General features: G+C 71.0%; 42 protein-coding genes, 3 tRNA genes and 1 other RNA gene (2 of these 46 cut by a window edge). 34 read left to right on the top strand and 12 right to left on the bottom strand.

Going from position 1 to position 57,671, the window contains the following annotated elements; translation table 11 throughout:
* The 4 genes from AC07TY_RS15015 to AC07TY_RS15000 all read left to right on the top strand — a co-directional run.
* Positions 1 to 116 carry the 3' end of a cystathionine beta-synthase gene (locus AC07TY_RS15015; protein ID WP_494785825.1) on the top strand. It extends 1,249 nt beyond the left edge of the window, so 116 of the gene's 1,365 nt are visible here — the last part of the coding sequence; its start codon lies off the left edge, out of view; it ends in the stop codon at positions 114 to 116.
* A gap of 37 nt (positions 117 to 153) precedes the next feature.
* Positions 154 to 1,305: a cystathionine gamma-synthase gene (locus AC07TY_RS15010; protein WP_494785824.1), complete on the top strand. Its 1,152-nt coding sequence runs from the start codon at positions 154 to 156 to the stop codon at positions 1,303 to 1,305.
* A gap of 139 nt (positions 1,306 to 1,444) precedes the next feature.
* Positions 1,445 to 2,140: a sugar transferase gene (locus tag AC07TY_RS15005; protein ID WP_494785823.1), complete on the top strand. Its 696-nt coding sequence runs from the start codon at positions 1,445 to 1,447 to the stop codon at positions 2,138 to 2,140.
* A 5-nt stretch (positions 2,141 to 2,145) separates the two neighbouring features.
* Complete coding sequence (locus AC07TY_RS15000; protein ID WP_494785822.1) at positions 2,146 to 3,225, top strand: LCP family protein; 1,080 nt, start codon at positions 2,146 to 2,148, stop codon at positions 3,223 to 3,225.
* A 9-nt stretch (positions 3,226 to 3,234) separates the two neighbouring features.
* Here the strand turns inward: AC07TY_RS15000 and AC07TY_RS14995 are convergent, their stop codons facing one another.
* Positions 3,235 to 3,801, bottom strand: a complete 567-nt coding sequence (locus AC07TY_RS14995) for a TetR/AcrR family transcriptional regulator (RefSeq protein ID WP_494785821.1) — start codon at positions 3,799 to 3,801, stop codon at positions 3,235 to 3,237.
* A gap of 246 nt (positions 3,802 to 4,047) precedes the next feature.
* On the opposite strand from AC07TY_RS14995, the gene AC07TY_RS14990 reads away from it, so the two are divergent.
* The 3 genes from AC07TY_RS14990 to AC07TY_RS14980 all read left to right on the top strand — a co-directional run bounded on the left by AC07TY_RS14990 (position 4,048) and on the right by AC07TY_RS14980 (position 8,070).
* Positions 4,048 to 5,277 carry a multidrug effflux MFS transporter gene (locus tag AC07TY_RS14990; protein ID WP_494785820.1) on the top strand — a complete coding sequence of 410 codons (1,230 nt, stop codon included), beginning with the start codon at positions 4,048 to 4,050 and terminating at the stop codon, positions 5,275 to 5,277.
* Positions 5,278 to 5,314: 37 nt separating this feature from the next.
* Positions 5,315 to 6,022 (top strand): phosphatase PAP2 family protein, encoded by a 708-nt coding sequence (locus AC07TY_RS14985; protein WP_494785819.1) that lies wholly within the window; start codon positions 5,315 to 5,317, stop codon positions 6,020 to 6,022.
* A 65-nt stretch (positions 6,023 to 6,087) separates the two neighbouring features.
* Positions 6,088 to 8,070: a helicase HerA-like domain-containing protein gene (locus tag AC07TY_RS14980; RefSeq protein ID WP_494785818.1), complete on the top strand. Its 1,983-nt coding sequence runs from the start codon at positions 6,088 to 6,090 to the stop codon at positions 8,068 to 8,070.
* A 66-nt stretch (positions 8,071 to 8,136) separates the two neighbouring features.
* Here the strand turns inward: AC07TY_RS14980 and AC07TY_RS14975 are convergent, their stop codons facing one another.
* Complete coding sequence (locus AC07TY_RS14975; protein ID WP_494785817.1) at positions 8,137 to 8,763, bottom strand: hypothetical protein; 627 nt, start codon at positions 8,761 to 8,763, stop codon at positions 8,137 to 8,139.
* A 231-nt stretch (positions 8,764 to 8,994) separates the two neighbouring features.
* Positions 8,995 to 9,408, bottom strand: coding sequence for an RNA-binding S4 domain-containing protein (locus AC07TY_RS14970; RefSeq protein ID WP_494785816.1), 414 nt, complete (start codon positions 9,406 to 9,408; stop codon positions 8,995 to 8,997).
* A gap of 94 nt (positions 9,409 to 9,502) precedes the next feature.
* On the opposite strand from AC07TY_RS14970, the gene AC07TY_RS14965 reads away from it, so the two are divergent.
* The 3 genes from AC07TY_RS14965 (at position 9,503) to AC07TY_RS14955 (ending at position 13,066) form a co-directional block, all read left to right on the top strand.
* Positions 9,503 to 9,587, top strand: a tRNA-Ser gene (locus AC07TY_RS14965).
* A gap of 141 nt (positions 9,588 to 9,728) precedes the next feature.
* Positions 9,729 to 11,819: a phosphate acetyltransferase gene (pta, locus tag AC07TY_RS14960; protein WP_494785815.1), complete on the top strand. Its 2,091-nt coding sequence runs from the start codon at positions 9,729 to 9,731 to the stop codon at positions 11,817 to 11,819.
* A gap of 53 nt (positions 11,820 to 11,872) precedes the next feature.
* A complete protein-coding gene (locus tag AC07TY_RS14955) occupies positions 11,873 to 13,066 on the top strand; it encodes an acetate/propionate family kinase (RefSeq protein ID WP_494785814.1) in 1,194 nt (397 codons plus the stop codon).
* Positions 13,067 to 13,152: 86 nt separating this feature from the next.
* Here the strand turns inward: AC07TY_RS14955 and AC07TY_RS14950 are convergent, their stop codons facing one another.
* Positions 13,153 to 13,830, bottom strand: coding sequence for an NAD(P)H-binding protein (locus AC07TY_RS14950; RefSeq protein ID WP_494785813.1), 678 nt, complete (start codon positions 13,828 to 13,830; stop codon positions 13,153 to 13,155).
* Between the two features lie 54 nt (positions 13,831 to 13,884).
* Here AC07TY_RS14950 and ffs point away from each other — a divergent pair.
* The 4 genes from ffs to AC07TY_RS14930 all read left to right on the top strand — a co-directional run bounded on the left by ffs (position 13,885) and on the right by AC07TY_RS14930 (position 25,360).
* An RNA gene (ffs, locus tag AC07TY_RS14945) (signal recognition particle sRNA small type) lies at positions 13,885 to 13,981 on the top strand.
* 753 nt (positions 13,982 to 14,734) lie between these two features.
* Positions 14,735 to 23,749 carry a choice-of-anchor G family protein gene (locus AC07TY_RS14940; RefSeq protein ID WP_494785812.1) on the top strand — a complete coding sequence of 3,005 codons (9,015 nt, stop codon included), beginning with the start codon at positions 14,735 to 14,737 and terminating at the stop codon, positions 23,747 to 23,749.
* A gap of 82 nt (positions 23,750 to 23,831) precedes the next feature.
* Positions 23,832 to 24,485, top strand: coding sequence for a hypothetical protein (locus AC07TY_RS14935; RefSeq protein ID WP_494785811.1), 654 nt, complete (start codon positions 23,832 to 23,834; stop codon positions 24,483 to 24,485).
* Entirely contained in the window at positions 24,482 to 25,360 is an 879-nt protein-coding gene (locus AC07TY_RS14930) for a hypothetical protein (RefSeq protein WP_488624431.1), read from the top strand. The genes AC07TY_RS14935 and AC07TY_RS14930 overlap by 4 nt, the downstream gene beginning before the upstream one ends.
* Positions 25,361 to 25,401: 41 nt before the next feature.
* On the opposite strand, the gene AC07TY_RS14925 is transcribed toward AC07TY_RS14930, so the two are convergent.
* Entirely contained in the window at positions 25,402 to 26,139 is a 738-nt protein-coding gene (locus AC07TY_RS14925; RefSeq protein WP_494785810.1) for a signal peptidase I, read from the bottom strand.
* Between the two features lie 130 nt (positions 26,140 to 26,269).
* Positions 26,270 to 26,887 carry a SipW-dependent-type signal peptide-containing protein gene (locus AC07TY_RS14920; RefSeq protein WP_494785809.1) on the bottom strand — a complete coding sequence of 206 codons (618 nt, stop codon included), beginning with the start codon at positions 26,885 to 26,887 and terminating at the stop codon, positions 26,270 to 26,272.
* Positions 26,888 to 27,088: 201 nt separating this feature from the next.
* Between AC07TY_RS14920 and AC07TY_RS14915 the strand changes: the two genes are divergently transcribed.
* From AC07TY_RS14915 to AC07TY_RS14875, 9 genes are all read left to right on the top strand, one after another.
* Positions 27,089 to 29,614, top strand: a complete 2,526-nt coding sequence (locus AC07TY_RS14915; protein ID WP_494785808.1) for a DNA polymerase III subunit gamma and tau — start codon at positions 27,089 to 27,091, stop codon at positions 29,612 to 29,614.
* Positions 29,615 to 29,616: 2 nt separating this feature from the next.
* Positions 29,617 to 30,216 carry a recombination mediator RecR gene (gene recR / locus AC07TY_RS14910; RefSeq protein ID WP_123507384.1) on the top strand — a complete coding sequence of 200 codons (600 nt, stop codon included), beginning with the start codon at positions 29,617 to 29,619 and terminating at the stop codon, positions 30,214 to 30,216.
* A 223-nt stretch (positions 30,217 to 30,439) separates the two neighbouring features.
* On the top strand, positions 30,440 to 31,705 hold the full coding sequence (locus AC07TY_RS14905) for an aspartate kinase (RefSeq protein WP_123507382.1): 1,266 nt from the start codon (positions 30,440 to 30,442) through the stop codon (positions 31,703 to 31,705).
* Positions 31,706 to 31,753: 48 nt separating this feature from the next.
* Positions 31,754 to 32,812, top strand: a complete 1,059-nt coding sequence (locus AC07TY_RS14900) for an aspartate-semialdehyde dehydrogenase (protein WP_494785807.1) — start codon at positions 31,754 to 31,756, stop codon at positions 32,810 to 32,812.
* Positions 32,813 to 32,926: 114 nt separating this feature from the next.
* Entirely contained in the window at positions 32,927 to 34,357 is a 1,431-nt protein-coding gene (locus tag AC07TY_RS14895; protein ID WP_494785913.1) for a malate:quinone oxidoreductase, read from the top strand.
* Positions 34,358 to 34,670: 313 nt separating this feature from the next.
* Entirely contained in the window at positions 34,671 to 35,846 is a 1,176-nt protein-coding gene (locus AC07TY_RS14890; protein ID WP_494785806.1) for a sensor histidine kinase, read from the top strand.
* Complete coding sequence (locus tag AC07TY_RS14885) at positions 35,843 to 36,988, top strand: hypothetical protein (RefSeq protein WP_494785805.1); 1,146 nt, start codon at positions 35,843 to 35,845, stop codon at positions 36,986 to 36,988. Before AC07TY_RS14890 ends, AC07TY_RS14885 begins: the two co-directional genes overlap by 4 nt.
* A complete protein-coding gene (locus AC07TY_RS14880) occupies positions 36,975 to 37,718 on the top strand; it encodes a response regulator transcription factor (protein WP_123507372.1) in 744 nt (247 codons plus the stop codon). Before AC07TY_RS14885 ends, AC07TY_RS14880 begins: the two co-directional genes overlap by 14 nt.
* Positions 37,719 to 37,752: 34 nt before the next feature.
* Positions 37,753 to 38,358, top strand: coding sequence for a thymidine kinase (locus tag AC07TY_RS14875; protein ID WP_494785804.1), 606 nt, complete (start codon positions 37,753 to 37,755; stop codon positions 38,356 to 38,358).
* A gap of 10 nt (positions 38,359 to 38,368) precedes the next feature.
* Here AC07TY_RS14875 and AC07TY_RS14870 read toward each other — a convergent pair whose 3' ends face one another.
* The 5 genes from AC07TY_RS14870 to AC07TY_RS14850 all read right to left on the bottom strand — a co-directional run bounded on the left by AC07TY_RS14870 (position 38,369) and on the right by AC07TY_RS14850 (position 45,745).
* Positions 38,369 to 39,577 (bottom strand): DUF2510 domain-containing protein, encoded by a 1,209-nt coding sequence (locus tag AC07TY_RS14870; RefSeq protein ID WP_494785803.1) that lies wholly within the window; start codon positions 39,575 to 39,577, stop codon positions 38,369 to 38,371.
* A gap of 85 nt (positions 39,578 to 39,662) precedes the next feature.
* Positions 39,663 to 41,693, bottom strand: a complete 2,031-nt coding sequence (locus tag AC07TY_RS14865; RefSeq protein WP_494785802.1) for a hypothetical protein — start codon at positions 41,691 to 41,693, stop codon at positions 39,663 to 39,665.
* A gap of 386 nt (positions 41,694 to 42,079) precedes the next feature.
* Positions 42,080 to 42,153: transfer RNA gene (locus AC07TY_RS14860), tRNA-Pro, on the bottom strand.
* Between the two features lie 50 nt (positions 42,154 to 42,203).
* On the bottom strand, positions 42,204 to 43,163 hold the full coding sequence (locus AC07TY_RS14855; protein WP_123507364.1) for a metallophosphoesterase: 960 nt from the start codon (positions 43,161 to 43,163) through the stop codon (positions 42,204 to 42,206).
* A complete protein-coding gene (locus tag AC07TY_RS14850) occupies positions 43,160 to 45,745 on the bottom strand; it encodes a transglycosylase domain-containing protein (protein ID WP_494785801.1) in 2,586 nt (861 codons plus the stop codon). Before AC07TY_RS14850 ends, AC07TY_RS14855 begins: the two co-directional genes overlap by 4 nt.
* A 51-nt stretch (positions 45,746 to 45,796) precedes the next feature.
* Here AC07TY_RS14850 and sp36 point away from each other — a divergent pair, with 51 nt between their 5' ends.
* Positions 45,797 to 45,955, top strand: a complete 159-nt coding sequence (gene sp36 / locus AC07TY_RS14845) for a Sp36 family protein (RefSeq protein ID WP_199738302.1) — start codon at positions 45,797 to 45,799, stop codon at positions 45,953 to 45,955.
* On the top strand, positions 45,955 to 46,416 hold the full coding sequence (locus AC07TY_RS14840) for a RidA family protein (RefSeq protein WP_123507360.1): 462 nt from the start codon (positions 45,955 to 45,957) through the stop codon (positions 46,414 to 46,416). Before sp36 ends, AC07TY_RS14840 begins: the two co-directional genes overlap by 1 nt.
* A gap of 116 nt (positions 46,417 to 46,532) precedes the next feature.
* Here AC07TY_RS14840 and acs read toward each other — a convergent pair whose 3' ends face one another.
* A complete protein-coding gene (gene acs, locus AC07TY_RS14835; RefSeq protein WP_488624420.1) occupies positions 46,533 to 48,494 on the bottom strand; it encodes an acetate--CoA ligase in 1,962 nt (653 codons plus the stop codon).
* Between the two features lie 643 nt (positions 48,495 to 49,137).
* On the opposite strand from acs, the gene AC07TY_RS14830 reads away from it, so the two are divergent.
* From AC07TY_RS14830 to AC07TY_RS14790, 9 genes are all read left to right on the top strand, one after another.
* Positions 49,138 to 50,037 (top strand): TadA family conjugal transfer-associated ATPase, encoded by a 900-nt coding sequence (locus tag AC07TY_RS14830; RefSeq protein ID WP_488624419.1) that lies wholly within the window; start codon positions 49,138 to 49,140, stop codon positions 50,035 to 50,037.
* Positions 50,034 to 50,999, top strand: a complete 966-nt coding sequence (locus AC07TY_RS14825; protein WP_494785800.1) for a type II secretion system F family protein — start codon at positions 50,034 to 50,036, stop codon at positions 50,997 to 50,999. Before AC07TY_RS14830 ends, AC07TY_RS14825 begins: the two co-directional genes overlap by 4 nt.
* 85 nt (positions 51,000 to 51,084) lie before the next feature.
* The gene (locus AC07TY_RS14820; RefSeq protein WP_494785799.1) at positions 51,085 to 51,294 is read left to right on the top strand and encodes a DUF4244 domain-containing protein; all 210 of its coding nucleotides are present in this window, start codon (positions 51,085 to 51,087) and stop codon (positions 51,292 to 51,294) included.
* The gene (locus tag AC07TY_RS14815; protein ID WP_494785798.1) at positions 51,275 to 51,613 is read left to right on the top strand and encodes a TadE family protein; all 339 of its coding nucleotides are present in this window, start codon (positions 51,275 to 51,277) and stop codon (positions 51,611 to 51,613) included. The genes AC07TY_RS14820 and AC07TY_RS14815 overlap by 20 nt, the downstream gene beginning before the upstream one ends.
* A gap of 620 nt (positions 51,614 to 52,233) precedes the next feature.
* The gene (gene topA, locus AC07TY_RS14810; protein WP_494785797.1) at positions 52,234 to 55,122 is read left to right on the top strand and encodes a type I DNA topoisomerase; all 2,889 of its coding nucleotides are present in this window, start codon (positions 52,234 to 52,236) and stop codon (positions 55,120 to 55,122) included.
* Positions 55,122 to 55,742, top strand: coding sequence for a dTMP kinase (gene tmk, locus AC07TY_RS14805; protein WP_494785796.1), 621 nt, complete (start codon positions 55,122 to 55,124; stop codon positions 55,740 to 55,742). The genes topA and tmk overlap by 1 nt, the downstream gene beginning before the upstream one ends.
* 2 nt (positions 55,743 to 55,744) lie before the next feature.
* Positions 55,745 to 56,893, top strand: coding sequence for a DNA polymerase III subunit delta' (locus tag AC07TY_RS14800; RefSeq protein WP_123507346.1), 1,149 nt, complete (start codon positions 55,745 to 55,747; stop codon positions 56,891 to 56,893).
* A 45-nt stretch (positions 56,894 to 56,938) separates the two neighbouring features.
* Positions 56,939 to 57,607 carry a TetR/AcrR family transcriptional regulator gene (locus AC07TY_RS14795; RefSeq protein WP_494785795.1) on the top strand — a complete coding sequence of 223 codons (669 nt, stop codon included), beginning with the start codon at positions 56,939 to 56,941 and terminating at the stop codon, positions 57,605 to 57,607.
* Positions 57,608 to 57,646: 39 nt separating this feature from the next.
* Positions 57,647 to 57,671: transfer RNA gene (locus AC07TY_RS14790), tRNA-Thr, on the top strand (it continues 48 nt past the right edge of the window).

Below are 57,671 nucleotides of genomic sequence, written 5' to 3'. Positions count from 1 at the left end.
CGGTCTCGGTCGCGCGGCGCGCGCTCGAGAAGAACGACGCCCTGCTCGTGACGACGGACGGCAAACCGGCCGCGGTCGTGACGCGTCACGACCTCCTCGCCTTCCTGTCCGAATAATCCCTGTTCCTGCTCGACCGAACCCCGAGGTACCCCTGTGAGCCACGACTTCGAGACCCGCGCCATCCACGACGGCCAGGCGTTCGACCCCACGACCGGCGCGATCATCCCGCCGATCTACCAGACGTCCACCTTCGTCCAGGACGGCATCGGCGGCTTCCGCGGCGGCTACGAGTACGGCCGCTCGGCCAACCCCACGCGCGACTCGCTCCAGACAGTCCTCGCGAGCCTCGAGGGCGGTTCGGCGGCGTTCAGCTTCTCGTCGGGCCTCGCCGCCGAGGACAGCCTGCTGCGGGCCGTCCTGGCCCCCGGCTCACGAGTGGTGATGGGCAACGACGTGTACGGCGGCACCCACCGTCTCGTGAACCGAGTCTGGGCGGCCTGGGGCGTCACGCTCGAGACCGTCGACATGAGCGACCTCGACGCGGTGCGTGCCGCCGCCCGCCCCGGCGAGACCACCGTCCTGTGGGTCGAGACGCCCAGCAACCCGCTGATGAAGATCACCGACATCGCGGGGCTGGCCGAGATCGGCCACGCCGCCGGCGCTCTCGTCGTGGTCGACAACACCTTCGCGTCGCCATACGTGCAGCAGCCCCTCGCCCTCGGCGCGGACGTCGTGGTGCACTCGACGACCAAGTACCTCGGCGGCCACTCCGACACCCTCGGCGGCGCCCTCGTCGTGAACGACGACGAGCTCGCGTCGATGATCGGCTTCATTCAGTTCGGCGTCGGCGCCATCTCGGCCCCGATGGAGGCCTGGCTCACGATCCGCGGCATCAAGACCCTCGGCGTCCGCATGGACCGCCACTCGTCGAACGCGCAGGCCATCGCCGAGGCCCTCGTGGAGCACCCTGCCGTCGAGACCGTCTTCTACCCCGGCCTCGCGACGCACCCCGGCCACGAGCTCGCCTCACGTCAGATGAAGCGCTTCGGCGGCATGCTCTCGGTCGCGCTGGCCGGCGGTCCCGAGGCGGCCCGCACCTTCGCCGAGTCGACCGAGGTGTTCCAGCTCGCCGAGTCGCTGGGCGGCGTCGAGTCGCTCATCGGCTACCCGTCCGAGATGACCCACGCATCGGTGAAGGGGACCGAGCTCGCCGTCCCCGAGAACGTCGTCCGCCTCTCGGTCGGGATCGAGTCGATCGACGACCTCCTCGCCGACGTCGACGGGGCGCTCGGCCGCCTCGGCTGAGACCCGCAGCAGCACCCCTGGGCCCGCTCCTCGTGAGCGGGCCCTTTTTCGTATCCGAACCCGACATGTCAGGTATTGATATCGAGGGCGAATTGGCCTAGTCTCGGATTTGATATTTCGCATTCGATTCGAGGTTCCTGTGTCTCTCGCAACCCGCGCTCCGCGCCCGATCAGCGCCGCCCCTCCTGCTGACGCTGCCGCACCGATCAGCTTCGTCGACAGGGCCTCTCGTTCGAGCGACTCCGTGCCCAAGCGCGCCGTCGACCTCGCCGGCTCCGCCTTCGGACTCCTCCTGCTGCTGCTCCCCATGCTCGTCGTCGCGGCGGTCATCCGTCTCACGAGCCGCGGTCCGGCCATCTACCGGCAGGAGCGAATCGGCCTCGACGGCCGCCCCTTCGAGATCCTCAAGTTCCGCACCATGTACGCCGACGCCGATCGTCGTCTGGACGAGCTCAAGAAGCGCACGACGATCGAGGGTCCGCTCTTCAAGATGATCGACGACCCGCGCATCACGCCGGTGGGCCGCGTCCTCAGACGGTTCTCGATCGACGAGCTGCCGCAGCTCGTCAATGTGCTCCTCGGCGACATGAGCCTGGTCGGGCCCCGACCGGCCCTCTCGTGCGAGGTCGACGAGTACTGCGCCCGAGCCGTCCGCCGCCTCGAAGCGGTTCCGGGCATGACCGGAGCGTGGCAGGTCGGCGGGCGCAGCACCCTCTCATGGGAGGCCGGGCTCGACCTCGACATCCACTACGTCGACAACTGGAACCTCCGCTACGACGTCGTCATCCTCGCCCGCACCGTGCGAGCCGTGGTGCTGCCGGTGGGGGCGTACTGACCCCGATGAGCCCGCAGAACCCGATGAGCCCGCAGAACCCGCCGAGCCCGACGACAGCCGAAGTCGAGATCCTCCCCAGCCGCTCCAGCCGTCGTCGCGACGGCGTGACCAAGCGCCGCTCGCGTCGTCGTCGCCGGCTCATCGTCGCCCTCCTGATCGTCGTCGCCCTCCTGGGCAGTGCCGTGGCCGCCGGCGCGCTCTTCGTGCACGACGTCGTCGGCGGCAATCTGACGACGATCGCCGACGACACCGCGTTCCCCTCGGGCAAGCGGCCTGCCGCCTCGACCGGGGCGAAGAACATCCTGCTCATCGGCTCCGACTCGCGCCGACCCGATCTCGAGGGGCGCTCCGGCAATCAGCGCGCCGACACGATCATGCTCCTGAACGTGTCGGCCGACCGGCAGCATGTCGCAGTCATGTCGATCCTCCGCGACCTGTGGGTTCCCGTTCCCGGCCACGGTGAGACCAAGGTCAACGCCGCCCTCGCGCACGGCGGGACGGCCCTGCTCATCGAGACGCTCGAAGACCTCCTCGGCGCGCGCATCGACCATGTCGCGATCATCGACTTCTCCGGGCTGTCCGCCATGACGACGGCTCTGGGAGGCGTCGTCGTCGACAACCCGACGCCGTTCACGGCGAGCCGCGGCGAGGACCGGTTCTTCGCCGCCGGCCCGATCACTCTCGAGGGCGACCGAGCCCTCACGTTCGCGCGCGAGCGCTACGCCTTCTCGACCGGCGACTACCAGCGGGTCACGAACCAGCAGCTTCTCCTGCAGGGCATCGTGAGCCGGGCGCTGAGCCGGGACGTGCTGGCTGATCCTGCCAGCCTGGTCGAGTTCGTCCGAGAGACCTCGCGCACCGTGACGGTCGATGCCGGGTTCACGCTGCGCGAGTCCGGAGCGCTGGCCTACAGCCTGCGCGGAGCCGACCTGAAGAACTTCGACTTCTTCACGCTGCCGACGGGCGGCACGGGCACGGTGGGCACGCAGTCCATCGTCAAGGTCGATCGGGCGGCGACGTCGAAGGTGCGAGCCGCGCTCGCGACCGACACCCTGGCCGACTACGCCCGTGGTCTCACCGAGTGACGCCTGCGGTCAGTCCCACCATTCGGGCAGGAGCAGGATGATGTTGTCGACGAGCACCTTGCGGCTGGTGCGCTTGCCGGTGAGCCAGTTCTCGATCACGCCGACGAGCCCGTGAGCGATGAAGCCGGCCGCCAAGGGCGGGGAGATCGCTTTGGGCAGGCTGTCCGAGATGCGGTTCTCGAAGTGCAGGAGCGACGACACCTCGAAGTGGCGAGCCAGTACCCGGTGCGTCGACGCGTCGAGGTTGTCGGGCAGCGCGAGCCGGTAGATGTCGCGGTACTTCACCACGTGATCGACGACGCGCTCCATGCCCTTCCGCGAGATCTCCTCCGGCGAGTGTCCACCGACCTCGCGCAGGGCGAGGTCGCTCTCGCGGATGGCGTCGAGCTCGGGCGTGAGCACGTCGGCGAGGAGCCCGCCGGGCGAAGTCGCGTGGCTGTAGAAGGTGGCCCGGTTGATGCCCGCCGCGCGGGTGACGTCGGCGACGGTGATCGTCGACACGGGAGCAGCCGATGCAAGCTCGATGATGGCGGCGTGCAATGACTTCGTCGTCTGCACGATTCTCGCATCAACCATGTGATCCTCCAGGTGCTTTATGGTGGCCCTGAGCCTAGACGCCGGGTGCCGAGAATTAACGCAGGATCGCCCGCCGACATCTGTCGTGCGATCCGGATCGCCACTACTCTGGATGGACGACGACCGTCGAGTTGTCGCCGATCACCCCCATCTTTCTCCCGCTGATCCAGGAGCGGTCCGCGACGTCCTGCCGTGCGTCCGGCCCTTCTCCGCGGCCGAGTACCGCCGCCCGCGCAAAGGAGCTCCGTGACAATCGTCGTGCACCCGGGAGACGCCCTCTCCCGGCGACAGCGCCTGGTCTACATCGTCGTGCTCGGCGCCCTCACGGCGCTGGGGCCGGCGACGATCGACCTCTACCTGCCCGCGTTTCCGGCGCTGGAGTCCGACTTCAGCGTGACGACGGCGACGGTCCAGCTCACGCTGACTGCGACGACCATCGGGTTCGGCCTCGGGCAGCTGCTGGTCGGGCCGTGGAGCGACAAGGTCGGGCGGCGGCTGCCCCTGATCGTGGCGAGCTCGCTCCACGTGTGCGCGAGCGTGGGGGCGGCCACGGCGGCGAACATCGAGTTCCTGGGCCTCTTCCGGGTTCTGCAGGGGATGGGAGCGGCGGCGGGCGGTGTCGTCGCCATGGCCCTGGTGCGCGACCTCTTCGGCGGCAAGCCGCTGGTGCGCATGCTGTCGCGCCTGGCACTGGTGAACGGCCTGGCGCCGATCCTCGCGCCGGTGATCGGCTCGCAGCTGCTGCGCTTCACGAGCTGGCGCGGCATCTTCGCGGTGCTCGCGGCCTACGGGGTGCTCGTGGTGGTGGCGGCGGTCTTCTTCATCGTCGAGACCCTGCCGAAGGAGCGCCGCGCCGAGCAGGGGCACTCGACGCTGCGGCAGCGGTACCGGATCCTCTTCCACGACCGCATCTTCGTCGGCGTCGCGCTCATGGGCGCCATGATCTTCTCGGGGCTGTTCGCGTACCTCTCGTCGTCGTCGTTCCTGTTCCAGTCGCTGTACGGATTCTCGGCGCAGGAGTACGGCCTGCTGTTCGCCGTCAACTCGCTCGGCATCGTGGTCGGCGTGCAGATCAGTGCGCGCCTGGCCCAGCGCTTCGGGCCGCAGTGGATCCTCGCGTGCTCCACCGCCACCATGCTGGTCGCGGCCCTCGCTATCGTCATTCTCGACACCCTCCAGGTCGGCCTGCTCGGCGTGCTCGTGCCCCTGTGGATCTTCATCGCGTCGTGCGGCTTCTCGTTCCCGCAGGTGCAGGTGCTCGCTCTGGCGAACCACGGCAAGGAGGCAGGAACTGCCGCCTCCCTCCTCGGCGCCCTCAACTTCGGGCTCGCCGGCCTCATCTCGCCCATCGTCGGAGTCATCGGCATCTCGACCGCAGCTCCGATGGGCGCCGTCATGGCATGCACGAGCGCCGTGGCGATCCTGAGCCTGTGGATCCTGGTACGGCCGCGGACGGTGCCGCCGCTGGGGCACTGACGCGGGTCTATCAGCGTGGCGTGGGTAGCGTGGATGGATGCCGACGCCGACCGAGCCCCGCGCCGCCGAACCCCGACCGGGTGAGCCCGGCCCGACCGAGCGCCGGGTCGCGCTCGGAGTCAGCCGCCGCTGGCCCGTTATCAGTGCCCTCGGAGCCGTCGGGCTCGCCCTTCTTATCGGCTGGCTCGTCACGGTGCGGAGCACCGCCGACCTCCTCGACGCCGAGTGGATGGAGGAGATCGTCGAGCACCGGTCTCCGATCTGGCAGGGTCCGGCGCTCGTCATGAACTTCATCGGTGGCGGCTGGTTTGGCGTGTTCGCCGTTCCGATCGGCATCGTCGTCTGGCTGCTGATCACGCGGCACCGGGCGGGCGCCCTCTACTTCGTGATGGCGACCATCCTCAGCGCCGGCGTCGTCCAGGCGCTCAAGCACACGTTCGGGCGCGCGCGACCCGCCGACATCCTGGTGACGAGCGACTTCGGGTCGTTCCCTTCGGGGCACGTGGCGAACGCCGCGACCATGGCCGTCGCCCTCGGCGTCATCTTCGGGATGCGACGGGTCTGGATCGGCGGCGCCGTGTACACCGTCGTGATGCTGGTGAGCCGCACCTACCTCGGAGCGCACTGGCTCACCGACACGGTGGGCGGCCTGCTCGTCGGCGGGGGAGTGGCCGTCGTGCTGTGGGCCCCGTTCGCGCTGCGGCTGCTGCGGGAGCGGCGGCGATCGGCGTCGGCTGGCGCGTAGACCCCGTGTCCAGGCGGCGTCGGCCGGGTCTTCCCGACGGCGGCACCGGCTCTTAGGCTGACCGCATGAGCGACGCAGTGGAGACCGCCCGTCAGAACGCCGAGGCGCTCGTCGCCGCCGCCGCGAAGGCGCAGGCCGAGGCGGAGGCCGCGATGGCCAGGGCGCAGGAACTCGCGGCTCAGGCCGCGGCGGCAGCGACGGCGCAGGCGCAGGCGGCGGCCGACGCGCAGGCGGCGGCCGAGGCGGCGGCGCAGGCGGCGACGGCCCCCGCGGCGGCGGCTCCGGCAGCGGGGTCGGAAGTTCCTGCGCCCGCGATCGCGACACCAGGACCTCTGGGAGAGACCGACGTCGACGCCATCCGCGCCGGCTACGCGTTCTCCGGAGCCGCGCTCGAGATGGGCGCCCTCGTCAACGGGGATGCCCGGGCCGACGTGCCGGTGCGCATCCCGCTGGCGATGATGAACCGTCACGGTCTCGTCGCCGGAGCCACCGGCACCGGCAAGACGAAGACCCTGCAGGTGCTGGCGGAGCAGCTGTCGGCCGCCGGCGTGCCGGTCTTCGCTGCCGACGTGAAGGGCGACCTGTCGGGCATCGCGAGCCCGGGGGAGTCGTCAGAGAAGCTGCTCGACCGCACGAGGGGCATCGGCCAGGACTGGTCTCCGCTGGCGGCGCCGACGGAGTACTTCGCCCTCGGCGGCAGAGGGATCGGCGTGCCCGTGCGCGCGACGGTCTCAGGCTTCGGGCCCCTGCTGCTCAGCAAGGTCCTCGGCCTGAACGACACCCAGGAGTCGAGCCTCGGGCTGGTCTTCCACTACGCCGAGAAGGCGGGGCTTCCACTCCTCGACCTCTCCGACCTGAGAAGCGTGCTCACGTACCTGATCAGCGACGACGGCAAGGCCGAGCTCACCGACCTCGGCGGGCTGAGCTCGCAGACGGTCGGGGTGATCCTGCGCGAGCTGATCATGTTCGCCGACCAGGGCGCCGACCTGTTCTTCGGGGAGTCCGAGATCGACACGGCCGAGTTTCTGCGACTCGCTCCGGACGGACGCGGCATCGTCAGCCTGCTCGAGCTGCCCGGGGTCGCGACTCAGCCGGCGCTGTTCTCGACGTTCCTGATGTGGATGCTCGCCGACCTGTACAACGACCTGCCCGAGGTCGGCGACCTCGAGAAGCCGAAGCTGGTGTTCTTCTTCGACGAGGCCCACCTGCTGTTCAAGGACGCATCGAAGGACTTCCTCGCGCAGATCACGCAGACCGTCCGCCTCATCAGGTCGAAGGGCGTCGGCATCGTGTTCGTGACGCAGACGCCGAAGGACGTCCCGTCGGAGGTGCTGGCCCAGCTCGGCTCGCGCGTGCAGCACCAGCTCCGCGCCTTCACGCCCGACGACGCCAAAGCGCTGAAGGCCACCGTGTCGACCTATCCGTCGAGCGGCTACGACCTGGGCGCGGTGCTCACCACGCTGGCCACCGGCGAGGCCGTCGTCACGGTCATGAACGAGAAGGGTGCGCCGTCGCCGGTCGCCTGGACCCGCCTGCGGGCACCCCGCGGCTCGATGTCGCCCACGCCGACGCCCGACATGGAGGCCGCCGTCGCGGCCAGCCCGCTCATCGCGAAGTACGGCACGGCCATCGACCGCGAGTCGGCCCGCGAGATCCTGACGGCGAAGCTCGAGGGGGCCGCCGTCGCGGCTGCCGCCCGCGCCGACGCCGAGGCGAAGGCGGTCGCCGACGCGGCGACTGCGAAGGCCACCGCGGCCGCGGCCGCGTCAGCCGCGAAGGAGCAGGCCGCGACCGCCAAGGCCGCCGCGACGGAGGCCGCGCGCGCCGAGCGGGAGCGGGCCAAGGCGCAGGCCGAGTACGAGCGGCAACAGCGCGAGTTCGAGAAGGCCGACCGGGCGCGGCGCGCGAAGTCGACGACGGGCAGCCGGGCGCGCCCGAGAGCCCAGGAGCCGACGGACCTGCTGGGGGAGCTGCTCGGATCGAAGAGCAGTCAGAAGATCATGGGCGAGGTCGTCAAGGGGATCTTCGGGACACTGCGGCGACGCTGACGCGGTGCGGCGGGGTCTGCGGCAGCCACTCCCGGACACGGTGCGGAGCGCGCCGAGCCTGGTCGCTCAGTCCCCGAAGGCGGCCCGGAGCGCCACGACGGCGGCCGCGATGACGACGCAGGCGCTGACGACGTAGGTGATCATCGCCGCACGGCTCAGGTACCAGCCTCGAGCCATCGGGAACTCCCGGAAGTACTCCCTCCGCGACATCGGCGACAGGTCGACGGTGGTCTGCGCGTCGAGGGCGTCGGAGATCGTCGCGATGTCGGCGTCGCTCCAGAACAGCGCGTTCATGGCGAACAGGCGCCGGCCCATCGCGTCGACGGCGAGCATCTGCGTGAGGGCCTCGGTCGAGCCGCCGCGGTAGACGCGGTTCACGAGGACGCGGTCGATGAGCGACAGGTCGACGGCGGTCGTGGGGAGCACCATGCGCTGCTTGACAAAGTGCGTGGCGGTGACCGACGTGAAGACGAGCCGGAAGCGGATGTAGACGACGAAGAACACGGCCGTGACGACGACCTCGGCGAAGACCGCGACGGGCTGCAGCCAGGAGCCGTGAGTCAGCCACAGGATCGCCGCGAAGATGGGCAGGAGGCTGAAGGCACCCGACACCAGGGCCGTGCGGCCGAGCGCCGGCAGCGGCCGGACGAACGCGCGGGACGCATCGGGTGAGCCGGAGCGGACGTCGGCCACGGACTCGCGGCACTTCTCGCGAGCTGTTCGAGCGGCCCCCACAGGCCGCGTCATTTCGCTGTACATCGTGTGTTCCCCCTAGAACCTCAGGACGCCGCAGGCCCTCCACCCCTGAAGACCCGGCCGCGCAGACAAGACGATAGCCGAGGCCGGCGACATTCGTACCGCCCAGTTCGGGTGGTAACCGACTCGCAGGTATGTTTCGCGGGAGCCTGACGCGGTGGCCCGCAGTCAGGCGTCGGGGTCGTCCTCCCAGACGATCTCATCGCCCAGGAACTGGCCCCGAAGCCGATCGATCTCCCGTCGATCGCGCTTCGTCGGCCGCCCGGCACCCCGGTCGCGGACGGGCAGGTAGGCGAGCTCGGCTCGCGGAGGCGGCGGCGGAGTCAGATCGATCACGGCCTCCGCGGCGATCGGGGCCCCGACGCGCTTCAGCAGGATGCCTTTGACCTTCACGATCCGGTCGAATCCCTCCACCCGGCTGCGGACCTCGTCGCCCACGCGGATCGCGTGAGCTGCCTTCACGCGCTCGCCGTTGACGCGCACGTGACCGGCTCGGCAGGCCGACGTGGCGGCCGACCGGGTCTTGTAGAGACGGACCGCCCACAACCAGACGTCCACCCGTGCGCTGGCCGGCGAATCCATCCTCCGAGCCTACGGCGACGGGGACGGTTCGTCACCCGTCCCCGAACCCGGTAGAGTTCTCTAGGTCGAACGGCACCTCATGGTTCCGATCACTGGAGAATTCGCCTAGTGGCCTATGGCGCACGCTTGGAAAGCGTGTTGGGTTTACGCCCTCGGGGGTTCGAATCCCCCATTCTCCGCTCCATTTGGGTTGATCGTGCCCGGTCCTTCGGGGCCGGGCTCTCCCGTTTCTCGCGTGCTCGCCGGGTCGCTCTCGCTCCGCGGCGAGCCCGCAGCGCTCGACACGGCGGGTTCGGAGGCGACGCCTCTAGGGTTGGATCGTGTCGACACGCATCTACATCACGTCTGCTGAAGGCCACACCGGCAAGTCCACCGTCGCGCTCGGCGTTCTCGACACGCTGAGCCACGAGCTCGGACGCGTGGGCGTCTTCCGCCCCGTCGCGCGCTCCACCAGCGAGCCCGACTACGTGCTCGAGCTGCTTCTGGCCCACGACAGCGTCGACCTCCCCTACGAGGACTGCATCGGCGTCACCTACGACGACGTGCACGCCGACCCCGACGCCGCCCTCGCCACCATCGTCGGCCGCTTCGCCGCCGTCGAGCGCCAGTGCGACGCCGTCGTCATCGTCGGCTCCGACTTCACCGACGTCGGGAGCCCGACCGAGCTCTCGTTCAACGCCCGCATCGCCGCCAACCTCGGCGCCCCCGTGCTGCTCGTGCTCGGCGGCCGGACCGCCGACGGCGACCGCCCGCGCACCGGCGCCGACATGCGCCAGGTGGCCGAGCTCACGACCCTCGAGCTCCGCTCCGAGCACGCCGGCCTGCTCGCGATCGTGGCGAACCGCGTCGAGCCCGACCTGATCGACGAGGTCACGTCCGGCATCACCGAGGCGATCGAGGGGGCCGTGCCCGTGTGGGCGCTCCCCGAGGACCGCGTCCTCGTCAGCCCCACGCTCCGCGCAGTCATGTCCGCGACTCGGGCCCGCCTGCTCCAGGGCGACGACGCCCTGCTCGACCGCGAGGCCGTCGGAGTCGTCGTCGCCGCCATGTCGATGGAGAACGTCCTGCCCCGCCTGACGGAGGGTGCCGTCGTGGTCGTCCCCGGCGACCGGTCCGACGTGCTGGTGGCGACCGTGCTCGCCCATGCGTCCGACACCTTCCCGTCGCTCTCCGGCATCGTCCTCAACGGCGGCTTCGACCTCGCGCCCCAGGTCGTCCGCCTCATCGGCGGCCTCAACAGCCCGCTGCCCATCCTGTGGTCGGAGCTCGGCACATACGACACCGCCCTCCGCATCACGCAGACCCGCGGCCGGCTGGCCGCCGAGTCGCCGCGTAAGTACGACCTCGCCCTGTCGCTGTTCGAGAACGGCGTCGACGGGGCCGAGCTGCTCCGCCTGCTGCAGGTCGGGCCCTCGCAGGTCGTCACGCCCCTCATGTTCGAGTACCAGCTGCTCGACCGCGCCCGCAGCAGCAAGAAGCACATCGTGCTTCCCGAGGGCGACGACGACCGGATCCTCAAGGCGGCCTCGTCGCTCCTGCAGCGCGGCGTCGCCCGGCTGACCCTGCTCGGCAACGAGTCCAGCGTTCGCTCCCGGGGAGCCGAGCTGGGCCTGGACCTCGCCGACGCGACCGTGCTCGACCCCTTCGATCCGAAGCTCCAGACGCGGTTCGCCACCGAGTACGCCGCGCTCCGCGCCCACAAGGGCACGACCATGGACATGGCGATGGACACCGTCACCGACGTCTCGTACTTCGGCACGATGATGGTCAAGATGGGCCTCGCCGACGGAATGGTCTCGGGCGCGAAGCACACCACCGCGCACACGATCCGCCCGTCGTTCGAGGTCATCAAGACCAAGCCGGGCGTCAACGTCGTGTCGAGCGTCTTCCTGATGGCGCTCGCCGACCGCGTGCTCGTCTACGGCGACTGCGCCGTCATCCCCGACCCGACCTCCGAGCAGCTCGCCGACATCGCGATCTCGTCGGCCGAGACGGCCGTGCAGTTCGGCATCGAGCCGCGGATCGCCATGCTGAGCTACTCCACCGGCACCTCGGGCTCCGGCGCCGACGTCGAGAAGGTGCGCTTAGCGACCGAGCTGGTCCGCGAGCGCCGCCCCGACCTGCTCGTCGAGGGGCCGATCCAGTACGACGCCGCGGCCGACCCGACCGTCGCCGCGACGAAGATGCCCGACTCGGCGGTCGCCGGCCGCGCGACGGTGTTCATCTTCCCCGACCTGAACACCGGCAACAACACCTACAAGGCCGTCCAGCGCAGCGCCGGCGCCGTCGCCATCGGGCCGATCCTGCAGGGGCTCAACAAGCCGATCAACGACCTCTCGCGCGGCGCCCTGGTCAGCGACATCGTGAACACGGTCGCCATCACCGCGATCCAGGCCGGGACCGAGGCGTAGGCCGCGGCAGCCTCCGTTCCTGCACCCTCTCTCTTCAACAGAAAGCACCCCACGTGAGCGCAGTCCTCGTCGTCAACTCCGGTTCGTCGTCGTTCAAGTACCAGCTGATCGAGCTCGACGGGGAGCGCACCCTCGCCTCCGGGCTCGTCGAGCGCATCGGCGAGGAGGTCGGCGCCACCACGCACAAGAACGTGCTGACCGGCGATGAGACGTCGAACGACTCGACGCCGATCCCCGACCACGCGGCCGGCTTCGCGGCGATGCTCCGCGCCTTCGAGCAGCACGGCCCCTCGTTCGACGAGCACCCGCTGATCGCCGTCGGACACCGCGTCGTTCACGGCGGCTCGGAGTTCGCGACCGCCACGGTCGTCACGCCCGAGGTCGAGAAGGCGATCGACCGGCTCTCGGCGCTGGCGCCCCTCCACAACCCCGCCAACCTGCAGGGCATCCGGGCTGCGCGCAAGGCCTTCCCCGACTCGCCTCAGGTCGCCGTCTTCGACACGGCGTTCCACCAGACGCTGGCCCCGGCGGCCTACACGTACGCCATCGACGACGCGCTGGCGAAGAAGCACGCGGTGAGGCGGTACGGGTTCCACGGCACCAGCCACAAGTACGTGTCGGAGGAGGCTGCGAAGTTCCTGCGCCGCCCGCTCGGCGAGTTGAAGATGATCGTGCTGCACATCGGCAACGGCGCCTCGGCGACGGCGATCGACCGCGGACGCAGCATCGAGACGTCGATGGGACTCACGCCTCTGGAGGGCCTCGTGATGGGCACGCGCTCGGGCGACGTCGATCCGGCCGTGGTGTTCCACCTGCACCGCGAGGAGGGACTGTCGTTCGAGGAGCTCGAGACGATGCTCAACAAGCGTAGCGGCCTGCTCGGGCTCACCGGCAACGGCGACATGCGCGACGTGCAAGACGCGGCCTCGCGCGGAGACGAGACGGCCGAGGCGGCGCTCGCGGTGTACCGGCACCGGATCCGCCACTACGTCGGCGCCTACATCGCCCAGCTCGGCGGGCTCGATGCGGTCGTCTTCACGGCCGGGGTCGGCGAGAACAACGCCCTGCTGCGGCGCCGCACGCTGCTGGGCCTCGACTTCCTGGGGATCACCATCGACGACGATCGCAACGAGCTCGGCTCGCGCGAGGCCCGCTTCATCTCGAAGGAGGGCGCGCCGGTCGCCGTGCTCGTCGTCCCCACCGATGAAGAGCTCGAGATCGCGCGTCAGGCCGCCGCCATCGTGTGAGCGGCCCGCCGTCGCCGGGTCGCACCCCGCCGCCGCGCCGAAAGGACTCAGCCGGGCCGGCGCGGCGGCCGTCGTGCCACAGGGACTCAGTACTTGATGGCCGCCAGGGCATCGCTGATGTCGAGCTCGCCACTCGTCAACTCGAACTGCGTCTTGACGGCCGTGCCCTCGATGATGGCCGTCGCGACCACAGCGGCCACGTCGGCGCGGGGGATCGAGGCGTTCTCGAGGCGAGCGCCGACCGCGACGGCTCCGGTGGGGGAATCGTCGGTGAGGGTACCGGGGCGCACGATCGTCCAGTCGAGGCCGTCCCGGGCACGGACGTTAGCGTCGGCCTCGCTCTTCGCGCGCAGGTAGACCTGGAACACGTCGTCGTCGGCCGCGGGGAGCTTCGCGCGCTCGGCGTCGAAGTCGTCGGTGTGGATGGCCGACACCAGCACGTACCTCGAGACGCCGGCCCGCTCGGCCGCATCAGCGAGCAGGATCGCGCCGTCGCGGTCGATCGTCAGCTTGCGCTCGGCGCCGCTGGCTCCGCCGCCACCCGCCGCGAAGACCACGGCGTCGGCGCCGTCGAGGTGGCCGGCGAGCGTGTCGACGTCGGCGCTCTCGAGGTCGAGCACGATGGAGCGGGCTCCGGCGGACTCGAGCTCGGCGACGTGGTCGGGGTTGCGGACGATCCCGACCGGGTCGTGACCGGCGTCGGACAGGAGGCGTTCGAGTAGAAGGGCGATCTTGCCGTGACCACCGGCGATGACGATTCTCATGGGTCCATCCAACCCGGGTGTCCTGCAAGACGCGTCACAGCAGGTAAAGTGGTCGACGGCTCCCCACGTGGCGCCATCCAGGCCAACTCCCCCAGGGCAGAAATGCAGCAAGGGTAACCGGGCTCTGGCGGGTGCGTGGGGGGTCTTTTGTTTTTGCTGGCGGAGACAACCTCGGCGCGCCCGGCAGACAGTGCTCGTTGGTCAGGATGCTTCGCATCCTGACGTGGCGGGGGCGTACCGCGGCTCGGCGACGGCGACGTGGCCATCGCCGTCGGTCCGGGCGGGGCGAGGCGACGACGCGGGCCACCTCGCGCGCTGGCGGGTGCGGCGCGACGGCGCAGCGGCGTGTCCGCACTCTGGAGGACACCTTTGTCCTCCATCTGTCGAATACCCTCGAACTGGGGGGGTCGAACCAGACCGTCCAGTCGGTTCGGTTCGTCGCAACCTGCTTATGATGGCCGCAGAAACACCGTCGCCCCTCACCAGGGCATCGGCACTCCATCCCTCACGGAAGGACGCGACCGTGACGTCGCACACCAGGATCAGGCTCTCCACGACTTCGGTCGTGCTTCACCGTGGCGCCGCTCGAAGCAGGCCGCACAGACCCTAGAGGTCGTGCACCACCGATCGACGATCAGGCGTCGACCAGCACGGCCCCGCTCCACCTCCGGTGGGATGCGCGCCCCACCACCGCGCATCCCGCCCTCGCAACGACGCGAGCACCAGCCTCACCAGCACCACCTGCAGCCTCACCAGCACCGCCGGCCCTCTCACCACGAGCCGAAGCACCCGCAGGCACCACGGGCTCCACCCGCTCCACGGCACCATCGGCACCACCCCTCCGCCCCACCATCGGAGGGTTTCCGGATCAGTGACGGCACCCACCGTCAGGAAGAGACACCTCATGGACTCCCAGAGGACCCCCGGCCGCACCCTCCTCGGCCGCCTCCCGCGCACGACCTCTCGCCACTTCACCAGGGGCGCTCTCGTCAAGGCCGCGGCCGCGACCATCGTCGGCGTGGTCATCGCCGCGTCGGCCGTCGTGCCCGCGCAGGCCGCGACCGGCGACGTCTCCGAGGCCGAGGGCGTGCTGCTCTCAGGGTCCGGGATCGTCAACCTCGACACCATCGCCCAGCTGAAGGGCGCCTACTCGTCGACGAGTGCGACGACGTCGGCCGGCACCGTCGCGAACCCCCTCGACCTCACCGCCGTCAACGCGCTGGGCGTGAACCTCGGCAACGGCGTGCAGCTGCTCGGCGCGAACGGGATCCTCCAGCTCGGCGTGGCCGGCCAGTACGCCGCCACGACGGCGACCACCTCGACGGCGGCGGCCGGTCTCGTCGGCTCCGACGGCACGATCGCAGTGGGCGCAGGAACTCCGGGCACCCCGTCGACCCTCAACCTCACGCCGCTCCTGAGCCGCGTCGGCGCGGCCTCGGCCGTCGCGTCCAGCGCCGAGCTCGACCTCGGCGCCCTCGCCTCGCGCATCCAGGCGCAGCGGACCACGGGCGCGGCGACGACCGGCTACGGAATCGCCGGCGCCAAGTTCCAGCTCACGAGCCCTGCGGTGGCGGGTCTCAACACCTCGCTGCAGACGACGGTCAACGGCGTCGGCTCGAGCCTGAACAACGCGGTCGCCGATCCGGCCGCGCTCAACTCGGTGGTGTCGGGCACCTCGGGAGGCCTGACGTCGGCCCTCAACACGCTCGGCCTCGGCGTGCTCAGCCTGAACGGCACGGCCCTCACCGCGAACATCACCGGCCTCAACCTCGCCGGTGTCACGGCGCCGGTTCTCGCGCAGACCTACACGTCGGGCCCGGTGACGATCAACCCGTCGACGGGCCAGATCGTCATCGACCTGAACACGCTGCAGGCGCTGAACGGCCAGGATCCGAACACGAAGCTGCTGTCGACGCCGGCCCTCCAGAGCATCGTCACCGCCGCGATCCAGGACATCCTCGTCACGCAGATCCCGACCGCGCTGAACACGGCCGTCGTGACCGCGATCGGCAACGCGACGCTGAACGCGACCCTGACCGCGAAGATCAGCCTGCTCGGCGGCAACGTCTCCAACCTCACCGTGAACATGACGACGTCGCTCGCGAACCTCCTCAAGACGACCGGTCGCGCTCCCCTCACGGTGACAGCCAGCGCGACCGCGATCGGCGCCCTGGGGCTGAACATCTCGAGCGCCGTGCTCAACCCGCTGCTCCAGCCGCTCGTGGACGGAACAGTCGCGCCCCTGCTGCGCGGTCTCGTCGCCCCGACCGTCGGCACGATCACCTCCACTCTCGCCGCCACGACCGGTCTCGTGAACACGACCCTCGCGCCGCTCACCGGCATCCTGAACCAGCTGGTGACGATCACCGTGAACGCGCAGGACTCCACGACGGGATTCCGGGACTCCCGCGGCGACGACGCGGGCTCCCAGTCGGTCTCCGCCCTCCGACTGACGGTGCTGCCGGCCCTCAACGCGGCGACCGTCAACCTCGCCACCTCGACCGTCAACGCGACGCCGATCGCACCCGTCGCCATCACGGCGCCGACGGTCGGCCAGCAGTTCACCGTCGCCACCCCGACCGCCACCCGATCCATCACCGTCAGCGGCACCGGCGAGCCCGGCGCCGGCGTGGCAGTCGACCTCGGCGGCGGCCGCACCGGCACCGCCACGGTCGCAGCCGACGGCACCTGGTCGTCCACGATCCCGGGCGTGGGGGTGGGCTCCGTCACCGCCAGCGTCACGCAGACCTTCGGCGGCGTCGCCGGCAGCCCGGTCACCCGCGCCTTCACCGTCGTGGCCCAGGCTCCGCTGACCATCACGAGCCCGACCGCCGGCCGTACCTTCACCGTCGTCTCGAACTCGGCCACGACGCCCGTCACCATCACCGGCACCTCGACGCCGGGTGCCGCTATCGCCCTCGACCTCGGCTCGGGCATCACCGGCACCACCACGGCACAGGCCGACGGCACCTGGTCGGCGACGATTCCCTCGCTCGCGGTCGGTCCGTACACGGCCTCGGCCACGCAGACCATCGGCGGCACGACGTCCGCAGCCGTCACCCGCTCCTTCTCGGTCGCCGCGGGCGCCCCGCTCACCGTCGCGACACCCGCTGACGGCACCCGGATCGTCGTCCCGAGCGTCACGTCGACGACCACCGTCACCGTCACCGGTACCGCGCAGCCCGGGGCGACTGTGACCGCGTCGCTCGGCTCGGGCCTCACCGGCACGGACACCGCGGCCGCCGACGGCACGTACAGCATCCCGATCTCGGGCGTCGGCACGGGGCCGTACACGGTCGGCGTCCGCCAGACCGTGGCCGGCACCCAGTCCGCTGCCATCACACGCGACATCACTGTCGTCGCGGCGTCGCCGGTCGTCATCCAGGCACCTGCCGCGGGAGCGCAGATCTCGGTCGCGGGCCCGAACTCGACCACTCCGGTCACCGTCTCCGGCACGGCGCAGCCGAATGCCTCCGTCACCGTGCAGCTCATGACCGGCGTCACGGCGACCGTCACCGCCGGCTCGAACGGCGCGTGGAGCACGACCTTCCCGGCCGTCCCGGTCGGCGACTACACGGCCAGCGCGACGCAGACCGTCGCCGGGGCGACCTCACCCGCCGTCACCCGCGCCTTCTCGGTCGTCGCCGGAGCCGATGTCGTCATCACGGCCCCGGCTGCCGGCACCGTCTCGACGGTGGCCGATTCGACGTCGACCCGCAGCGTCACGGTCTCGGGCACCGCCCAGCCCAGCGCCTCAGTGGCCGTCGTCCTGGACGCGACGCACACCGCGACGGTCACCGCGAACGGCTCCGGCGCGTGGACGACCACGTTCACCGGCGTCGGAGTCGGCGACTACGCCATCACGGCCGCGCAGACGGTGAACGGAACGAGCTCCGTGCCGGTCACCCGCCCGTACTCGATCGTCGCCGGCGCACCCGTCGTCATCACCGCTCCGGCTCCCGGGGCGACGGTCCTGGTCGCCGGCGCCGGCACCAGCGCGAACGTCAGGGTCAGCGGCACGGCCCAGCCGAACGCCAGCGTGACGATCGACCTCGGCGGCCAGACCGCGACGGTCACGGCCAGCGCCTCCGGCGTCTGGACGAACGCCTTCTCGGGCGTCGCCATCGGCACGCACACCATCAGCGTCGCCGAGACCGTGGGCGGCACGACGTCGCCCGCCGTCACGCAGACCCTGACCGTCGCGATCGGCGACCCGGTGGCCATCACGGCGCCGAACCCGGGCGACAGCGTCACCGTCTTCGGCGCCGACGGCACGACCACTGTCGTGGTCTCCGGGACCGCCCAGGCCGGCGCCCGAGTGGTGGCCGGCTTCGGAGCCGGGCTGAACGCGGCGACGACGGCCTCCGCCTCGGGGGCCTGGACGGTCTCGATCCCGAACGTCGCGGTCGGCGACTACTCGCTGTCGGCCACCCAGACGATCAACGGCTCGAGTGCCGCGTCCGCGTCACAGGCGTTCTCGGTCATCGAGGGCGACGGCATCGTCATCCAGACGCCGGCGAGCGGCACGGTCTTCGCCGTGGCCGATGCCGGCTCGACCCGGCCGTCGACCGTCGTCTCCGGTGTCGCCGATGACGGGGCCGCCGTCACTGTCACCCTCGACTCGGGCCAGTCGCTGTCGACCACGGCGAGCAGCTCCGGCACGTGGAGCGTCTCGTTCCCGAACCTGACGCCGCGCACCTACACCGTCGGGGCGAGCCAGACCGTCGGGGCCGTGTCGTCCCCCGCCATCAGCACGAGCTTCACGATCGCGGTGGGCGACCCCGTCACGATCACCTCGCCCGCCGCCGGCACCGACTACACGGTGGCAGCCGCCGGGCAGACGGTCCCCGTGACCGTCACCGGCTCCGCGCAGGCGAATGCCGTGGTCCACGTCACGGCCGACGGCCGCACCGTCGACGTCACCGCCTCGGCTGCCGGCCGCTGGTCGCTCGTGCTCGACGGCACGGCGAACGGGACCGGATCGGGCCTGGGCATCGGCGACTACCCGGTGAGCGTCACCCAGACCGTCGGCGGCACCACGTCGACGCTGCCGGCCACGACCGACTTCACGGTCTCGGCCGGAACCCCCTTCACGGTGGCTGCCCCCCTCGACGGCTCCATCGTCCCGGTCGCCGACGATGCCAGCACGGTCACCGTGCCGGTCTCAGGCGCCGGCCAGGTCGGCGCGTCCGTGGCAGTCACTCACGCCGGCGTCGCCAAGACCGTCACGGTCGGCATGAACGGCACCTGGTCGACCTCCTTCCCGGGAGTCGGCACCGGTGACCAGACCTTCGTGTCGGTCGAGACCGTCGGCTCGACGACCGCCGGCCCGATCAGCCGGACGATCACGGTGAAGGCCGCCCCGGCCGTCACCGTCGTGGCCCCGGAGTCCGGCTCGACCATCCTGGTCGCCGGAGCGGGTTCGACGACCGACGTCACCGCGACCGGAACCGCGGCGCCGAACGCCCCCGTGACCGTCACGGTCGGCTCGACGAGCGTCGACACGACGGCGACCGCCGGCGGCACCTGGACGGCCGACCTCGGCCAGCTCGGGACCGGCACCTACACCGTGGCCGCCGCTCAGACGGTCAACGGCACCACGTCGACGCCGATCACCTCGACCTTCCAGGTCGCAGCCGCCCCGACGGTGGCCATCACGACGCCGGCCGCCGGCACGACCATCACGGTCGCCGACGACGACTCGACCACGAGCGTCCCGGTCGCCGGGACGGCGTCCCCGAACGCGACGGTCGACGTGACCATCGGCACGACGACACGCGAGGTCACCGCCAGCGGCACCGGGGCCTGGTCGACGACCATCCCGGACGTCGGGACGGGCACCGCGACCATCTCGGTCACTCAGACCATCGGCGACACCGTCTCGGCGGCAGTCACTGCGACTGTGAAGATCACAGCGGGCGACCCCGTCGCCATCACGACGCCGGCCGACGGCTCGACCGTGACCGTGGCGGATGCCGTGGCGACGGCGACGATCCCCGTGACCGGCACGGCCCAGGCCGGGGCCAGCGTCCGCGTGACGCTCGACGGCGGCACGCCGAAGACGGTCACGGCCGACAACTCGGGCAACTGGTCGACGAGCTTCACCGGCGTCGCGGTCGACGTCGACCCGCACACCATCGCGGCGACCCAGACCGTGAACGGCACGACGTCGGCGGCCGTGACGAGTGACGTCACCGTCGAGGCGGGCGACCTCGTCACGATCACCACGCCCGACGACGGCGACGCGTACGTCGTCGCCAGCGACTCGGCGACGACCGACGTGAAGGTCACCGGCACGGCCGAGGCCGAAGCCACGGTCACGGCCGAGCTCGCCGACGGCATCGCCGCGACCACGACCGCCAAGGGCGACGGCACCTACACGCTGACCCTCCGCGACGTGCCGACCGGTCCGCACAGGATCTCGGTCACCCAGACGATCGACGGGACCACGTCGGTCGAGCCCGCCACGGTGAAGATCACCGTCGGCACGGCGGACGCGGTCACGATCACGACTCCGGTCGCCGGCACAGACCTCCAGGTCGCCACCATCGGCGAGACCGTCGACGTGCCGGTCTCGGGTGTCGCCGAGCCGGGAGCCGACATCACCGTCGACCTCGGCGGCGGCCTCACCGCGACCACCACGGCGGGCGACGACGGAAAATGGTCGGTCACCGTGCAGGACGTCCCGGTCGGCGACCACACGATCTCGGTCGTGCAGACCATCGGCGGCTTCGACGCCGATCCGGTGACGCGCGACCTCGTCGTCAGCGTGGCCGACCGCGTGGTCGTCAGCGCTCCGGCCTCCGGCGCGATCATCCCCGTCGCGACCGCCGGCAGCACGACGAGCGTCCCGGTCTCCGGCACCGCCGAGCCGAACACGGCCGTGCGGGTCTCGCTCGACGGCGGCACCCCCGCGGTCGTCACGAGCGACGGCGACGGCGCCTGGTCGACGACCTTCACCGGCGTCGGCGTGGACGACCACAGCGTCAGCGTCGTGGAGGTGCTCGACAACGGGCCCACGACGCCGGTCGTGGTGGCGTTCTCGGTCGGCGTCGCACAGGCCCTGACCATCTCCACCCCGCAGGCGGGACAGCAGTTCCAGCTTCCCCTGGGCACCGAGACCACCACGGTGCCGGTCTCGGGAACAGGCCTGCCCGGAGCCTCGGTGACCGCCACCCTCGACCGCCTCCAGCCGAAGACCACCACGGTCGCTGCGAACGGGACCTGGTCGGTGTCGTTCCCCGGCGTCGGCACGCTGCCCGCGACTCACGAGATCGAAGCCGTCCAGACGGTCGCCGGCACCGCGCAGGCGCCGAGAGACGTCACGTTCTCGGTGGTCACGAGCCTGAACCCGGCGGCCCCCGTCGAGATCACCTCGCCCACCGCGGGTGACGTGCTGCCCGACGCCGACGGCGACGGCACGGTCGACGTGCCGGTCTCCGGAACCGGCCAGCCCGGATCGACCATCACGGTCGACCTCGGCGACGGCCACACGGCGACCACGACCGTCGGCGACGGCGGCACCTGGACCGTCACGGTCACCGGCGTCCCGGTCGGTCCGATCACGATCGTGGTCACTCAGAGCGCGAACGGCACGGTGACGAGCTCCGACAGCGCCACGGTGACGGCCGACACGGTCGCTCCGGCTGTCATCACGGCCCCCGCCGACGGCTCCAGGGTCTTCGTCTCGGACGACGGCGCGACCACCGACCTCCTGGTCTCCGGCACCGGCGAGCCGGGCGCCTCGATCGCGATCGACCTCGGCGGCGGCCTCACCGCCACCGCGACGATCGGCTCGAACGGCAAATGGAGCGCCACGGTCGACGGCGTCCCCGTCGGCGACCACACCGTCTCGGTCGTCGAGACCAGCGACGGCGCGATCCTCCCGGCAGTGACCTCGAAGGTCTCGGTCGACGTCGCCGACCCGGTGAGGATCGCGACCCCGGCCGACGGCACCACTGTCACGCAGCCCACGGCGGGCGGCTCGCTGCCAGTCACGGGCACGGCCCAGGCCGGCGAGCAGGTCTCGGTCTCGCTCGACGGCGGCACGCCGAAGGTCGTGACTGCCGGCACCGACGGGACGTGGGCCGTGACGTTCCCGACCGTCGCCGCAGGAGACCATGAGATCTCGGTGACGCAGGAACTCGCCGACGGCCCCACCGACGCGGTCACCGCCGAGGTGACGATCCGCGTGGCGAACTCCGTGGCGATCACCGCTCCGCAGACGGGCCAGCAGATCCAGGTCCAGACGGGCTCCGCGACGAACGTCGTGGTGACCGGCACGGGCGAGCCCGGCGCGAAGGTCAAGGTCGTGCTGAACGGCGTCGACCCGCAGACGGCGACCGTCACGGCCCAGGGCACCTGGACCACGACGTTCACGGCGGTCGACCCCGGCAGCCGCAGCGTCACCGCGACCCAGACGGTCGGCGGCGTCGCCGGCGATCCCGCCAAGGTCACCTTCACCGTCGTCGAGAAGGCGAACCCGGTCGCCGCTCCGACGATCACGAGCCCGTCCGCAGGACAGATCGTCCGCGACGACGACGGCGACGGCTTCTTCGACGTCCCGGTGACGGGCACGGGCGAGCCTCGATCGACCATCACGGTCGACCTGGGCGACGGCCTCACCCGCACGACGACGGTCGGCGCAGACGGCACCTGGTCGGTCACGGTCACAGCCGTGCCCGACGGGCAGGCGACCATCCAGGTCACCCAGAAGACCGGCAGCGTCGTCACCGGCTCCACCGCGGTGACGGTGACCGGCACGAAGGCGGCCCCGATCGCGATCACCGCCCCGACGGCCGGGCAGAACGTGCCCGCCGGCCTCGGCGGCACGGGGGCCACGACGGTCACGGGCACCGCAGAGCCGGGCGCCACCGTGAGGGTCCGCCTCGACGGAGGCACCGCGCAGACGGTCACCGCCGACGCCGACGGCGCCTGGTCGGTCTCGCTGACGGGGCTTGCGACCGGCAGCCACACCGTGACGGCGACCGAGACGGTCGGAGTGGCCACCTCGGCACCCGTGTCCGTGGCATTCACGGTCGTCCCGGTCACGACGACCGGCGGCATCACGGTGCTGAAGCCGTCAGACAACGCCCTGATCCCCGACTTCGACCGGGACGGACACCACGTCGTGCCGATCAGCGGAATCGGCACCCCGGGTGCGCTGGTGACGGTCGATCTCGACAACGGCACGATCCTGACCACGACCGTCCTCGCGGACGGCACATGGAGCGTGACCTTCCCGCTGGTGCTCGACGGCGACCACACCTTCATCGCCTCGCAGACGGTGGCCGGCGTGTCGACCAGTGCTCCCCAGCAGTCGTTCACCCTGATGGCGCTCGACCCGCTGAAGGTGAACTCGCCGGCGCCGGGCTCGACCTACATGGCCGGCAGCGACGGCACGGCGACCGTCCCGATCATGGGGACGGCCGAGCCGGGGGCGTCGGTGACGGTGATGCTCGACAACGGCGACACCAAGACGGTCGTGGCCGATGCCGACGGCAACTGGAGCGTCGCGTTCGCGGGAGTAGCACCGGGTGCGCACACCTACACCGTGACGCAGTCGATCATGGGCATGACGTCCGACCCGGTCTCCACCACGTTCACCGTGATGCGCGATCCGGCCGCCGGCAGCGGGGGAAGCACGAACGGCGGCGGCACCGGCGGCGGCACTGGCTCCGGCGGGGGCCCGGGCAGCGGCAGCGGTACCGGCTCGGGAACCGGCTCCGGCACCATCGCTCCCGCCGGCAACGGCGGCACGACCAGCTCCGCCCCGACCTCCCTGGTCGAACGCGGACTGGCCTACACAGGCTCGGTCGTCCTTCCCTGGGCGGCCGTGGGCGCAGGCATCCTCGCGCTGGGTCTCGGGATGTTGGGTGCATCCCGCGGACTGAGCAGGATCAGGGCGAGGAAACGCTAGCGCCGGAGGCGACCCTCTCCTTCGGGTGTGAGAGGGTCGCCTCCCTTCTCCTCTCAATCGACTGAGCGAGATCGGCGACTCCATGACGGCGACGACGGCACGACCGACGGGGCGAGTGCGCCTCGCCGTGCTCGCGGCCGGCGTCGCCGCCCTGGCATCCTGGACCGTCGCGACCTCGGCCGAGTGGACCGACTCCCTCTCCCTGGGCCCCCGGGGCCCCGACGGCGGCGACCTGGTCTCGACCTCGTTCGGCTTCGAGCAGCGAGCGGTGGCGACCGATGGCACCACGGGGGAGTGGACGGGCGGCGGAGCGGCCGACCCGCTCACCGCCCTGCCGTTCACCGGCGAGGTGCTCGAGGCCGGAGCCCCGGTCTACGCCGCGCTCGAGGTCCGCACCCGCGCCGGCTCGCTCGCAGGCCGGGTCGCCGTCGCGGCTCCTGTGCCGGAGCGCGCCGCCGGCCCCGACTCCAGCGCCCTCTGGAAACGCCTCCACGTCCGCATCGCCGCCCTCGCCCCGGGCGCCGGCTGCTCGGCCGCGACCATCGCCAGCGGGCAGCAGCTCGCCGACGGAACCCTGGCGAGCGTCCCCGCGTCCGGCCCGGTCTCCCTCGCGGCCGATTCCGGCGACGCGGTCCTGCTCTGCTTCGAGGTCGGCCTCGATCCCGGGGCGCAGGAACTCCCCGCCGCCGCCCAGACCACCGCCACCTGGGCCCTGCAGGCCGTGAGCACGGCGTGACCGGCCACCGTCTGCGAGGCTGGGGCATCGTCGCGGTCGCGGCGGCGGCGGCCACCCTCGCCTCCATCGTCGTCCTCGCCGTCGACGTCACGCTCGTCGAGGGGGCCGCTCCCGCGCGCGAGACGGTGGCCGTCAGCGCCGACCGGGGCCTCCAGCCCCAGTTCGCCGGCTTCAGCCCCGGGTACGCGGAGACGTGGCGCCTCGACGCGACGCCGGGCAGCGACGCGAGGCTGGAGCTGCGGGTCGAGCCCGCCGGAGGCCTCACCTCGGTCGACGACGGGCTCGCACTGTCGGTGGCGACGTGTCGGGATTCCTGGACCGCCTCGAGTTCCTGCGCCCGGAAGACGACCGTGCTGGCGACGACACCGCTGAGCGACCCCGTCTTCGACGACGGCATCGTGCTCGGCCGCGTGGCGGCGGGCACGACCGTGCACGTGCAGCTGGTCTTCGAGATGGCCGACACGCCGGCCGCGCGCACGGACGACTCTCTGATGGGTCTGGCCGGGAGCGCCGACCTGAAGGTCACGGCGTCGGGCATCACGCTCTCGGGATCCGGCGCCGGCGGGGCGGGCGGCGGCGGGCAGTCGCCCGGGGCGGGCTCGGGAGCGGGATCAGAGGCAGGATCGGCCTCGGGCTCCGGGTCGACGTCGGGTTCCGGCTCGACCGCTCTCGACGGCTCCGACGGCCGTGATGGCAGCGAGTCCGCGGCCGGGTCTTCCGAGCGGTCCGACCCGAGCGCGCGCGGGAGCGACCCCCGTGACCGGAGACTCGCCTGGACGGGCACGACGATCGCCGGGGCCGGCGTGCTCGGCGCCTCGCTCGTCGGCATTGGCGCCGTCGTGATGCTGGCGCGCCGGCGCACCCCGCGCTCCTAGCGCATCCTCGCTCGCGGCCCCTCGGGTGGATCGGCGGGTGCTCAGCGGGCGTGGTGCGCGGCGCTCGCGTGCCGGCGGGCGTCGTAGGCGTCGGAGAAGGAGGCGGTGGTGAGCGCGGGGTCGGCGTCGGACTCCGCCAGGTGGCGGGGGTGCGGCGAGGGAGCAGTCGCGTCGGAGGGCGACGCCGGTGGCGGGGGGCGAGTTCCTGCGCCCTCGAGCTTGTCGTCGCGGGACTCGAGCTCGTCGGGATCGCGCAGCAGGCGCTTGTCGAGCGGCGGGCGGAAGCCGATCACGGCAAGCATGCCGAAGAGCGCGCCGACCGGGAACACGACCTGCGGCTTCGAGACGGCCGACAGAACGAAGCCGAGGCCCGGCGTCGACCAGAAGACGCGGTCGGCGCTCCTCGTCACGATCGGATCGGGGTCGGCCTCGGCGTTCGCGTCGCCCTTGATGACCAGCGACCAGGCGCCGTCCGGGCGCTCGGCCTTCGACACCAGGCGGTGCGTGACGCGCTCGCCGTCGCCGCGGATCACGCTCACCACGTCGCCGGGCTGCAGCTCGGCCGCCGGCACCGTCTTCGACAGCGCGAGGGCCCCCGTCGGGATCTGCGGCGACATCGAGCCGGTGCGGAACACCAGCGGCGTCACGCCGAACAGCAGCGCGGCCGCCGCCACGAGCAGGCAGAGCACGCCGATCACGGAGCCGATCCAGAGGATCACCTCGCGGATCGCCACGGCCGCGCGGAATCCGCGGCTGGCGGTCGCTGGGGCTGATGTCATCGGCTCTGCTCGATCGTGGGGAAGAGAAGCGGGCGATGGTCGCACGGTCCACCCGAATGGAACCGGTCGAACCACCGCCCGCTCGTCCCGGCTCGGCCGGGACCGGAGTGACCTGGAGAAGGTCGAAAGACTACTGGTTGGCAGTGAACGACACCGTCGCGACCGTCGACCTGCCCTGGGCGCCGGTGGGGGCGCTCGACGGAAGCTCGACTCGGAAGCAGAGGTTCTCGACGGCACCCACGGCCAGGGGGCGACCGGTGACGGCCGGGGCGGCGCTCAGGGTCGTCGTCGGCGAGATGTTCGTCGCGGTCACGCCGGCGGCCGACGTGTAGGTGGTCGCGTTGCAGGTCGCCGACGTTCCGTTCGACACGATGCCCCAGTTGAGGTTCGCGTTGAGGGGGATGGCGTCGGCGCCGTTCGTCGACCCGACCGTGAAGCCATAGGTGAACGGCACCGTGCCGGCGTTGCTCACGGGGAGGTTCGCGTAGACGACCGTGCCGGGCACGGCGTTCGCCATGCTGAGCGACGTGACGGCGACCGTGCCGTCCTGGCCCTGGAGCTTGAGGTCGAGCGATCCGGTGCTGAACGTGCCGGTCGCGGCTCCGGTGTCGGACCACGCGGCGAGCGTCGCGACCGTGCCGAGGCCGACCACGGCCCCGAGGGCGAGGACCGCTCGGACCCTGCCCGAGCGGGAGAGGCCCCTCTTACGAGGTGCGGGGGCGTGCGGGGTCGCCAACTGGGTCGACATGGAGTCTCCTGATCCTGATCCGGAGGACTGCGAGGGAAGCTGGTTGGGCCTCCGCCGGTGGTGAGCCGGGCGGTCCGTGTGCGTTCGAGGGTACTCCAGACAATCCGGTTCGACCAGTGTCAGATCGCCCCCGTCCGGGGGACTCGCGGGCAAGGCCCCACCCCGGCCGCGAGTGTCGGCGGCTCCGACTACTCTTTCTCTGTGGTCACCGCTCTGTATCGCCGTTATCGGCCCGAGAACTTCGCCGAGCTTATCGGACAGTCTCAGGTGACCGATCCTCTGCGCACCGCCCTGCGCACGAACCGGGTCAACCACGCCTACCTGTTCAGCGGCCCGCGCGGCTGCGGCAAGACGACGTCGGCCCGGATCCTGGCGCGCTGCCTCAACTGCGCGGAGGGCCCGACCGACACCCCGTGCGGCGTCTGCCCGAGCTGCGTCGAGCTGTCGCGCGACGGCTCCGGCTCGCTCGACGTGATCGAGATCGACGCGGCCAGCCACAACGGCGTCGACGACGCACGCGACCTGCGCGACCGCGCGATCTTCGCCCCGGCCCGCGACCGCTACAAGATCTTCATCCTCGACGAGGCGCACATGGTGACGCCGCAGGGCTTCAACGCGCTGCTCAAGATCGTCGAAGAGCCGCCGGAGCACGTCAAGTTCATCTTCGCGACGACCGAGCCCGACAAGGTCATCGGCACGATCCGATCGCGCACGCACCACTACCCCTTCCGCCTCGTGCCTCCCGCGCAGATGCTCGACTACGTGCAGCACCTCTGCGAGACGGAGGGCGTCGAGGCCGCGCCCGGAGTCCTGCCGCTCGTCGTGCGCGCCGGAGGCGGCTCGGTGCGCGACACCCTCTCGCTGCTCGACCAGCTCATCGCCGGGTCGGAGGGCGACGCCTCCGGCAGCGTGACCGTCGAGTACGAGCGCGCCGTCGCCCTGCTCGGCTACACGCACGCCTCGCTGCTCGACGCCGTCGTCGACGCGCTCGGAGCCCACGACGGCTCGGCGGCGTTCGCCAGCGTCGACCGCGTGATCCAGACGGGTCAAGACCCGCGACGGTTCGTCGAAGACCTCCTCGAGCGGCTCCGCGACCTCATCGTCGTCGGGGCGACCAACGAGGGCGCCGGCGCGGTGCTGCGCGGCATCACGCCCGAAGAGCTCGAGCACCTCGGCCGCCAGGCGCACGCGTTCGGCGCCGCCGAGCTCTCGCGCTCGGCCGACGTCGTCAACCGCGCCCTGACCGACATGACCGGCGCGACGTCGCCGCGCCTCCACCTCGAGCTGATGATCGCCCGCGTGCTCGTGCCCGAGAGCGACGAGACCGGCCGTGGTGCTCTCGCCCGCGTCGAGCGGCTCGAGCGACGAGTCGGCGTCGATCAGGGCGGTGCAGATCAGGGCGGTGCAGATCACGGCGTTGCGAGGCAGGGTGGTGCGGGGCAGGGTGCTGCTGCGCAGGCTGGCGCGTCCTCGGGCGGTGCCGCTCCGTCCGGAATGCCGCCGCGCGGTGCCGCGCAGGGCGATGCTGCGCGCGGTGCCTCGCCGGCCGCGTCCGGTGCGTCTGCCGCCGCGCCCGCCTCGTCGTCGCCCGCCGCCGCCGCGGATGCGTGGGCCGCTGTCGCGCCAGGAGCGCCGGCCGCCCCGTCCACGCAGGCTCCCGCTGCCGCTCCGGCGCCGGACGAGCCGGTGTCGTCCGCCGCGACGACTCCGTCAGCTCCCTCGCCGGCCGCACCGTCGACGCCATCGTCCGCTTCTTCTCCGGCCGCGTCGTCGCCGCCTCCGGCCGCGCCGGTCGGCGCCGTCACGCTGCAGCAGCTCCGCGACAGCTGGCCCGAAGTGCTCGAGGTCGTCGAGCGCGACAAGCTCTCGGCCTGGATGGTCGCCATGACCGCGACGGTCCGCGACTTCGCCGACGAGGTCCTCACGCTCACCTTCCCCAGCGTCAACGACGTGGAGCAGTTCAAGCGCCCCGCCGGAGCCTCCGGCGAGGGCGTCAGCGAGCACCTGCGTCGCGCGATCGTGCAGGTGCTCGGCGTGCGGGTGAAGTACATCGCAAGGGTGGAGCGTCCCGACGAGGGCGGTTCGGCGGCACCGGCGGCGACGACGCCCGCGGCGCCGAGCCCGACGGCTCCGGAGGCCGTGGCGGGCCCGGCCGCACCGGCGGCGGCGCCGACCCCGACGCCGACGGTCGCGGTGGCGCCGGCAGCGTCGAGCCCGGCGGCGGGCGGGCACGTTCCTGCGCCAGCACGCCCTGCGCCCGCCTCGTCGGCGCCCACCACCGGCTGGGATGTCGCGCCGATCCCGCAGTCGGCTCCGCCGGAGGCCGACGAGCCCGGCCCCGACGAGCTCGGCCCCGACGGGCCCGGCCCCGACGAGCCCGGCCCGGACCTGCCCGAGCACATCTCGACGGAGCCGCCCGGGGGAGTCCCGCCGGTCGACGTCGAGCCTCCGGTCGACGCCCGCCCCGCGGCCCCCGCCTCGACCTCGGCGGGATCTGCTGCTGCCCCGTCTGGACCTGCTGCCACCGGGTCCGCGGCGCCCGCCCACTCGGCGCCCTCGGCCCAGTCGGCACCGCGCTCACCCGCACCGAGCCGCGGCGTGCCGCAGAACTCGCGGTACGGCGAGGCCGTCGTGCGCGAGATCCTGAACGCGCAGTTCATCCACGAAGAGACCGTCGCGCCGCGTGTCACGCCGCAGAGCGGGCCGCCGGCCGACGGGAGCAGCTGAGCATGTACGAGGGCATCGTCCAAGACCTGATCGACGAGTTCGGCCGGCTTCCCGGCATCGGGCCGAAGTCGGCTCAGCGCATCGCGTTCCACATCCTGCAGACCGAGAACTTCGACACGTCGCGGCTCGCCGAGCTGCTCGTCGACGTGAAGACCAAGGTGCGCTTCTGCGAGATCTGCGGCAACGTCACCGAAGAGACCACGTGCTCGATCTGCCGCGACCCGCGGCGGTCGCCGGCCACGATCTGCGTCGTCGAAGAGGCGAAAGACGTGCAGGCGATCGAGCGGACGCGCGAGTTCCGCGGCCTGTACCACGTGCTCGGCGGCGCGATCAGCCCGATCGACGGCATCGGCCCCGACGACCTCCGCATCCGCCAGCTCGTGCAGCGCCTCGCCGACGACACCGTCACGGAGGTCATCATCGCCACCGACCCCAACCTCGAGGGCGAGGCGACGGCGACCTACCTGTCGCGCATGCTCGCGCCCTTCGGGCTGCGTGTCACGCGCCTCGCATCGGGCCTCCCGGTCGGCGGCGACCTCGAGTACGCCGACGAGGTGACGCTCGGGCGCGCGTTCGAGGGCCGACGGCTCGTCAGCGAGTGATCTCGCAAGGACTCCTGCAGTAGACGTCCTTGTCAGTCCTGCATGCGAGACCCTGTTTCCTTGCAGGGTGCGCAGATCGGGGCGCAAATCCTTATGAGCGCGCACACGTTCCTCTCGTAAGGACGCCAGCGGGCGGCGCCCCCGCCGTAACCCGCTCGAAACGTCCCATAGAATCGTGGGTCAAGCGCGGCGATCGACCGCCCGCTGTGAATGGAGTGACCCGGTGGCGCTGATCGTGCAGAAATTCGGCGGTTCGTCCGTTGCCGACGCCGAGAGCATCAAGCGGGTCGCCAAGCGGATCGTCGAGACGCGCAAGGCCGGCAACGAGGTCGTCGTCGCCGTCAGCGCGATGGGCGACACGACCGACGAGCTCCTCGACCTCGCCAACGAGGTCACGCCGATGCCCGCCGGCCGCGAGCTCGACATGCTGCTCACCGCCGGCGAGCGCATCAGCATGGCCCTGCTCGCCATGGCCATCCGCGGCCTGGGCGTCGAGGCGCGCTCGTACACCGGCAGCCAGGCCGGCATGATCACCGACGCCCAGCACGGCAAGGCGCGCATCGTCGACGTCACGCCCGGCCGCGTCCGCGAGGCGCTCGACCAGGGCGCGATCGCCATCGTCGCCGGCTTCCAGGGCTTCAACCGCTCGACCGGAGACATCACGACGCTCGGCCGCGGCGGCTCCGACACCACGGCCGTCGCCCTCGCGGCGGCGCTCGACGCCGACGTCTGCGAGATCTACACCGACGTCGACGGAATCTTCACGGCCGATCCGCGCGTTGTGCCCAGAGCGAAGAAGCTCGACCGCATCACGAGCGAGGAGATGCTCGAGCTGGCCGCCGCCGGCTCGAAGGTCCTCTACATCCGCGCGGTCGAGTACGCGAGGCGCCACGGCGTCACCCTGCACGTCCGCTCCTCGTTCAATGGCAACGAGGGAACACTGGTCGTCAACCCGAAAGAGGGAGAGCACGTGGAAGAGCCGATCATCGCCGGTGTCGCCGGAGACCTGAGCGAGGGCAAGATCACCGTCGTCGGCGTGCCCGACAAGCCCGGCAAGGCCGCCGAGATCTTCCGCACGGTCGCCAAGACCGGCGCGAACATCGACATGATCGTGCAGAACGTGTCGGCCGCGGCGACCAGCCTCACCGACATCTCGTTCACTCTGCCGAAGGCGGATGGCGCGACCGTCATCCAGGCCCTCGAGTCCGAGCGTGAGTCCATCCAGTTCGCGGGCCTCCTGTACGACGATCAGATCGGCAAGCTGGCCCTGGTCGGCGCCGGCATGCGCACGAACGCCGGCGTCAGCGCCAAGCTCTTCACCGCGCTCTACGAGGCCGGCATCAACATCGAGATGATCTCGACCAGCGAGATCCGCATCTCGGTCGTGACCCGGGCCGACACCCTCAACGACGCTCTGCGCGTCGTCCACGCGGCCTTCGACCTCGACGGCGAAGACCTCGCCGTGGTCCACGGCGGCACCGGCCGCTGACGCGGCCCCTCCCACGAAGCCCCACAGGCACGAGAACAGGACAAGACCATGGCTGAAGGCCTCCGCGTAGGCGTCGTCGGTGCGACCGGGCAGGTGGGTGCCGTGATGCGCCGGCTGCTCGAGGAGCGCGAGTTCCCGATCGCAGAGATCCGGTTCTTCGCCACCGCGCGCAGCGCCGGCACCACCCTGCCGTTCAAGGGCGAGCAGATCGTCGTCGAAGACGTCGAGACGGCTGATCCCTCCGGTCTCGACATCGCGCTGTTCTCGGCTGGTGCCACCGGATCGCGCAAGCACGCCCCGCTGTTCGCCGCCGCGGGCGTCCTGGTCATCGACAACTCGAGCGCCTGGCGCATGGACCCCGAGGTGCCGCTCGTCGTCAGCGAGGTCAACCCCCACGCCATCGACGAGGCCGTCAAGGGCATCGTCGCCAACCCGAACTGCACGACAATGGCCGCCATGCCCGTGCTGAAGGTGCTCGATGCCGAGGCCGGGCTCGAGCGGCTCACGGTCAGCACCTACCAGGCGGTCTCGGGCTCCGGCCTCGCCGGCGCCGAGGAGCTCCTGACGCAGGCCAGGGCGGCTCTCGAGCAGGACACCATCGGCCTGGTCCAAGACGGCGCCGCGGTGTCGTTCCCCGAGCCGGTCAAGTACGTCGCCCCGATCGCGTTCGACGTCATCCCGTTCGCGGGCAGCCTCGTCGACGACAGTCTGAACGAGACCGACGAGGAGAAGAAGCTCCGCAACGAGAGCCGCAAGATCCTCGAGCTGCCCGATCTGCGCGTGAGCGGAACGTGCGTGCGAGTTCCTGTCTTCACCGGCCACTCGCTGTCGATCAACGTCGAGTTCGCCCACGACCTCACGCCCGAGCGCGCCACGGAGATCCTCTCGTCGGCCCCCGGCGTGGTGCTGTCCGAGGTGCCGACTCCGCTCGCCGCCGCCGGCCAGGACCCGAGCTTCGTGGGCCGCATCCGCCACGACGAGGGCGCCCCGGGCCACCGCGGGCTGGCGCTGTTCATCTCGAACGACAACCTCCGCAAGGGTGCCGCTCTGAACGCGGTGCAGATCGCCGAGATCGTCGCGGCGCGTCGCACGGTCGCCGCCGGCTGAGTCTCGCTCGGCATCGAGCGTTACCCGAGAACGCGGACGCTCGTCGAGCCATAGACTCGACTGGTGACTGCTGCAACGGAGCCCATCGACGTCGCCCTCATCGGCGGCGGAATCATGTCCGCGACCCTCGGCACGCTCCTTCACGAGCTCCAGCCCGAGTGGACGATCCGGGTCTACGAGTCGTTGAACGACGTCGCGCAGGAGAGCAGCAACCCGTGGAACAACGCGGGCACCGGTCACTCGGCCCTCTGCGAGCTGAACTACACGCCCCAGAAGGCCGACGGCTCGATCGACATCACGAGCGCGGTCAAGGTCAACGAGCAGTTCCAGGTCTCGCGCCAGTTCTGGTCGTTCCTCATCGGCGCCGGGGCTCTCCCCGAGCCCGACCGCTTCATCAACTCGACGCCGCACATGAGCTTCGTCTGGGGTGCGGCGAACGTCGAGTACCTCCGCAAGCGCAACGAGGCGCTCGAAGGGCACCCGCTGTTCGCCGGCATGGAGTTCAGCGACGACCCCGGCACGATCGCGGAGTGGGCCCCTGCCCTCATGGCCGGTCGCTCCCCGGGAGAGCCCGTCGCGGCGACGCACATCCTGGCCGGCACCGACGTCGACTTCGGGGCGCTGACCCGCAACCTGTTCGACCACCTCACCTCGACCGGCACCGAGCTGCTGCTCGGCCACCGGGTCACCGACCTCACCCGCCTGCCCGGCACCGGCTGGGGGCTGACCGTGGTGAGCGGCGCTACCGCCGAGACGACCCGGGTCCGGGCGCGATTCGTCTTCGTCGGCGCCGGCGGAGGGGCGCTCGGCCTCCTGCAGAAGTCGGGGATCCCCGAGATCGCCGGATTCGGCGGCTTCCCGGTGAGCGGCGAGTTCCTGCGCACCGACAATCCCGAGGTGGTCGCGAAGCACCAGGCCAAGGTGTACGGCAAGGCCGCCGTCGGCTCGCCGCCCATGTCGGTGCCGCACCTCGACACCCGGGTGGTCGACGGCACCGCGAGCCTGATGTTCGGGCCGTACGCGGGCTTCAGCCCCAAGTTCTTGAAGTCGGGCTCGTACCTCGACCTGTTCAAGTCGATCCGGCTGCACAACCTGTACCCGATGATCCGGGTCGCGCTGTCGAACTTCGACCTGCTGAAGTATCTCGTGAGCCAGCTGGCCGCGTCGAAGAAGACGAAGTTCGACGCACTGCTCGAGTTCATGCCCGACGCCGACCCGAAGGACTGGTACCGGATCACGGCGGGCCAGCGAGTGCAGGTCATCAAGAAAGACGCCAAGAAGGGCGGCGTGCTGCAGTTCGGCACGGAGGTCGTCTCGGCGGCCGACGGCTCGATCGCCGGCCTGCTGGGTGCCTCGCCTGGCGCCTCGACGGCCGTCCCGATCATGCTCACCGTGCTCGACCGGTGCTTCCCGTCGAAGAAGGCCGAGTGGGCGCCGAAGCTGCGCGCCATGATCCCGACGGTGGGCGAGCAGCTGGCCGACGACGAGAAGAAGGCCGCGGCCACCATGGAGTCGACCGCGAAGTCGCTGGGCATCCACGCCTGACCCCCGTCTGTACCGGCCCGGGTTGGCGTCATGTGTCGCCCGTCGGCAGTATGATCTGCGTGGACCGCATTCGGGGCACAAATAGCCCCATATGGGTGGTCCACCCGCGTTATGTCCCCTGAAACCGGGGTACACGGAGCCGCCGTCTTTTGCGATACTTCGAATAGCCGCAGATCTCGCTGCGGCCCCTGCAGTCCACAGACATGCTGACGCGGGCCGGAACGAAGGAGGACGCGTGCTGCTCGGGCTACCCAGTCATCTCGCTCCTCAGAGTTCGGGTCGCGCGATCGCACGCTCCTGTCACGCCATCGCCATGATGCTGCTCATCGCGGCGGCGGTCGTCCTGAGCGCCGTGCAGCTGTCCCGGCCCGCCCTGATCCTGTGGCCGGCGCTCCTGGCGCTCGTGCCGATGTTCGCGTTGATCCTGCTCATCGAGAAGGTCCGGTCGACGGCGTCGACCGTCGCGTACCTCGTGATCGGCGGCGCCTCGGTCTACGTCTACGCGGTCGCGGTGCTCTCGCAGATCGCGAGCGTCCAATCGTCTGACGCGTTCAGCCTCTCGCTGCCCAAGCTCGCCCTCGTCATGGTCGGCGGCAGCGGCCTCTATGCCAGCCGCGGCCCGCTCTGGGCGACGTTCGGCCTGGTCGCCGGCGAGATCGCCACGCAGATCGCGACGATGCAGACGCACGCCCAGCCGAAGGTCGACGTCACGACCCTGCTCGGCTACATCCTCATCGTCGCGACGATGGGCGGAAGCCTCGTCGCCCGAGAGCGCGCAAAGCGGGTGCAGCCGAACCTCCACCGCGCGGCCCGCGACGTGCAGATGTCGGGGGTCCGCTTCGAGATCGAGCAGCAGGCGTCGGCTCTCGTGCATGACACGGTCCTGAGCCACCTGGCCGCGCTCTCGCTGGCGAAGCCCGGCCGCCTCGACCCCGAGCTCGTCTCCGCGATGGAGCACGACCTCGAGGTCCTCATCGGCCAGGAGTGGCTCAACGAGGCCGCTGCCGGCCTCACCTCCTCCCAGGTGGACTGGGAGGCGACAGAGCTCTACTCGGCGATCGGCAAGTCGATCGACGCCGGTCTCGACGTCGCCGTCACCGGCGACGTGCTGGCCGTGGTCCGCCTGAACTCGGTCCGGGGCCGTGCCCTCGCGCTGGCAGTCGCGCAGTGCCTGGCCAACGTGCAGAAGCACTCCGGCACCGACAGGGCCGAGGTCGTCGTCTTCGGCTCGGGCTCCGACGTCTCGGTCATGGTCATCGACAACGGCGTGGGCTTCACCGAGAGCGAGACGCCCCGCGACCGCCTCGGCGTCAAGAACTCCATCCGCGCGCGAATCGAGCGCGTCGGCGGGGTCGTCCAGATCTGGTCGTCTCCCGGCAGCGGCACCTCGGTCATGATCGACCTCCCGGCCGAGCCCGCCGCGGCATCCGAGACCGCGCCGAGGGGCGACGTCCCGACCATCGCCCGCTCGGCGGAGGACGCCGCATGAGCGATCGCGAGGCCACCGCCCAGCAGGTCGATCCGCTGGGCGCCCTGAACATGCGTCCGGTGACGGTCGTCATCGCCCTGTTCGCCGTCGCCCTCGCGATAGGCCGGACTCTGACTCAGGTCGACGAGGTCATGCGCGACGGCTTCTCGATCATGTCGATCGTCTTCGTCGTCATCGCAGCCGCGACCCTCATCGTCGCGTCGAGCCCCCTCCGAGCCCCGCTCCGCCGCACGCGCTTCGTGGCCGTCGTCGCCTGCGGCGTGCTCGGCATGCTGCTCGCCGCGGTGGCCACGGCGGGCCACGACGTCATGGTGCGCGACGACTGGGGGAGCACCGTCATCGGCCTCCTCATCCTGGCGTGCGCCCCGTACCGCCCCGGCCGCGATCTGCTCGTCGCCACGGTCGTCTCGGCCGTCGCCGTCGGCATCGTCGTGCTCCTCGAGGCGCCGACCTTCGCCACGCAGGCGCCCGCCCTCGTCTTCGTCGCCGTCGGCGTCACGCCGGTCGTCGCGCTCGGCGTCGGCAGCGCCGTCTACTCGGCCAACTTCGTGCGGCAGGTCAGCCAGTGGACCGACCGCGCCGAGTCCCTGACCGCCGAGCGCGCCTCCGAGGTGCGCTCGGGCATCGCCCGTTCTGTCCAGCAGGATCGCGTCACCGGTCTCAACCGCGACGTCGTCCCGTTCTTCACGTCTCTGGTGGAGCGCGGCGAGGTCACCGACGCCGACACCCGCCGCGCCGGCGAGGTGGCCACGCTGATCCGAGAGCGGATCGTGGCCGACGCCGACCGCAGCTGGCTCGAGCAGGCCCTGCTCGACGTCTGCCCCAACGGCGAGGCGGGCACTGTCGTCGACCGCTCCCGGCTCGCCGACCACATGACCACCGACCAGCGGACAGCCGTCCGCGCGATCGTGAACGCGATGTCCGTCGACGACGCCACTCGCACCTCCAGCCTGGGGATCGTCCTCCACGACGACGCCCCTCTCGTCCGGGCGCTCCTCCGCGTGGAGAGCACCTCGACGGACGCTGCCGCCAGGCAGCACTTCGCCCCCTACTTCGCCGTCCTCCGCATCCTGTTCCGCGACCTCCAGGTCGATGTGAACGGCTCCTTCCTCACATTAAGGTTCTCCTATGACCAGCACTGACCCGACGGGCAGCAACACTCTCCGGTCGAGTTCGTCGCGGCCCCTCCCCGTCGCCTCCTGGAACTCGCTCGCCCCCGAAGCGCCCTCGCAGCGTCGAGTGCGACTGGCCATCCTCGACGACCACGAGGTGCTCCTCGACAGCCTGTCGAGCTGGATCAACGTCAACGCGTACGACTTCGACCTCGTGCTGACGGCTCACACCTGGCTCCAGCTGGTGCACAGCGACAACTTCCCGACCGACCTGGTCTTCCTCGACTTCCAGCTCAAGGAGCCGGTGTCGATCGAGGCCCGAGTGCGCACCTGCCGTGCCGCCGGAGCCAAGGTCGTCGTGCTGTCCAGCCTCGACACCCGCGAGTCGCGCGAGCGCGCCCTCGACGCCGGGGCCTCGGCCTTCCTCAGCAAGGCGCTGCCGATGCGCGAGGTCATGGACGCCGCCCGCCAGGTCATGGGCGTCGCCCGCGACAACGCCCCGCAGCGCGACTGGCGCCCGCTCCCGGTGGGCGCGGCCAACCAGAGCCGCCCCAAGCTCAGCGCCGGCGAGGCAGAGGCCTTCCGCCTGTACGTATCGGGCTTCTCGACCAACGAGGTCGCCCAGCAGATGAACGTGCAGTACGAGACCGCCAAGACCTACCTGCGCCGCGTCCGCGAGAAGTACGCGAAGGCGAACCGCCCCGCGTCGAAGAAGGCCGAGCTCATCAGGCGAGCGGCCGAAGACGGCTACCTCCAGTAGCAGCCGACCGCGTCGGCCCGGCTACGCTTTCGGAGTGGCAAAACTCTACTTCCGCTACGGAGCCATGAACTCCGGCAAGAGCACCGCGCTCCTGCAGGCGGCCTACAACTACGAGGAGCGCGGTCAGCGCGTGCTCCTCGCCAAGCCCGACACCGACACGCGCGGCGATGATCAGATCGTCTCGCGTCTCGGCGTGACCCGGCGCACCGACTTCCTGGTCGGGGCCGGCGACGACCTGGCGGCCGTGTTCAGCGCCGCGAGACAGGGCGTCCGCGATGAGACGGGGCAGGAACTCGCCTGCCTCCTGGTCGACGAGGCGCAGTTCCTCTCCGCCGCCCAGGTCGACGACCTGCTGCGCATCGCCGTGCTCGACGACATCCCCGTGCTGGCGTACGGCATCCGCACCGACTTCCAGACGCGGGCCTTCGACGGCGCCGCGCGGCTCTTCGAGGTGTCGCACTCGCTCGAAGAGCTCAAGACGATCTGCCGCTGCGGGCGCAAGGCCATGTTCAACGCCCGGCTGATCGACGGCGCCTACGTCTTCGACGGCGACCAGGTCGCCATCGACGGCGCGACGGTCACGTACGAGCCGCTGTGCGGCTCGTGCTACCTCGAGGAGTCTGGCGGGCGCCTGGCCTGAGTCGCGGCCGCTACGGGGTGCTGGTCTGGATCTCGGAGCGTCCCGTGGAGTCGAGCACGCTCACGTGCGCCGTGGCGGTGCCGCCCGGCAGCGTGACACGGCACTCGAACGACGCGCCCACCGAGAGGGCGACGGTGGCCGGGCATCCGACCGTGGCGGCGATGCTCGTGTCGCCCTTGATTGCGGCCGTGAGCGCCGCCTGAGCCTGGGCCTGCGAGTAGAGGAGGGTTCCGTCGGCCTGGGGCGTGCCGATGACCGGGGTGGGGGCCCCGGCGGCGCTGTGGGCGATGGCGGAGGTGCCCGTTCCTGCGCCCGTCGTGCTCGAGGTCGTGGTGTGCGACCCGGCGCGCTCCAGACCGGCGAGGACGCCCACCGAGAGGGCCAGGCCGAACAGCGCCAGGAAGAGCAGCGCGAGGATGAGGGCCGCTACCGCGTGGGGCCGGCCGACCGGGGTGAGCCCGGAGGACTTCATCTGCGAAGCACGGACGAGACCCACGATCGACAGCGGGACGGCTGCGATGACGAGGCCGATCACCACGACGCCGACTCCCAGCTGCGCCAGGACTGCGATGGGGGAGGTGAGCAGTCGCTGAGTCGTGAGTGCAATCGACACGCCGTCGGTGATCAGAGTGATCAGCATGAACGTCAGCGCGAGGCGCGCGGGCTTGTTGCGGGGCTGGAGGGTGAAGGCGCCGGGGCGGGAGGCTCCGAAAGGGGATCCCGTGCCGTACACGGCGTGCTCCGGCGAGGCCGGCGCGTTGGCGATCCACGCGGCCGGCGTGTGCCAGCCGTCGCTCGGCGACGCGGGAGGTGTGGCGGTGGTGGCCAGCGGGTTCAGCGGCACGTAGGGCGATGATGCGGCGGCGGCCGGTGCGGCGACCGTCGGCTCGACGGACCCGGCCGGGGGAGTGCCCACGGCGACCGAGGGGAGGTTGCGGAGGCTGCGACGGCTGGGGAGCGCGGGCGACTGCGGGCGCGGCTGCGTGGCGGCACGCTGGGCGGCGGCGCGCTCTGCCGCTTCCCGTTCGGCGGCCGCGTGCTCCTCGACCTCGGCCGACGCCGGGGTCGATGCGGGAGCGGGGGTCGGGGCCGAGGCGGTCGGTACGGCGTCCAGGGTCTGGGCGGTCCACTGCGCGCCGTCCCACCAGCGGTAGGCCGCGGCGGCGCTCGGATCGGCGTACCAGCCGGCCCGCGGAGCGGTCGTCGTCGTGTCGGTCACTTGATCCCCCAGAGATGTGTGTCTGTTCAGAGTAGGGAGCGCGAGGGAGCCTCGGGCATCCCCAGTCCTGGTGTCGTGACGGCGGTCACTTCACGGTCAGGACCAGGGTTTTCGTCGTCCCGGACGAGATGTTCGACGTGCCCGCGTACGACGCCTTGAGCGAGTAGCGGCCGGCTTTCGCGAACTTCGGCAGGGTCAGGATCACCCGCCCCTTCTTCGACGACGGCAGCGTGTAGGTCTTGATCGTCTTGCCGCCTGCCTTCACGGTGAGCGTGCCGGTCGGCGCGGAGACACCGGTCGCGGAGACGGCGACCGTCAGCTTCGGCGTCGTCGAGCGGCTGACCTTCGTCGCGGCCAGGCTCGATCGCACGCTGGGCGCGGCCTTCTTCACCGTGACGGTCGTCGATCCCGAACTCGACGACGTCTCCGCACTGGCGTCGGCAGGCGTGAACGAGGCGGTCACCTTCTGGATGCCGGCGGAAGTGGTCGAGGGGAGGCGGTACGAGGCGCGTCCGTAGGCGTCGAGGGCCACGGTCGACACGGTCCTGCCGTTGCGGGAGAAGGTCACCGCGCCGTCGGCGGCGTCACCGCTGCCGTCTGCGAGCGTCACGGCCGCGGTGGCCGTCGCCGTCGTGGTCGACCCGTACGTCTGCGAGGCGCGGTTCAGTGCCAGCGTCGTCGTGGTCGCGACGCCGGCGACTCCCGGCCTGCCCGAGGGGGCGGAGGTCTTGTCTGCCGGAGCCGGCTCGTCGCCCGGCATCTCCGGCGCCGCGATGCTGACGGTCACGACAGCACCCGACGCAGGAGTCAGCGACTTCACGGCGATGGTGACGCCGGAGCCGTAGTCGGTGAAGCTCTGGCCGGCGTAGAGGCGCGTGTCGCGCCTGCTCGGGTCGCTCGCGGTGTCGGGCGAGGTGGCGAGGACGAACGTCGCCGGGTACGTGCCCGACTGGGCCGACCCGTCGAGGGTCCGCATGATCCGCACGATGCCGGTCGACGCGCTGCTGCCGAGCGAGCACTTCGTGTATCCGCCGTAGGCCTTGTCGCAGTTCTGCAGGTAGCCGCCGAACTCGGCGTCGGTCGAGTCGCCGCCCGCCTTCGTGCGGTACTCGACGTAGTAGACGGCGCCGGTCACGGGGTCGGTGACCTGCAGCGACCGGCTGCCGGACGAGCCGCTGAGCGGAGCCACCGTGAAGGTCTGCGTGCTGCCGGCGGTGTCGTCGGCCTCCACGTCGGAGAGATAGCCCGCGAGCGAGCGCTGGACGCTCGAGAGCCCGGGCCGGGCGCCCTTGAGCGAGTAGCCCATGATGTCGGAGTAGTCGCCGTACTCGAGCACCGGGCAGAGCACCGAGTCGTTCTTCTCGTCGGCGTAGGCGAAGTCGCTGCCGAGGCCGTCGAACTCCGTCGAGGAGCGGCAGATCGCCGAACCCGAGTGCTTGAAGCCGAGGTTGTGGCCGAACTCGTGCAGCAGCACAGGAACCCCGTACGTCTGATCGCCGCCGTTGCCGCTGAAGATCTCGCCGCCGAGGCCGCCGACCGTGCCGAATGCCTGCGTTCCGCACGCCTCCTTGCTGAGGGCGATCAGGTGCTTGTGCGTGCCCTGCCAGCTGTAGTTCGCGAAGGCGCCCTTGAACGCGGTCTTCGCAACGCCGTCGAGGGCGGCGCCCGGGTCGGAGCACGTCGAGAGGCCGAGCGAGTCGTCCTCGATGCCGCCGAGCTGGATGTCGACGGTGTGCGAGGACTGCTCCCACCAGTAGTCGTGCATCGACGCCACGGCCGCCTTGATGGTGGCGTCGTCGACCTCGTCGTCGCCGTTCGTGTCGTCCTTGGTCGAGGTGGTCACCGCGAGTCGGCTGACGTAGACGGTCTCGACGGTGACACCGGTGCTGGTGCTGTCCGTGGTGCTGTGCGTCGTCGACCTGGGCGTCCTCAGACGGGACGCAGGAACTGCCGGAACGGTCACTTCGTCGTTCGACAGGTCGACCGTGTGCGTCGGGGCCGCCGTCGTCGCGGCGTACGCCGCCGGGCCCGGCGTCCCCGCGTCGATCGCGCCCAGCGCCACGGCCCCCGCGCAGAGGACGGCGAGCAGAGTGGCGGGGCGGCGGCGTGCAGGCAAGGCGGGCTCTTTCGGATCGGCCCCGCGTCTCAGGGCAACCCGCCTACTCCACCATCTGGCAGCCGTCGGCCCCAGACCCACTCCGGGTCGCCCGCGTCCGGGGGCCACCTGCTCTGCGGGCACGACCGCCACGCGCCGGCGGGCAAAGCACGCGTGCGACGGTGATGACCGCCATGGGCCGGAGCGAGCGCCAGCGAGCAACGGCATGCGCCGAGAGGCGCCAGACAAGCACCGCGCGAAATCCCGGGCGCGCCGCCCGAAGGCCACCGAGGATGACCGCCATGGGCCGGAGCGAGCGCCAGCGAGCAACGGCATGCGCCGAGAGGCGCCAGACAAGCACCGAAACAAAAACGGCTAGACCCAAGGGTCTAGCCATTTTTGTTTCGTCGGGGTAGCGGGATTCGAACCCACGACCTCCTCGTCCCGAACGAGGCGCGCTACCAAGCTGCGCCACACCCCGATGGTGTGTGTCGCCCTTCAGAACCCGGGGGCCCGAGGGACTCCACTACTTTAGCCCATGTTCGGAGGCGTCAATGTCACGAGGACCGCCTCGGGGGCGCAGGCGAAGCGGAACGGCGCGTAGATCGAGGTCCCGATGCCGGCCGAGACCTCCAGCTGGGCGGTCTTGAACGCGTGCGTCCACGTGCTGAGGCCGGCGACCTGCTTGCGCGGGATGTCGCAGTTGGTGACGAGCGCGCCGTAGCCGGGCACGCAGACCTGGCCGCCGTGGGTGTGCCCGGCGAAGATCAGCTCGGCGCCGTTGGTGACGAACGAGTTGAGCACGCGCTGGTAGGGGGCGTGGGTGAGGCCGATGGTGAACGGCGCCGGGCCGTCTTCATCCTGCCAGCCGACGTTCTCGCGGAGGTCGTCGAGGGCTCCGGGGATGCGCTCGAGGTGGTCCCAGTCGCGGTGGGCGTCGTTCACGCCGAACAGCTCGAGGCGGTTGCCCTTCACCTCGAGGGCGCGCGCGGTGTTGTCGAGGTCGAGCCAGCCGAGCGATTCGAAGAAGCCGGTGAGGCGCTCGTTGTCGAGGGCGACCGGCTTGGCGCCGGCGCGGCTGGGCCCGCCGAAGTAGGTCAGCGGGCTCTTGAACTTCGGTGCGATGTAGTCGTTCGAGCCGTGCACGAACACGCCGGGCACGTCACGGAACGGCTCGAGCGCGTACTCGACGGCGTCGTACGCGTCGACGTGGCCGAGGTTGTCGCCGGTGTTGACGATCAGGTCGGGCTCGAGGCCCGCGAGGCCTCGAATCCACTCCTGCTTGTCGGTCTGCCACGGCGCCATGTGGATGTCGGAGAGGTGCAGGACGGCGAGGGGCCGTGATCCTGCGGGCAGGATCGGCAGCACCTCGCGACGCACGGCGTAGCGGTTGCGCTCCACGAGGGCCCCGTAGGCGAAGGCGCCGGCCGCCCCGACGGCGGCGAGGGTCGCCGCCGACAGCGAGAGGTCGGCCGTGCGGGCGCGGCTCACGAGCAGTTCCCGGGGTCTCTGCCGCTCTTGCCGCCGCCCACGGTCAGTGCGATCGCGGAGTCCTTCGCGGCTGAGGCGCCGTCGCCGGGGTTCGACGACACGACGTCGCACTTCTGGTCGTCGTCGCTCTTGGCGAACCCGGTGGTCACCTTGGAGGTGTCGAACCCGGCGTCCTCCAGGTCGCCGAGGGCGTCCTTCAGGCTCTTGCCGCTGAGCTCGGGCACGGTGGCCGCCTGCGATCCGTCGCTGGTGTAGACGGTGACGTTGCCGCCGTTCGGCACGAGGCTGCCTTCGCCCGGGCTCGTTCCTGCGACATGGCCCTCGGGCTGGCTCGACGCCTGGGTGCCGCCGTCGACGTAGTTCAGGCCGACGCCGCTCAGGAGGTTCTTCGCCGCGTCGACGCTGTTTCCCGTCAGAGCGGGCACCTTGACGCCGTTGCCGGTCGCGAGGTTGCCCGACGGAATCGGGAAGGCCGTGCCCGGGTAGACGGTGTTGTTGAGACCCTGGACGGCCTTGAAGAGGCCGCTTCGGCTCGTCGCCAGCGTGCCCTGGCCGTAGACCGGGCTGGAGTACTGGCGCAGGCTGTGGCGCTGGCCGGACGTGTCGCCCATCCAGGTGACCGTGGTCAGAGCCGTGGTCGAGCCGTTCAGCCAGATCTGGTCGGCGTCGTCGGTGGTGCCCGTCTTGCCGAACTCGGGGGTGGCGTCGGGGAGTGCACCCGAGGCCGTGCCGCCGCCCTGGAAGACGCCCTGCATCGCCGAGATGGCGGTGGCTGCGACGTCGGGGTCGACGACCTGCTGGCAGTCGCTCTTCTGGCCGGCGACCGACTTGCCGTCGGGCGTCGTCACCTTGTCGACGACGATCGACGGGCAGTAGACGCCCTTGTTGGCGATGGCCGCGTACGCGGTGGCCATCGTGAGCGGTGCGATGTTGTTCGTGCCGAGGAACGACGACGTGTTGTCTTTCAGCTCGGCGCCGGTGGCCGTGTGCACGCCGAGCTTCTGGGCGACGTCGCGGATGTCGGCGAGGTCGAGCTGCTGCGCCATGCTGGCGTACGCGACGTTGACCGAGGCGGCCGTGGCGGTCTTGACCGTCATGTAGCCGGAGATGTAGCCCTCGTCGTTCTTGGGCTTGTAGCCCTGCGGGAACTCGCCGTCGACGGTCGAGTAGGTTCCGCCGTCGACGGTCATCGTCGGGAACGTGCGCGGAGTGGCGTCGACGAGCTCGTTGATACCGTGCCCCTTCTCGAGCCAGTCGAGCAGCGTGAACATCTTGTACGTGGATCCGACCTGGAAGCCCTGCGACGACCCGTACTTCGTGTCGACCGAGTAGTTCAGGTAGGTGTTGGGGCCCGTCAGCGAGGCGCTGGCGTCGGTCGTGAGGTTCTTGTTCTGGGTCATGACGACCACGCGGCCGGTGCCCGGCTCGACCGAGTCGACGACGCCGCCGAGCGGAAACTGCGAGAACGTGGCGGGGGCCCACTGGTCGATCTGGCCCTTGGCGTTCGCCGTCAGATCGAGGTTGATCGTCGTGTGGACCTTGTAGCCGCCGGTGTTCCAGTTCTTGGTGCGGGCGGCGTCCGAGCCGCCGAGGAACGCGTACGACTTGATCATCTCGGGGGAGGTGACGTAGTCGCAGAACTGCTGGGCGCCGCCGGCGGTGACCGCGGCGCACCCCTGGACGGCCGGCGTCAGCTTCACCGAGTCGCCGACCTTGGTCTCGAGGCCGCGCTTGAGCGTGTCGGCCGTGATGTAGCCCTGGGCCTCCATGGCCTTCAGGATCACATTGCGGCGCGCGACGTTGTTCTTGTAGTTCTTCGGCGTCGACAGATCGCGGCTCTCGGGGTACTGCACGATCGCGATCAGGCTGGCCGCCTGCGTCGGCGTCAGGCTCTTGGCGCTCTTGTTGTAGTAGTGCTGAGCCGCGGCCTGAACGCCGTACGTCTGATCGCCGAAGTAGGCGATGTTCAGGTAGGCGAGGAGGATCTCGTCTTTGGAGTACTTCTTCTCGAGCCCGATCGCGTACTTCATCTCCTGGAGCTTGCGCGAGACGGTGACCTCTTTGGCGTCCTTGATGGCGGCGGCCTGCTTCTTGGGGTCCTTGATGTCCTGCGCCTGGGCGAGACGGATGTTGCGGACGAGCTGCATCGTCAGGGTCGAGCCACCGCCCGACTCGCCGAGTCCGCCGCTGAGCGAGCCGACGCCCGCGCGCACGATGCTGGTGAGGTCGACGCCGCCGTGCTGGTAGAAGCGCTTGTCCTCGCCGGCGACGACCGCGTGCTTCAGGTTCGGCGACACTTCATCCCACTTGAGGTTGACGCGGTTCTGCGAGTAGATGGTCGCGAACGGCACCTGCTTGCCGCCGGATTCGCCGTACAGCGTGTTGCGCTGCTGCAGCTGGCCGATGGAGATGTACTCGGGGAGGCTTTCGAAGATCCCGATCGACGACGACGCCGTCACGCTCGAGACCGCGAGGGCCGGCGTCACTCCGATGGTGACGAGGAGGCCGGCGAGGGCGCTGAAACCGACGAAGCCGAACACGGCTCCGACGACAGACGTGGGCCTCTTTTTTTGGGCAGACATAGGATCAGGGTAAGTGATCGACCGACACAACTGACTGAACGGACACCCAATATGGTCCTCTGGGAGTACTTCACAGCCCCCCTCATCGTGCACAACACGACAGCCATCCTGAACAACTTCGGGTCGGAGGGATGGGAGCTCGTCCAGGTTCTCCAGACGCCCGAGGGTGGCCTCGTCGCCTATCTTAAGCGCCCCGTGCAGGCCGCCTGATGGGCGCGATCGACGATCGCCTGGCCGAGCTCGGCATCACCATCCCCGACGTCGCCGCCCCGGCGGGCGCCTACGTTCCGGCGATCCTGGTGGGCACGACCGTCTACACGGCGGGCCAGCTGCCCTTCGTCGACGGGGCCCTGCCTGCCACCGGCAAGGTCGGGGCCGAGGTCGACGCGGAGGACGCACACGGCTACGCGCGCCAGGCCGTCCTGAACGCGCTCGCCGCGGCCAGGAGCGTGATCGGCGACCTCGACCGCGTCACGCAGATCGTCAAGGTGACCGGGTTCGTCGCCTCCGACCCCGCTTTTACGGGCCAGCCCGGCGTCATCAACGGCGCCTCGAACGTGCTCGGCGAGATCTTCGGCGATGCGGGCAGGCACGCGCGCAGCGCGGTCGGCGTCGCGGTGCTGCCCCTGGACTCTCCCGTCGAAGTGGAGATCATCCTCGAGATCGAGTGATCGGTGGCGGCTCGGGACGACGCCGGACGACCGAGGCGTGTCCGAGGTCCGGCGCCGGAGCGCGTCGCCGCGCTGAAGAACAGCGGCTCGGGACGACGCCGGAGCGCGTCGCCGCGCTACAGCGCAGCGGAGATGACCGTCATCACGCTGGTGTCGGCGAGGGTGGTCGTATCGCCGACCTCGCGCCCCTCGGCGACGTCGCGGAGCAGCCGCCGCATGATCTTGCCCGATCTCGTCTTGGGCAGTTCCTGCACGATCATGACGGTCTTGGGCTTCGCGATCGCCCCGATCTCGTGGCCGACGTGGGCGCGGAGGGCGGCGACCGCGTCTTCGGGGCTCATCGAGTCGACCTGCGAGGTGCGCAGGATCACGAACGCCACGACGGCCTGGCCGGTCGTCTCGTCGGCAGCGCCGACCACCGCGGCCTCGGCGACGAGCGGGTGCGACACGAGCGCCGACTCGATCTCGGCGGTCGAGAGGCGGTGGCCCGACACGTTCATGACGTCGTCGACGCGCCCGAGCAGCCAGATGTCTCCGTCGTCGTCCTTGCGGGCGCCGTCGCCGGCGAAGTAGTAGCCCTTGTCGGCGAACTTCTCCCAGTAGGTCTCCCTGTAGCGGTCGGGGTCGCCCCAGATGCCGCGGAGCATCGACGGCCAGGGCTCGGTGATGACGAGCAGCCCGCCCTCGCCGCGGCCGACCGGCTCGCCGTGGTCGTCGACGACGTCGATCGCGACCCCCGGGAGCGGCACCTGCGCCGCGCCCGGCTTCAGCGTCGTGATGCCGGGGAGCGCGGAGATCATGATCGACCCGGTCTCGGTCTGCCACCAGGTGTCGACGATCGGCGTGATGCCGCCGCCGATGACGTCGCGGTACCAGACCCACGCCTCGGGGTTGATCGGCTCGCCCACGCTGCCCAGCAGCCGGAGCGACGACAGGTCGCGCGACGCGGGGATCTGCCGGCCGGCCTTCATGAAGCCGCGGATCGCCGTCGGGGCCGCGTAGAAGAGCGTGACCCCGTACTTCTCGATGATGTCCCACCAGCGGCCCGGCTCAGGGCTGTCGGGGGTGCCCTCGTAGATGACCTGGGTCGCGCCGTTGGCCAGCGGGCCGTAGACGACGTAGGTGTGGCCGGTGATCCAGCCGATGTCGGCCGTCGACCAGTACACGTCGGTGTCGGCGTGGAGGTCGAAGACGTTGCGGTGCGAGTATGCGGCGCCCGTCAGGTACCCGCCGGAAGTGTGCAGGATCCCCTTCGGCTTCCCGGTCGTGCCGGAGGTGTACAGGATGAAGAGGGGGTGCTCCGCCGGGAAGGCCTGTGCGACGTGGTCGTCGCCGCTTCGTGCGATCGCATCGTGCCACCAGAGGTCGCGACCGTCGTGCCAGTCGACGGGGTTCTCGCCGCGCTTGACGACGATCACCGTGTCGACGGTGCTCGCGCCGTGCAGCGCCTCGTCGAGGGCCTCGTCGACCGCGGGCTTGAGCGGCGACACCGCGCCCTTGCGCCACCCGCCGTCGGCCGTGATGACCACCTTGGCTCCCGCATCGTCGACGCGGGCCCGGATGCTCTCGGCACTGAATCCGCCGAAGACGACGGAGTGGATCGCGCCGATACGCGCCACGGCCAGCATCGAGATGACGGCCTCGGGGATGAGCGGGAGGTAGATGACGACGCGGTCGCCCTCCGTGACCCCCAGGTCGAGCAGCATGTTCGCTGCGCGCTTGACCTCGCGAGTGAGCTCCGCGTACGTCAGGGTGCGGGTGTCGCCCGGCTCGCCCTCCCAGTGGATGGCGACGCGGTCGCCCAGACCTGCCTCGACGTGACGGTCGAGGCAGTTGTAGGCGACGTTGAGAGCGCCGTCGTCGAACCACTTCGCGAACGGCGGGTTCGACCAGTCGAGCACGCGAGTGAACGGCTTCGACCAGGTGACGAGCTCGCGCGCCTGGTCTGCCCAGAACCCCAGACGGTCGGCTGCGGCTCGCTCGGCCAGCGCCGGAGTCGCGACGGCCTGCCCGGTGAAGGCCTCGTCGGGGGCGAATCGGCGGGTCTCCACGAGGAGGTTGTCGATGTTGTCGGGCATGGGCGTCCTTTCGCATCATTGCGAGGTCTGATCGGCGTGCTCCGGATGACGCTACTCCGGCTCCGGATGCGTTCAGTTGCGACCTCGCCGGGGCGCGCGGAAAGCGGTCGCCGTGCCGGGCGGAAGGCGGTCGAGAATGTCGCTTGCGTGCAGGACGGTTTGGGGTACACTCAATGCAGTCGGATTCGTTCCGGCTGGCGGCGCTACCGATTCCCCCCAATCGCGCGCTGCCGTGGCGGCACCCGTTCCCCCCAACTGGTGCCGCCCCTCTCTTTTTAACCCGACGGGTTTCGTCCCTCACCCGTTCGGCGTCCTGCTCGGTCGTCTCCGGGTGTCGGCGAATTGGCTGGACGACCACTCAGCCGTCTTCCTCTCCACAGGCCCCAGATCCCCGCGGAATCGCGGCGGCGCCTGGGGATGACGCCTCCGTGGCCGCTCCGCCGACCTACGGTCGGCTATGGCCAGCGCACAGCCCCGATCCCCTGACGATCCCGCACCCTCGACGAGTGACGGGTCACCCGTTCGATTCGTGCCCTCACCCGCCGATGCGGCCTCCGTGCTTCGGGGGACGACCGATCAGATCGGGGTACGATTCGGGGTACGTCGTGCTGTACCCCGTCAGTTCGGTGCGCTGACCCCGCTGGTGGCTGCCGAGGGTGTCACCGACGTCTTCGTGAATGCCGGCGGCGAGGTCTGGACGACGGGCGACTCCGGGGCCGCGCGGGTTCGCGCGGCCGACCTCGACCCGGCCGAGGTGAGGCGCCTCGCCACCACGCTGATCGGGCTCGGCGGGCGCCATGTCGACGACAGCTCGCCCTTCGCCGACGTCCGACTCGCCGACGGTATCCGGGTCCACGCCGTCCTGCCGCCCGTGTCGCCCGGCGGCGCCCTGCTCTCGATCCGCGTCCCGGCGACGGCGCGGCTCGGCCTCGACGACCTCGAGCGCGGCGGCTTCTTCGACATCGTGCCGCGCGCCGAGCTGGCCGACCATGTGCGGAGGCGGTCGAATCTGCTGATCACCGGGGCCACCGGCAGCGGCAAGACGACCCTGCTCGGCGCGCTGCTCGCCCAGGCGCCGCCGACCGACCGGCTGGTCACGATCGAAGATGTGGCGGAGCTCCGGATCGCGCACCCGCACGTCGTCTCGCTGGAGGCCCGCCAGGCGAACGTCGAGGGGGCCGGGCGCATCGACCTCGCTCAGCTCGTCCGCGAGGCCCTGCGCATGCGGCCCGACCGCCTGATCGTGGGGGAGTGCCGCGGAGCCGAGCTGCGCGAGATGCTGTCGGCCCTCACGACCGGGCACGACGGCGGCTCCGGAACCCTCCATGCCAGCGGGGTGGAGGCGGTCGCCGCCCGACTCGAGTCGCTCGGGGCGCTCGCGGGCCTCGACCCGGAGGCCCTGGCACGGCAGGCGGTCGAGGCCTTCGACGTCGTCGTGCACGTCGCCGCGACGGCCGAGGGGCGGCGGGTCGAGGCCACGGCGACGCTCGAGCTCGACGGGCGCGGACGGCTGGTGGCGCGGCGCGAGAGGAGGGATCGGTGAGGTGGCGCCGAGTTCCTGCGCCCGAGGCCCTGTCGGCCGGCCCGGCGATGTCTCGGCTGGCCGCTCTGCTCGAGGCGGGCGTGGCTCCCGCGGTCGCGTGGCGCCATCTGGCCGACAGGGCGAGAGGGGCGCAGGAACTCCGCGTCCTGGCCGCCACCGCCGAGGCGACCGCCGCGGGAGGCTCCGGGGCGTCGGCTCTCGCCCGGGCGGTCGCGAGCGCGCCTCCCGAGGCGGTCGCCCGCGCCGAGTGGCTTCAGGTCGCGGCGGCGTGGCACGTCGCCGAGGCCACCGGAGCACCCCTGGCGGCCACGCTCCGCGCCGGCGCCGAAGCCGCCCGCGACCTCGCCCAGGCGCGACGGGAGGCGTCGGTCGCGGCTGCCAGCCCTCGCGCCACGGCGCGAATCGTGCTCGCACTGCCGGCCGTGGGAGTGCTGCTCGCCGTGCTCATGGGTGTCGACGCGCCGCGGGTGCTGTTCGCCACGCCGGCCGGGTGGATCTGCCTCGTCGGCGCGGGCCTGCTCGTCGGCGCCGCCCGGGCCTGGAACGCCAGGCTCTTCCGGGCCGCGGCCCCGCCCGACGGCATCCCGGGGCTCGAGCTCGACCTCGTCGCGATCGGCCTGTCGGGCGGCGGCGGGTGGGGGAGGGCGCGGGCCTGCGCCGCGTCGGCGCTGGAGGCCTTCTGTCCGGGGTCTGCGTCGGCTGCACCTGCTGCCTCGGTGCTGTCGGCCGCCTCCGCGCTGGACGACATCGAGGCGCTGTCGGTCGGGGCCGGCGTGCCGGGGGCGGCGCTGCTGCGGGGTGCCGCCGACGAGCTGCGGCGCGAGGCTCGCGCTCGGGCAGCCGCGGACGTCGAGCGGCTCGGCGTGCGGCTGATGCTGCCGCTCGGCATCTGCGTGCTGCCGGCGTTCGTGCTGGTCGGGGTGGTCCCCCTGGGGATCGCTCTCCTCAGGGGCGGGGCGTGAGGCGGGTTGTCCACAGATGCGGCGCCCGAGACCTGCGGCATCGCTCGGGTGGCGAGGCTGGGATCTCCCCAGTGAAAGGAATCGCATGACTCTCTCCCGTTCTCGTTCCCGTTCTCGCCTCCGCACCCGCCTTCGCCTGTTCGTCCGCGACGACACCGGCGCGGTGACCGCCGAGTACGCGATCGTCATCATGGCCGCCGTGGCGCTCGCCGGCACGCTCGTCACGATCCTGCGTTCGGGCCAGGTGAAGCAGGTCCTCCTCGATCTGGTGCAGCGTGCTCTCACCGTGGCGTGACGACGGGTCGGTCACCGTCGAGTTCGCTCTCGTGGCACCCGCTGTCGTGCTCCTGCTGGGCGGGGCGGCGAGCGTGCTCGGCGTGCTGGCCGGGGCCGTCGCGCTCGCCGATGCGGCCGGCGTGGTCGCGCGGGCCGAGGGCAGAGGAGACGAGGCCGCCGCGGCGTCCGCCGTTGCGCGACTCGTGCCCGACGCTCGGGTGGAGGTGAGCGGCGACGACCCGGTGTGCGTCCGGCTGTCGCGAACGGCGCCTCTGCCGCTGCTCGGCGCGCTCGTCCCGTTGGAGGCCCGCAGCTGCGCGGCGGGCGGAGGCGAGTGACCCGGGGCGTCTCGGCGGTGGTCGGGGACACCGGGTCGGCGTCGATCGCGTTGGTCGCCGTCGTCGCCTCCGTGGCCGTTCTGACCGCCGCGGGGGTGTCGGTGGCCGCTCGGCTCATCGACGGTCACGCCCTCGCCGCCGCGGCGGATGCCTCCGCCCTGGCCGCGGCTGATGTGGCATCCGGACGTTCGCCGGGTGTTCCCTGCGCGGCGGCCGAGCGCCTGGCGAGTGCCAACCGGGCTCGCGTCGATGCCTGCGCAATAGAAGGGGTCGTGGCGACCGTCCGCGTCGTCCGGGCGGGGGCACTCGGCGATCTGACGGCTACGGCGACTGCGGGGCCTCCGGGTTCCCCGCCAGGCCGAACGGTCGGCCGGCTCGGCACCGGTCCACGGCCCGCTCTCTGTCGGCGCAGAGGAATGAACGGCGAGACCCGGGCGCTGTGTGTGTATGGTGTGCCTGTCGGATGCACCGACACGGCGACGCACCGATCGCCTGGCGATGATGCCGTCGAGCATCCGGGCCGGCGCACGCTCTCCTCTATAAGACAGAGACACGAGCTCGTCGCAACCAAGTCGTCTGCGCGATTCGCAGACAGTCTTTTCCACCATCCAAGGAGTCCCGTGGCAGACACGAAGAAGCTGGTCATCGTCGAGTCGCCCGCGAAGGCGAAGACGATCGGCCAGTATCTGGGCAGCGGATACGAGGTGCTCGCCTCGGTCGGGCACATCCGCGACCTCGTCGAGCCCAAGAACCTCCCGGCCGACAAGAAGACGGGCTCGCTCGGCAAGTTCTCGGTCGACGTCGAGAACGGCTTCGAGCCCTACTACGTCGTGTCGGACGCCAAGAAGAAGACGGTCGCCGATCTGAAGCGCGCGCTGAAGAACGCCGACGAGCTCTACCTTGCCACTGATGAGGACCGCGAGGGCGAGGCCATCGCGTGGCACCTCCTGCAGGAGCTCAAGCCCAAGGTGCCCGTCAAGCGCATGGTCTTCCACGAGATCACCAAAGACGCCATCCAGAAGGCCCAGGAGAACACCCGCGAGCTCGACACGGCTCTCGTCGACGCCCAGGAGACCCGCCGCATCCTCGACCGCCTCTACGGCTACGAGGTCTCGCCCGTGCTCTGGCGCAAGGTCGGCCCCGGCCTGTCCGCCGGCCGCGTGCAGTCGGCCGCGACCCGTCTCGTCGTCGACCGGGAGCGCGAGCGCCTCGCGTTCGTCTCCGCCAACTACTGGGATCTCTCGGGCATCTTCTCGCCCACGCCGGAGCGCTCGCCCTTCGCGGCGCGCCTCGTCCGCGTCGACGGCAGCCGCGTCGCCTCCGGTCGCGACTACGACGACCGCGGCCAGATCAAAGGCGACGTCACCGCGCTGGACGCCGAGTCGGCGCAGGCGCTCGCCGCAGCGCTCTACGCGCCCGGTGTCGGCGTGGTCGTGCAGTCGGTGGAGTCCAAGCCCTACACGCGCCGGCCCGCCGCCCCGTTCACGACCTCGACGCTTCAGCAGGAGGCGGCGCGCAAGCTCCGCTTCTCGGCCCGCCAGACGATGAGCGTGGCGCAGTCGCTCTACGAGAACGGCCACATCACCTACATGCGAACCGACTCGCCGTCGCTGTCGCAGCAGGCGATCACCGCGGCCCGCACCCAGGCCGCGAAGCTCTACGGCTCCGACACCGTGCCCGAGAAGGTCCGCGTCTACACGGGCAAGAGCAAGAACGCCCAGGAGGCGCACGAGGCGATCCGTCCGTCGGGCGACACCTTCAAGACGCCGACCGAGCTGCAGAGCACGCTCCGCGGCAACGACTGGAAGCTCTACGACCTGATCTGGAAGCGCACCGTCGCCTCGCAGATGGCCGACGCCAAGGGCTCCACGGCGTCCGTCGTCGTCGCGGCCACCACGGCGTCGCCCGTCACCGGGATCGCGAAGGACGGTGCCTCGAGCACCGTCGCCGAGTTCGTCGCGACCGGTACCGTCATCACCTTCCGCGGATTCCTCGCCGCCTACGAGGAGGGCCAGGACGAAGAGCGCCACTCGTCCGACGCCGCTCCGGCCGACGATGCCAAGCTCCCCGTGCTCAAGGAGGGCCAGGCGCTCGTCATCGACGACGTCGAGGCCAAGGGGCACGACACCTCCGCTCCGCCGCGCTACACCGAGGCGAGCCTCGTCAAGACGCTCGAAGAGCTCGGGATCGGGCGCCCCTCGACCTACGCCGCGATCATGTCGACCATCGTCGACCGCGGCTACGTCACGCCGCGCGGCACGGCCCTCGTGCCGAACTGGATCGCCTTCTCGGTGGTACGCCTGCTCGAGGACTACTTCGGCGATCTCGTCGAGTACGACTTCACCGCGTCGATGGAAGACGACCTCGACCTCATCGCCGGCGGCGAGGCCGATCGGGTCGAATGGCTGAACGGCTTCTACTTCGGCAACGAGTCGCACCGCGGCCTCCGCAAGGTCGTCGACAACCTCGGCGAGATCGACGCGCGCGACATCAACTCGATCGACCTCGGCGAGGGCATGACCCTTCGCATCGGCCGCTACGGGCCGTACCTCGAGACGCCGGGCGACGACCCCGAGACGCCTCGCCGCGTCAACGTGCCCGAAGACCTGGCGCCCGACGAGCTCACCCCCGCCAAAGCGCGCGAGCTCATCGACGCCCCGGTGATCGGCGACCGCGTGCTCGGCCTCAACCCCGACTCGGGCAAGGAGGTCGTCGCGAAGGACGGCCGCTTCGGACCCTACGTCACCGAGCGCCCCGTCGAGGTGCCCGAGGACGACATCGCGGCCGACTCCGAGACCGGCGAGATCCTCGAGCCGGCGGCCGCTTCCGCATCGGGCACGACGCTGACCAAGGCGCCCGCGAAGAAGGCTCCTGCGAAGAAGGCCCCCGCCAAGAAGGCGGCTGCTCCCAAGGAGCGCACCGCTTCGCTCTTCAAGTCGATGGACGTCGACTCGATCGACCTCGCGACCGCCCTCAAGCTGCTCGATCTGCCGCGCATCGTGGGCGTCGACCCCGAGTCGGGCGACGAGATCCAGGCGCAGAACGGCCGATACGGGCCCTACCTCAAGAAGGGCGCCGACACCCGGTCGCTCACCAGCGAAGATCAGATCTTCGACGTCGACCTGGCAGGAGCTCTCGAGCTCTACGCGCAGCCCAAGTACGGCGCCCGGCGCGCGTCGAGCGCCCTCAAGGAGTTCGAGGCACCCGACCCGGTCAGCGGCAAGGCGATCAAGATCAAGGACGGCCGCTTCGGCGCCTACGTCACCGACGGCGAGACAAACGCGACGATCCCGCGCGGCGAGACCGTCGAAGAGGTCGACTTCGACCGCGCCGTGCAGCTGATCGCCGACAAGCGCGCCAAGGGCCCTGCGAAGAAGCCCGCGGCGAAGAAGGCTCCGGCCAAGAAGCCGGCCGCCAAGAAGCCGGCCGCGAAGAAGCCCGCCGCGAAGAAGCCCGCCGCCGCCAAGACCACCGCCGCCAAGAAGCCTGCGGCGACCGAGTCCGAGTAGTGTCCGGCCTCTTCATCACGCTCGAGGGGGGAGACGGCGTCGGCAAGTCGACGCAGGCCGCCCTGCTCGAGACCTGGCTCACCGAGCAGGGGCAGACGGTCGTGCGCACGCGCGAGCCCGGCGGCACCGACCTCGGCGCCGAGATCCGCACGATGGTGCTGCACCGGCGCGGCCACATCGCCCCGCGCGCCGAGGCCCTCCTCTACGCGGCCGACCGCGCCCATCACGTGTCGACGCTCGTTCGCCCCGCGCTCGAGCGCGGCGAGGTCGTGCTCCAGGACCGCTACCTCGACTCGTCCGTCGCCTACCAGGGTGCCGGCCGGGTGCTCGGCGGCGACGAGATCCGCGACCTGTCTCTCTGGGCGGCCGAGGGCCTCCTGCCCGATCTGACCGTGCTGCTCGACCTCGACGAGACCGCGAGCCGCGCCCGTCTCGACTCCGACGCGAAGGAGTACGACCGGCTCGAGGCCGAGGCCGCCGACTTCCACGCGCGGGTCCGACGCGCCTTCCTGGCCCTGGCCGATGCCGAGCCCGAGCGCTTCCTCGTGATCGACGCCACCCGCAGCCGCGACGACATCGCCGCGGTCATCCAGGCGCGCGTCCGAGAGCTGCTGGGCTGACCGTGGGCTTCTGGGATCACCTCACCGGCCAGGACGACGCCATCCGCTCCCTCCGCGCGGCCGCGTCGACAGCGCCCGGCAACCGCGCCATGTCGCACTCCTGGCTGATCACCGGCCCGCCCGGCTCCGGCCGCTCCAACCTCGCCTACGCGTTCGCCGCGGCGCTGCTGTCGCGCGGACCGGCCGACGAAGACGCCACTCTCGCCCAGGTGCACGCCCGGTCGCACCCCGACCTCGCCGTTCTGAGCACCGACCGCGTCATCATCAAGATCGACGAAGTCCGCGAACTGGTCAGGAACTCGCAGTACTCGCCGTCGGTCGGCCGCTACCGCGTGGTCGTCGTCGAGGATGCCGACCGCATGACCGAGCAGACCTCGAACGTGCTCCTCAAGGCACTCGAGGAGCCCCCGTCGAGCACGGTCTGGATCCTCTGCGCGCCGAGCGAGGCGGACCTCATCCCGACAATCCGGTCGAGGGTGCGATCAGTGCGGCTGCGAGTTCCTGCGCCCGCTGACGTGGCCACGCTCCTCCGCGAGAGAGACGGCATCGACGCCGGGACGGCGCTGCTGGCCGCGCGCGAAGCGCAGAGCCACATCGGGATGGCGAGACGCCTGGCGACCGACCCCGAGGCCCGCGCGAGACGCCGCCAGACCCTCGACACGGTGCTGTCGATCCGGTCTGTGTCGGACGCCGTCGTGGCCGCCGGCGTGCTGCTCGCGGTCGCCGGCGACGACGCCAAGGCCTTCACCGCCGAGCGGGACGAGCAGGAGCGGGAGAGCGCCCTCCGATCGCTCGGAGTAGCACCGGGCGGCACGATCCCGCCGGCCCTGCGCTCGCAGATGCGGACCCTCGAGGAAGACCAGAAGCGTCGCGCCACGAGGTCGCTGCGCGACGGGATCGACCGCATCCTCGTCGACCTGCTCTCGCTCTACCGTGACATCCTGCTGCTTCAGCTGGGCGGCGTCGACGAGCCCATCAACGACAGCATCCGGCCCCGGCTCGATCAGGCTGCGCAGTCGTCGACCGCGGCCTCGACGCTGCGGGTGCTCGACGCCGTGCAGACGGCTCGCGAGCGGGTCGACCGGAACGTCGCCGCGCTGCTGGCCCTCGAGGCGATGCTCATCGCGGTGAGCCGTCACTCCACCCGATAGGTGCACGGTCAGCAGTTTCGCCAGCGCGTAGGCCAAGATGGTCGCATGACCGACCCGCAACCCGGCCTTCGCGAACGCAAACGACTCGCAACGCGGCGAGCCATCCAGGTGGCAGTGCTCCGCCTCGTTCGCGACAGGGGATACGACGCCGTCACCGTCGACATGATCGCGAACGACGCCGACGTGTCGCCCCGCACGTTCTTCAACTACTTCTCCTCGAAAGAGGAGGCCGTCGTCGGCGACCCGCCGCTCGTGCCCGACGGCGAGGCTCTCGACCTGTTCGTCAGCGCCCGCGGCCGCGACCTCGTGCTCTCGGACGTCGTCGGCATCCTCGAGGCCGCGACCGAGGAGTTCCTCACCGACCGCGAGCTCGTCGTCGCCCGCCGCGCGGTCCTGCGCGACCACCCCGAGCTGTTCGCCCGCCGCAACGCCTCCATGCACGAGTTCGAAGCGCAGATCCAAGACCTCGTCGGCCGGCGGCTCGCCGCCGACGACCCCGGCCTGGCCGCCGACGCCGACCGCCTCGCCAGCGAATCGCACCTCGCGGGCCTCGTCGTGATGGCGACCCTCCGCCACGCCTGGGCCGAGTGGATCGAGCAGAAGCCGGTCGAGCTCGGCGCCGCCGAGATCGAGCACACCCTCCGGCAGCACCTCGAGCACAGCTTCACGACGCTCGGAACCCTGTGGTCACGACAAGGCTCCGCGATCGGGTAATGTATCTGACTGTGCGTTCGAGCAACCACTCGAAATCACGCCGCCTTAGCTCAGTCGGTAGAGC

Source organism: Frondihabitans sp. GW821-FHT04F02, from assembly GCF_059420045.1.
Note: the sequence above shows the minus strand (reverse complement) of the source record. Positions and strands in the feature narration are given on the sequence as shown.

Excerpts from the sequence above, each read along its gene's own strand:
- AC07TY_RS14820 (WP_494785799.1), top strand. The coding sequence starts at position 51,085 with ATGACTCTCTCCCGTTCTCGTTCCCGTTCTCGCCTCCGCACCCGCCTT.
- acs (WP_488624420.1), bottom strand. The coding sequence starts at position 48,494 with ATGCCCGACAACATCGACAACCTCCTCGTGGAGACCCGCCGATTCGCC.
- AC07TY_RS14885 (WP_494785805.1), top strand. The coding sequence starts at position 35,843 with ATGAGCGATCGCGAGGCCACCGCCCAGCAGGTCGATCCGCTGGGCGCC.
- sp36 (WP_199738302.1), top strand. The coding sequence starts at position 45,797 with ATGGTCCTCTGGGAGTACTTCACAGCCCCCCTCATCGTGCACAACACG.
- recR (WP_123507384.1), top strand. The coding sequence starts at position 29,617 with ATGTACGAGGGCATCGTCCAAGACCTGATCGACGAGTTCGGCCGGCTT.
- AC07TY_RS14895 (WP_494785913.1), top strand. The coding sequence starts at position 32,927 with ATGTCCGCGACCCTCGGCACGCTCCTTCACGAGCTCCAGCCCGAGTGG.
- AC07TY_RS14890 (WP_494785806.1), top strand. The coding sequence starts at position 34,671 with ATGATGCTGCTCATCGCGGCGGCGGTCGTCCTGAGCGCCGTGCAGCTG.
- AC07TY_RS14900 (WP_494785807.1), top strand. The coding sequence starts at position 31,754 with ATGGCTGAAGGCCTCCGCGTAGGCGTCGTCGGTGCGACCGGGCAGGTG.
- AC07TY_RS15000 (WP_494785822.1), top strand. The coding sequence starts at position 2,146 with ATGAGCCCGCAGAACCCGATGAGCCCGCAGAACCCGCCGAGCCCGACG.
- AC07TY_RS14985 (WP_494785819.1), top strand. The coding sequence starts at position 5,315 with ATGCCGACGCCGACCGAGCCCCGCGCCGCCGAACCCCGACCGGGTGAG.
- AC07TY_RS14980 (WP_494785818.1), top strand. The coding sequence starts at position 6,088 with ATGAGCGACGCAGTGGAGACCGCCCGTCAGAACGCCGAGGCGCTCGTC.
- AC07TY_RS14925 (WP_494785810.1), bottom strand. The coding sequence starts at position 26,139 with ATGACATCAGCCCCAGCGACCGCCAGCCGCGGATTCCGCGCGGCCGTG.
- AC07TY_RS14880 (WP_123507372.1), top strand. The coding sequence starts at position 36,975 with ATGACCAGCACTGACCCGACGGGCAGCAACACTCTCCGGTCGAGTTCG.
- AC07TY_RS14795 (WP_494785795.1), top strand. The coding sequence starts at position 56,939 with ATGACCGACCCGCAACCCGGCCTTCGCGAACGCAAACGACTCGCAACG.
- AC07TY_RS14840 (WP_123507360.1), top strand. The coding sequence starts at position 45,955 with ATGGGCGCGATCGACGATCGCCTGGCCGAGCTCGGCATCACCATCCCC.
- AC07TY_RS14970 (WP_494785816.1), bottom strand. The coding sequence starts at position 9,408 with ATGGATTCGCCGGCCAGCGCACGGGTGGACGTCTGGTTGTGGGCGGTC.
- AC07TY_RS14935 (WP_494785811.1), top strand. The coding sequence starts at position 23,832 with ATGACGGCGACGACGGCACGACCGACGGGGCGAGTGCGCCTCGCCGTG.
- AC07TY_RS14850 (WP_494785801.1), bottom strand. The coding sequence starts at position 45,745 with ATGTCTGCCCAAAAAAAGAGGCCCACGTCTGTCGTCGGAGCCGTGTTC.
- AC07TY_RS14920 (WP_494785809.1), bottom strand. The coding sequence starts at position 26,887 with ATGTCGACCCAGTTGGCGACCCCGCACGCCCCCGCACCTCGTAAGAGG.
- AC07TY_RS14950 (WP_494785813.1), bottom strand. The coding sequence starts at position 13,830 with ATGAGAATCGTCATCGCCGGTGGTCACGGCAAGATCGCCCTTCTACTC.
- AC07TY_RS14995 (WP_494785821.1), bottom strand. The coding sequence starts at position 3,801 with ATGGTTGATGCGAGAATCGTGCAGACGACGAAGTCATTGCACGCCGCC.
- AC07TY_RS14940 (WP_494785812.1), top strand. The coding sequence starts at position 14,735 with ATGGACTCCCAGAGGACCCCCGGCCGCACCCTCCTCGGCCGCCTCCCG.